This window comes from Labrys sp. LIt4, assembly GCF_017813775.1.
Lineage (GTDB): Bacteria > Pseudomonadota > Alphaproteobacteria > Rhizobiales > Labraceae > Labrys > Labrys okinawensis_A.
Genome location: NZ_JAGIPY010000003.1, coordinates 341097 through 396977 on the forward strand (window position 1 = coordinate 341097; position 55881 = coordinate 396977).

General features: G+C 64.0%; 58 protein-coding genes, 1 tRNA gene and 1 pseudogene (2 of these 60 running past the window's edge). 33 read left to right on the forward strand and 27 right to left on the reverse strand.

From position 1 onward, the window contains the following. The 5 genes and pseudogenes from J8I29_RS07440 to dctP all read right to left on the reverse strand — a co-directional run. On the reverse strand, window positions 1–401 hold the beginning of the coding sequence (locus J8I29_RS07440; protein WP_209431156.1) for a malonyl-CoA synthase. The gene continues 1117 nt to the left of window position 1, outside the view; only the first 401 of its 1518 coding nucleotides appear in the window; the start codon lies at window positions 399–401; the stop codon falls past the left edge of the window. 10 nt (window positions 402–411) lie between these two features. After that, window positions 412–1836, reverse strand: a complete 1425-nt coding sequence (locus tag J8I29_RS07445; protein ID WP_209431157.1) for a malonyl-CoA decarboxylase — start codon at window positions 1834–1836, stop codon at window positions 412–414. A 38-nt stretch (window positions 1837–1874) separates the two neighbouring features. Beyond that, window positions 1875–3218, reverse strand: a complete 1344-nt coding sequence (locus J8I29_RS07450; RefSeq protein WP_245196802.1) for a TRAP transporter large permease — start codon at window positions 3216–3218, stop codon at window positions 1875–1877. Between the two features lie 96 nt (window positions 3219–3314). Then, window positions 3315–3830, reverse strand: a pseudogene (locus J8I29_RS29975) (TRAP transporter small permease); the annotation flags it as partial. Window position 3831: 1 nt separating this feature from the next. Beyond that, complete coding sequence (dctP, locus tag J8I29_RS07455; RefSeq protein ID WP_209431159.1) at window positions 3832–4851, reverse strand: TRAP transporter substrate-binding protein DctP; 1020 nt, start codon at window positions 4849–4851, stop codon at window positions 3832–3834. A gap of 161 nt (window positions 4852–5012) precedes the next feature. Between dctP and J8I29_RS07460 the strand changes: the two genes are divergently transcribed. The 8 genes from J8I29_RS07460 to J8I29_RS07495 all read left to right on the forward strand — a co-directional run bounded on the left by J8I29_RS07460 (window position 5013) and on the right by J8I29_RS07495 (window position 12621). Next, window positions 5013–5672 carry a GntR family transcriptional regulator gene (locus J8I29_RS07460; RefSeq protein ID WP_105865166.1) on the forward strand — a complete coding sequence of 220 codons (660 nt, stop codon included), beginning with the start codon at window positions 5013–5015 and terminating at the stop codon, window positions 5670–5672. 685 nt (window positions 5673–6357) lie between these two features. Next, window positions 6358–8106: an autotransporter domain-containing protein gene (locus J8I29_RS07465; RefSeq protein ID WP_209431160.1), complete on the forward strand. Its 1749-nt coding sequence runs from the start codon at window positions 6358–6360 to the stop codon at window positions 8104–8106. A gap of 209 nt (window positions 8107–8315) precedes the next feature. Continuing rightward, window positions 8316–9050, forward strand: a complete 735-nt coding sequence (locus J8I29_RS07470; protein ID WP_105865169.1) for a FadR/GntR family transcriptional regulator — start codon at window positions 8316–8318, stop codon at window positions 9048–9050. Beyond that, window positions 9047–9865, forward strand: a complete 819-nt coding sequence (locus J8I29_RS07475; protein WP_209431161.1) for an inositol monophosphatase family protein — start codon at window positions 9047–9049, stop codon at window positions 9863–9865. The genes J8I29_RS07470 and J8I29_RS07475 overlap by 4 nt, the downstream gene beginning before the upstream one ends. 135 nt (window positions 9866–10000) lie before the next feature. Beyond that, window positions 10001–10975 carry an MBL fold metallo-hydrolase gene (locus J8I29_RS07480; RefSeq protein WP_209431162.1) on the forward strand — a complete coding sequence of 325 codons (975 nt, stop codon included), beginning with the start codon at window positions 10001–10003 and terminating at the stop codon, window positions 10973–10975. Between the two features lie 32 nt (window positions 10976–11007). Then, window positions 11008–11472 carry a tetratricopeptide repeat protein gene (locus J8I29_RS07485; protein WP_105865172.1) on the forward strand — a complete coding sequence of 155 codons (465 nt, stop codon included), beginning with the start codon at window positions 11008–11010 and terminating at the stop codon, window positions 11470–11472. A 58-nt stretch (window positions 11473–11530) separates the two neighbouring features. Further along, a complete protein-coding gene (locus tag J8I29_RS07490) occupies window positions 11531–11977 on the forward strand; it encodes a DoxX family protein (protein WP_209431163.1) in 447 nt (148 codons plus the stop codon). 233 nt (window positions 11978–12210) lie between these two features. After that, complete coding sequence (locus J8I29_RS07495; protein WP_209431164.1) at window positions 12211–12621, forward strand: DUF3592 domain-containing protein; 411 nt, start codon at window positions 12211–12213, stop codon at window positions 12619–12621. A gap of 1 nt (window position 12622) precedes the next feature. Here J8I29_RS07495 and J8I29_RS07500 read toward each other — a convergent pair whose 3' ends face one another. The 4 genes from J8I29_RS07500 to speB all read right to left on the reverse strand — a co-directional run bounded on the left by J8I29_RS07500 (window position 12623) and on the right by speB (window position 16883). Further along, entirely contained in the window at window positions 12623–14122 is a 1500-nt protein-coding gene (locus J8I29_RS07500) for a hypothetical protein (protein ID WP_209431165.1), read from the reverse strand. 75 nt (window positions 14123–14197) lie between these two features. Continuing rightward, window positions 14198–14833, reverse strand: a complete 636-nt coding sequence (gene purN / locus J8I29_RS07505) for a phosphoribosylglycinamide formyltransferase (RefSeq protein ID WP_105865176.1) — start codon at window positions 14831–14833, stop codon at window positions 14198–14200. Then, window positions 14830–15903 (reverse strand): phosphoribosylformylglycinamidine cyclo-ligase, encoded by a 1074-nt coding sequence (purM, locus tag J8I29_RS07510; protein WP_209431166.1) that lies wholly within the window; start codon window positions 15901–15903, stop codon window positions 14830–14832. Before purM ends, purN begins: the two co-directional genes overlap by 4 nt. Further along, entirely contained in the window at window positions 15900–16883 is a 984-nt protein-coding gene (gene speB / locus J8I29_RS07515; RefSeq protein ID WP_105865215.1) for an agmatinase, read from the reverse strand. The genes purM and speB overlap by 4 nt, the downstream gene beginning before the upstream one ends. A 263-nt stretch (window positions 16884–17146) precedes the next feature. On the opposite strand from speB, the gene J8I29_RS07520 reads away from it, so the two are divergent. Both J8I29_RS07520 and J8I29_RS07525 read left to right on the forward strand, forming a co-directional pair. Beyond that, entirely contained in the window at window positions 17147–17665 is a 519-nt protein-coding gene (locus J8I29_RS07520) for a PRC-barrel domain-containing protein (RefSeq protein ID WP_209431167.1), read from the forward strand. A 172-nt stretch (window positions 17666–17837) separates the two neighbouring features. Beyond that, window positions 17838–18236: a cupin domain-containing protein gene (locus J8I29_RS07525; protein ID WP_209431168.1), complete on the forward strand. Its 399-nt coding sequence runs from the start codon at window positions 17838–17840 to the stop codon at window positions 18234–18236. Between the two features lie 103 nt (window positions 18237–18339). On the opposite strand, the gene J8I29_RS07530 is transcribed toward J8I29_RS07525, so the two are convergent. Together J8I29_RS07530 and J8I29_RS07535 are read right to left on the reverse strand one after the other, a co-directional pair. After that, window positions 18340–19485: an AAA family ATPase gene (locus J8I29_RS07530; protein ID WP_209431169.1), complete on the reverse strand. Its 1146-nt coding sequence runs from the start codon at window positions 19483–19485 to the stop codon at window positions 18340–18342. Window positions 19486–19684: 199 nt separating this feature from the next. Then, window positions 19685–19867: a hypothetical protein gene (locus J8I29_RS07535; RefSeq protein WP_209431170.1), complete on the reverse strand. Its 183-nt coding sequence runs from the start codon at window positions 19865–19867 to the stop codon at window positions 19685–19687. A 272-nt stretch (window positions 19868–20139) separates the two neighbouring features. On the opposite strand from J8I29_RS07535, the gene J8I29_RS07540 reads away from it, so the two are divergent. Then, a complete protein-coding gene (locus J8I29_RS07540; protein ID WP_209431171.1) occupies window positions 20140–21195 on the forward strand; it encodes a LacI family DNA-binding transcriptional regulator in 1056 nt (351 codons plus the stop codon). A gap of 55 nt (window positions 21196–21250) precedes the next feature. Here J8I29_RS07540 and rpsI read toward each other — a convergent pair whose 3' ends face one another. The 4 genes from rpsI to J8I29_RS07560 form a co-directional block, all read right to left on the reverse strand. Continuing rightward, window positions 21251–21724, reverse strand: a complete 474-nt coding sequence (rpsI, locus tag J8I29_RS07545) for a 30S ribosomal protein S9 (RefSeq protein ID WP_105865183.1) — start codon at window positions 21722–21724, stop codon at window positions 21251–21253. A gap of 4 nt (window positions 21725–21728) precedes the next feature. Continuing rightward, the gene (rplM, locus tag J8I29_RS07550; protein WP_105865184.1) at window positions 21729–22190 is read right to left on the reverse strand and encodes a 50S ribosomal protein L13; all 462 of its coding nucleotides are present in this window, start codon (window positions 22188–22190) and stop codon (window positions 21729–21731) included. Between the two features lie 168 nt (window positions 22191–22358). Beyond that, window positions 22359–22937 (reverse strand): nitroreductase, encoded by a 579-nt coding sequence (locus tag J8I29_RS07555; protein WP_105865185.1) that lies wholly within the window; start codon window positions 22935–22937, stop codon window positions 22359–22361. Between the two features lie 417 nt (window positions 22938–23354). Next, entirely contained in the window at window positions 23355–24569 is a 1215-nt protein-coding gene (locus J8I29_RS07560) for an MFS transporter (protein ID WP_209431172.1), read from the reverse strand. Window positions 24570–24678: 109 nt separating this feature from the next. Here J8I29_RS07560 and J8I29_RS07565 point away from each other — a divergent pair, with 109 nt between their 5' ends. The 4 genes from J8I29_RS07565 (at window position 24679) to J8I29_RS07580 (ending at window position 27551) form a co-directional block, all read left to right on the forward strand. Next, a complete protein-coding gene (locus J8I29_RS07565; protein WP_209431173.1) occupies window positions 24679–25077 on the forward strand; it encodes a helix-turn-helix transcriptional regulator in 399 nt (132 codons plus the stop codon). Window positions 25078–25108: 31 nt separating this feature from the next. After that, window positions 25109–26029 carry a hypothetical protein gene (locus tag J8I29_RS07570; protein WP_209431174.1) on the forward strand — a complete coding sequence of 307 codons (921 nt, stop codon included), beginning with the start codon at window positions 25109–25111 and terminating at the stop codon, window positions 26027–26029. Window positions 26030–26256: 227 nt separating this feature from the next. Beyond that, window positions 26257–26961 (forward strand): L,D-transpeptidase, encoded by a 705-nt coding sequence (locus J8I29_RS07575; protein WP_209431175.1) that lies wholly within the window; start codon window positions 26257–26259, stop codon window positions 26959–26961. 113 nt (window positions 26962–27074) lie between these two features. Continuing rightward, window positions 27075–27551, forward strand: a complete 477-nt coding sequence (locus tag J8I29_RS07580; RefSeq protein ID WP_105865190.1) for a DUF2867 domain-containing protein — start codon at window positions 27075–27077, stop codon at window positions 27549–27551. 103 nt (window positions 27552–27654) lie between these two features. Here J8I29_RS07580 and J8I29_RS07585 read toward each other — a convergent pair whose 3' ends face one another. Beyond that, window positions 27655–28551 carry a cation diffusion facilitator family transporter gene (locus J8I29_RS07585; protein ID WP_209431176.1) on the reverse strand — a complete coding sequence of 299 codons (897 nt, stop codon included), beginning with the start codon at window positions 28549–28551 and terminating at the stop codon, window positions 27655–27657. A 138-nt stretch (window positions 28552–28689) separates the two neighbouring features. Then, window positions 28690–29292 (reverse strand): class I SAM-dependent methyltransferase, encoded by a 603-nt coding sequence (locus J8I29_RS07590; protein ID WP_209431177.1) that lies wholly within the window; start codon window positions 29290–29292, stop codon window positions 28690–28692. 111 nt (window positions 29293–29403) lie between these two features. On the opposite strand from J8I29_RS07590, the gene J8I29_RS07595 reads away from it, so the two are divergent. The 3 genes from J8I29_RS07595 (at window position 29404) to J8I29_RS07605 (ending at window position 31559) form a co-directional block, all read left to right on the forward strand. Beyond that, a complete protein-coding gene (locus J8I29_RS07595; protein ID WP_209431178.1) occupies window positions 29404–30708 on the forward strand; it encodes an MFS transporter in 1305 nt (434 codons plus the stop codon). Window positions 30709–30787: 79 nt separating this feature from the next. Then, window positions 30788–31234 carry an SRPBCC family protein gene (locus J8I29_RS07600; RefSeq protein WP_105865194.1) on the forward strand — a complete coding sequence of 149 codons (447 nt, stop codon included), beginning with the start codon at window positions 30788–30790 and terminating at the stop codon, window positions 31232–31234. Then, the gene (locus J8I29_RS07605; RefSeq protein ID WP_209431179.1) at window positions 31221–31559 is read left to right on the forward strand and encodes a helix-turn-helix domain-containing protein; all 339 of its coding nucleotides are present in this window, start codon (window positions 31221–31223) and stop codon (window positions 31557–31559) included. Before J8I29_RS07600 ends, J8I29_RS07605 begins: the two co-directional genes overlap by 14 nt. 159 nt (window positions 31560–31718) lie before the next feature. Here J8I29_RS07605 and hisI read toward each other — a convergent pair whose 3' ends face one another. The 3 genes from hisI to folE all read right to left on the reverse strand — a co-directional run bounded on the left by hisI (window position 31719) and on the right by folE (window position 34595). Continuing rightward, entirely contained in the window at window positions 31719–32129 is a 411-nt protein-coding gene (hisI, locus tag J8I29_RS07610) for a phosphoribosyl-AMP cyclohydrolase (protein ID WP_209431180.1), read from the reverse strand. Between the two features lie 39 nt (window positions 32130–32168). Beyond that, window positions 32169–33800 carry an NADP-dependent glyceraldehyde-3-phosphate dehydrogenase gene (locus J8I29_RS07615; RefSeq protein WP_245196764.1) on the reverse strand — a complete coding sequence of 544 codons (1632 nt, stop codon included), beginning with the start codon at window positions 33798–33800 and terminating at the stop codon, window positions 32169–32171. Window positions 33801–33947: 147 nt separating this feature from the next. After that, on the reverse strand, window positions 33948–34595 hold the full coding sequence (gene folE / locus J8I29_RS07620; RefSeq protein WP_209431181.1) for a GTP cyclohydrolase I FolE: 648 nt from the start codon (window positions 34593–34595) through the stop codon (window positions 33948–33950). A gap of 145 nt (window positions 34596–34740) precedes the next feature. Between folE and J8I29_RS07625 the strand changes: the two genes are divergently transcribed. The 5 genes from J8I29_RS07625 to J8I29_RS07645 all read left to right on the forward strand — a co-directional run bounded on the left by J8I29_RS07625 (window position 34741) and on the right by J8I29_RS07645 (window position 38871). After that, window positions 34741–35184, forward strand: a complete 444-nt coding sequence (locus tag J8I29_RS07625) for an iron-sulfur cluster assembly scaffold protein (protein ID WP_209431182.1) — start codon at window positions 34741–34743, stop codon at window positions 35182–35184. A 237-nt stretch (window positions 35185–35421) separates the two neighbouring features. After that, a complete protein-coding gene (locus J8I29_RS07630; protein ID WP_209431183.1) occupies window positions 35422–35751 on the forward strand; it encodes a hypothetical protein in 330 nt (109 codons plus the stop codon). A gap of 61 nt (window positions 35752–35812) precedes the next feature. Beyond that, window positions 35813–36112: a membrane protein insertion efficiency factor YidD gene (yidD, locus tag J8I29_RS07635; protein WP_209431184.1), complete on the forward strand. Its 300-nt coding sequence runs from the start codon at window positions 35813–35815 to the stop codon at window positions 36110–36112. 62 nt (window positions 36113–36174) lie between these two features. Continuing rightward, window positions 36175–38127 carry a threonine--tRNA ligase gene (thrS, locus tag J8I29_RS07640; protein WP_209431185.1) on the forward strand — a complete coding sequence of 651 codons (1953 nt, stop codon included), beginning with the start codon at window positions 36175–36177 and terminating at the stop codon, window positions 38125–38127. 213 nt (window positions 38128–38340) lie between these two features. Next, window positions 38341–38871, forward strand: coding sequence for a metallophosphoesterase (locus tag J8I29_RS07645; protein WP_209431186.1), 531 nt, complete (start codon window positions 38341–38343; stop codon window positions 38869–38871). Window positions 38872–38919: 48 nt separating this feature from the next. Here J8I29_RS07645 and J8I29_RS07650 read toward each other — a convergent pair whose 3' ends face one another. From J8I29_RS07650 to J8I29_RS07660, 3 genes are all read right to left on the reverse strand, one after another. After that, on the reverse strand, window positions 38920–39504 hold the full coding sequence (locus J8I29_RS07650; protein ID WP_105865203.1) for a TetR/AcrR family transcriptional regulator: 585 nt from the start codon (window positions 39502–39504) through the stop codon (window positions 38920–38922). Between the two features lie 771 nt (window positions 39505–40275). Further along, a complete protein-coding gene (locus J8I29_RS07655) occupies window positions 40276–41076 on the reverse strand; it encodes a hypothetical protein (RefSeq protein WP_209431187.1) in 801 nt (266 codons plus the stop codon). Window positions 41077–41100: 24 nt separating this feature from the next. After that, on the reverse strand, window positions 41101–41478 hold the full coding sequence (locus tag J8I29_RS07660) for a hypothetical protein (RefSeq protein WP_209431188.1): 378 nt from the start codon (window positions 41476–41478) through the stop codon (window positions 41101–41103). 408 nt (window positions 41479–41886) lie between these two features. On the opposite strand from J8I29_RS07660, the gene J8I29_RS07665 reads away from it, so the two are divergent. Together J8I29_RS07665 and J8I29_RS07670 are read left to right on the forward strand one after the other, a co-directional pair. Continuing rightward, entirely contained in the window at window positions 41887–42768 is an 882-nt protein-coding gene (locus J8I29_RS07665) for a DUF692 domain-containing protein (RefSeq protein ID WP_245196765.1), read from the forward strand. Between the two features lie 5 nt (window positions 42769–42773). Next, window positions 42774–43541 carry a putative DNA-binding domain-containing protein gene (locus J8I29_RS07670; protein WP_209431189.1) on the forward strand — a complete coding sequence of 256 codons (768 nt, stop codon included), beginning with the start codon at window positions 42774–42776 and terminating at the stop codon, window positions 43539–43541. Window positions 43542–43609: 68 nt separating this feature from the next. Here the strand turns inward: J8I29_RS07670 and J8I29_RS07675 are convergent. Then, window positions 43610–43685: transfer RNA gene (locus tag J8I29_RS07675), tRNA-Thr, on the reverse strand. Between the two features lie 147 nt (window positions 43686–43832). Between J8I29_RS07675 and J8I29_RS07680 the strand changes: the two genes are divergently transcribed. From J8I29_RS07680 to J8I29_RS07710, 7 genes are all read left to right on the forward strand, one after another. Continuing rightward, window positions 43833–45197 (forward strand): L-serine ammonia-lyase, encoded by a 1365-nt coding sequence (locus J8I29_RS07680; protein WP_209431190.1) that lies wholly within the window; start codon window positions 43833–43835, stop codon window positions 45195–45197. A gap of 144 nt (window positions 45198–45341) precedes the next feature. Then, window positions 45342–45881, forward strand: coding sequence for an AAA family ATPase (locus tag J8I29_RS07685; protein WP_209431191.1), 540 nt, complete (start codon window positions 45342–45344; stop codon window positions 45879–45881). Between the two features lie 245 nt (window positions 45882–46126). Next, complete coding sequence (gene plsX, locus J8I29_RS07690) at window positions 46127–47200, forward strand: phosphate acyltransferase PlsX (RefSeq protein ID WP_209431192.1); 1074 nt, start codon at window positions 46127–46129, stop codon at window positions 47198–47200. Further along, on the forward strand, window positions 47200–48177 hold the full coding sequence (locus J8I29_RS07695; RefSeq protein ID WP_105862005.1) for a beta-ketoacyl-ACP synthase III: 978 nt from the start codon (window positions 47200–47202) through the stop codon (window positions 48175–48177). Before plsX ends, J8I29_RS07695 begins: the two co-directional genes overlap by 1 nt. A gap of 255 nt (window positions 48178–48432) precedes the next feature. After that, window positions 48433–48750 carry an integration host factor subunit alpha gene (locus J8I29_RS07700; protein WP_105862006.1) on the forward strand — a complete coding sequence of 106 codons (318 nt, stop codon included), beginning with the start codon at window positions 48433–48435 and terminating at the stop codon, window positions 48748–48750. 304 nt (window positions 48751–49054) lie between these two features. Then, window positions 49055–49711, forward strand: a complete 657-nt coding sequence (locus J8I29_RS07705; protein ID WP_209431193.1) for a MerR family transcriptional regulator — start codon at window positions 49055–49057, stop codon at window positions 49709–49711. Between the two features lie 143 nt (window positions 49712–49854). After that, on the forward strand, window positions 49855–51486 hold the full coding sequence (locus tag J8I29_RS07710) for an NAD(P)/FAD-dependent oxidoreductase (RefSeq protein WP_209431194.1): 1632 nt from the start codon (window positions 49855–49857) through the stop codon (window positions 51484–51486). 141 nt (window positions 51487–51627) lie between these two features. On the opposite strand, the gene J8I29_RS07715 is transcribed toward J8I29_RS07710, so the two are convergent. From J8I29_RS07715 to J8I29_RS07725, 3 genes are read right to left on the reverse strand one after another with little or no spacing between them, the layout of a single operon-like run. After that, window positions 51628–53892 carry a xanthine dehydrogenase family protein molybdopterin-binding subunit gene (locus J8I29_RS07715; RefSeq protein WP_209431195.1) on the reverse strand — a complete coding sequence of 755 codons (2265 nt, stop codon included), beginning with the start codon at window positions 53890–53892 and terminating at the stop codon, window positions 51628–51630. Beyond that, a complete protein-coding gene (locus tag J8I29_RS07720; RefSeq protein WP_209431196.1) occupies window positions 53885–54943 on the reverse strand; it encodes a xanthine dehydrogenase family protein subunit M in 1059 nt (352 codons plus the stop codon). Before J8I29_RS07720 ends, J8I29_RS07715 begins: the two co-directional genes overlap by 8 nt. Then, a complete protein-coding gene (locus tag J8I29_RS07725; protein ID WP_105862011.1) occupies window positions 54940–55437 on the reverse strand; it encodes a (2Fe-2S)-binding protein in 498 nt (165 codons plus the stop codon). The genes J8I29_RS07720 and J8I29_RS07725 overlap by 4 nt, the downstream gene beginning before the upstream one ends. Window positions 55438–55744: 307 nt before the next feature. Here J8I29_RS07725 and J8I29_RS07730 point away from each other — a divergent pair, with 307 nt between their 5' ends. Then, window positions 55745–55881, forward strand: partial view of a TetR family transcriptional regulator gene (locus tag J8I29_RS07730; RefSeq protein ID WP_209431197.1) — the beginning only. 457 nt of this gene lie beyond the right edge of the window; 137 of the gene's 594 nt are visible here — the first part of the coding sequence; the start codon lies at window positions 55745–55747; the stop codon falls past the right edge of the window.

Below are 55881 nucleotides of genomic sequence, written 5' to 3' on the forward strand. Positions count from 1 at the left end.
CCGTCGCCAAGGCTTCCGAGGGTCGCGACGGCAGCACCGAGCCGGGTACCGATCTCGCCGAGTTCATCCGCCTTTTCCGGCGCGCAGACCAGGAGGCGCGGCTCGGCATCGCCGACGAAATAATCGAGTTCGGCCTTGGTATAGGCGGTGTTGAGGGGCACGAACACCGCGCCGGCGCGCAGGCAGGCAAGATAGAGAAACACCGCCTGCGGGCTCTTCTCGACCTGGACGACCACACGATCGCCGGTCTCGACCCCATAGCCGCGCAGGGCGTTGGCGTAGCGGCCCGACCAGGCAAGCACGGCGCCATAGTCGAAGCCGCTGCCATCGGCGAGGGTCAGGAAGGGTTTTCCCGCTTCCGGCATGCGGGAACGGATCAGGCTGAAGAGATGGTTCGACACGCAAGTTTCCTCAAGAAGTGGAACGAGGCCGCTGGGCTGCATCGGCGCTGCGGGCGGGCGGCGGCAAAGCCGGCACGGCCGCCTTGCGACGCGCCGGCTGCGTCTCTGCGGTTTTCAGCAGCTTGCGCACAGCCGGGCTGGCGGCGATCACGCCCTGATTGGCGAAGGCCTCATGATTGGCTTCGATGGCGTCCAGATCGTAGAGATAATTGACCATGAGGCCGCCGGCCTGACGCAACCCGTTCGCCGAGACGTCGCCCCGCCAGTTGATGCGCTCGAGGCGGGCGCCATTGCCGAGATGGAACCGAGCCACCGGGTCGATCGGCGCACCCGACGGGGTCTTGGCCACCAGGAAATAATGGGCGGCGGCGGCCAGCTGCGCCTCGCGCACGGCTTCGGTCGGCCCGGTGCCGCCCTGTTCGGCCGGCTGGAACAGCCCCTCCAGCACCGAGAGGTCGGCAACGCCGGGAATATGCGCATCCTTCTTGGCGAGTTCGCGCTTTAGCCAGCCCATGAAGCCGGGAACCGGCGACAAAGTCACGAAGGTCTTCAGCTTCGGCAGGTCGCGCCGGAGTTCCTCGACCACCTGCTTGATCAGGAGATTGCCGAAGGAGACGCGGCGCAGGCCGGTCTGGCAATTGGAGATCGAATAGAACACCGCGGTGGTCGCATCCTCGGCCCGGATCGGCTTGCGTTCGAGAGCGAGCAGCGGCGCGATCGTCGCCGGTATGTCCTGCGTCAGGGCCACCTCGACGAACACCAGCGGCTCGTCGGCCATCTGGGGATGGAAGAAGGCAAAACAGCGCCGATCCGAAGGCTCCAGCCGGCTGCGCAGATCCTCCCAGCTATGGATGGTGTGAACGGCCTCATATTGGATGATCTTGGCCAGGATGTTCGCAGGTGTCGTCCAGTCGATCCGCTTCAGCATCAGGAAGCCCCGGTTGAACCAGGACGAGAAGAGATGGGCGAGATCCGCATCAAGGGCCTCCAGCTTCGCATTGCCCGGCAGGTCGGCGAGCACGTCCTCGCGCAGCCGCACCAGGGCGGCCGTGCCGCCGGCGGGGCGGTTGAGCCTGCGGAAGAGCTCCTGGCGCCTCGGTTCGGCGGCGGCGTTGAGCTCGGCCATGGTCCGTGGGGACTTGTCCTGGAGATAGGCCTCGATTGCCGCATCCAGGCGAGACTGGTCGGGGCCGAAGCCATCGGCCAGCGCCGCCAGATGGCGGCGCCGGTGTTCGTCATCGGCTGCGGCATAGGCATCGAGCCATTGTTGCGCCAAAGCGACGCCGGAAACCTCGCCCCGGCCGGTCAGCAGCGCATTGCTGAGGGCCAGCAGATCCGCCGGCCGCTCCTGGGACGAGGGCCGTTCGAGGCCGATGAGGCCCCTCCCCCGTTCGGCGACCGCTTCCAGGAATTCCTGCAGGAAGTTTCTGCTCATCGCTGTTCACCATACCCTGTCAAGCCGAGTCATTGGGATCACCCCATGATCAGATCGGGCAGCCAGGTGGCGAGGCCGGGTATCAGGCAGGCCAGCACCACCGCCAACGCCATCAATCCGACGAAGGGCAGCGTTCCGCGCATGATATCCCCCAGCGGGATGTCCGGCGCGATATTCTTGATCACGAAGATGTTGAGCCCGACCGGCGGATGGATCAGCCCCATCTCCATGACGATGGTCATCACCACACCGAACCAGATCAGGTCGAAGCCGGCCGCTTTCAAGGGCGGTAGGATGATCGGCGCTGTCATCAGGATGATCGAGACCGGCGGGAGGAAGAAGCCGAGGACGACCACGAAGAGCAGGATGGCGGTGAGCAGCAGCCATTTCGACAGGTTCAGGCTGATGATCCAGGCCGCCGCCGACTGGCTGATCTGGAGATAGCTCATCACATAGGAATAGAGCAGCGACATGCCGATGATCATCAACAGCATGGTCGATTCCCTGAGCGTGCCAGAGAGGATCGGCATCACCTTGGAGGGGCGCCAGATGCCGTACATGGCCGAGATCACCACCAGAGCGAGAACGGCGCCGACGCCGGCTGTCTCGGAAGGCGTCGCCCAGCCAGCATAGAGCACCACCATCACGCCGGCGAGGATCGAGACGAAGGGTACCACCCAGCCGATCATGCGCAGCTTCTGGGCGAGGCTGTAGCTCTCCTCATGCAGGATGGCGGAGCGAATGCCGGTGCGCTCGGCCTGCACCAGGGCCTGCCGCTTCTCCTTGCGGTAATGCAGCATGGCGTAGACGGCGAACATCGTCATCAAGAGGAGGCCCGGGCCGATTCCGGCCAGGAACAGCTTGCCGAGCGAGACCTCCGCCGCCACCGCATAGAGCAGCATGGTCACCGAGGGCGGCAAGAGGATGCCGAGCGTGCCTCCGGCCGCGATGATGCCGGCGGCAAAGCCGCCCGAATAACCGCGAGCGCGCATCTCCGGAATGCCGGCGGCACCGATAGCCGAGCAGGTGGCGGGCGAGGAGCCCGCCATCGCGGCGAACAGGCCGCAGGCCACCGTGTTGGCGACACCGAGGCCGCCCGGAATGCGATAGAGCCAGGCATGCAAGGCCGAATAGAGGTCCTTGCCGGCGTTGGACCGGCCTATCGCCGCGCCCTTCAGAATGAAGAGCGGGATGGCAAGGATGATGACATTGGCCAGCTCCTCGTAGAAGTTCTGCGCCAGCGTATCGATCGAGGCGGCCGGCATGAACAGGATCATGAAGGTCAGCGCCACCACACCGAGCGCGAAGGCGATCGGCATGCCCGAAAACAGCACGATCAGCGTGGCGGTGCAGTAGGCGACGCCGATGCCCCATTGCGGCAGGCCGGTCAGCAGCGGCAAGGGCGGCCGCGACCACACGGCGAAGGCGGCGACGGCGAGCAGCACGATGACGAAGACCGGCAGCGAGCGTTCCGCCACCTGCAGGGCGACTTGCGCCGCCAGCAGCACCATGCCCGCCGTCAACAGGGAATAGGGAATCCACAGAGGCGGCCCCCAGGCCGAATGCGAGGTCTGCTCGTCCACCCAGGCTTCATGCAGGAGCGAGCCCGATTTCCAGGCGAACAGGATGCAGAAGAACAGCACCAGCGCATCGACCGCGAGCCGCCTGGTGCCGGCGGCAGCCGGCAGCCAATGGTCGAGGATATCGATGCCGACATGGCCGCGCGCGGCCTGCACCGAGGCTGCCGACAGGAAGATGGCGCCGGCGATCAGGTAGATGGTGACCTCGTCCTGCCAGAGCACCGACTGGCGGGTGATATGGCCGGTGATCACGCCGAAGGTGAGGACAACAGCCGCCGCCAGCAGAGCCACGGCCGAAAGCCGGAAGGCGACGGCGTTGACCGCCGCGAAGGCACGCTGCACGGCCCCTGCCCGCTGGGCCGGGCCGGCTTCGTCGGCAGCGAGAATGGCGTCGTGCTGGATCGAGCCGCCCATCTCACGCCACCTTCTGCGCGAGCTTCAGCAATTCCGCGGCCTCGCTCGAGCGGGCCGCATAATCCTTCCAGGAACTGGCCTCGGCGATCTTGCGCCATTCGGCGAGATCGGCGGCGCTGAAATCGGCGACTTCGACACCCTTGGCGGCATAGACCTTGGCGACCTCCTCGTCGTCATGCCGCGCCTGCTTGGTGGCCCAGCCTTCCATCTCGGCGCCGACATCGAGGAGCGTCTTCTGCTGATCGGCAGGCAGGGCATCGAAGATGGTCTTGGACATCAAAAGCGGTTCGAGCATGAACCAGAAGGAGCCCCTTCGCGCCGAGGTCAGCGATTTGGCGAGTTCCTCCAGCCGGAAGGAGATCAGGCTGGTCGAGGAGGTCACGGCCGCATCCAGCGCGCTGGTCTGCATGCCGATATAGATTTCGTTCGAGGGCATGGTGGAGACCTGCGCCCCCGCGGCGGTGAACATCAGGTCCATCTCGCGGCTGCCGCCGCGGATCTTCAGCCCCTTGGAGCTGTCGGGCGTCAATACCGGCTTGCCGCGCGAGGCCACGCCGCCGCCCTGCCAGACCCAGGCAATGATCTTGATGCCCTTGGCCTCCAGGATGCCGGTGAGCGCCTTGCCGATCTCGGCATTCTTCCAGGCGGCGCCCTGCTCATAGCTCGTCACCAGGCAGGGCATCAGGCCCAGATTGGTGGCGTGCAGCTCGCCGCCGGCATAGGCGACCGGGAACAGCGACATGTCCAAGGCGCCACGGCGCATGGCCGAGAACTGCGCATTGGTCTTCATCAGCGAGGCATTGGCATAGACGTCGAATTTCAGGGCGCCGCCGGTGCGCTTCTCCACCTCGGCGGCGAAGATACGGCAGAGGCGGTCGCGGAAATCGCCCTGTTCCGCCGTGCCGCCGGGAAATTGATGGGACATCTTCAGCGTAGTGGCGGCGCGGGCAGCCCCGGCGGACCGGATGACCAATGGCGTTGCGAGTGCGGCAGTCAGGACCTGCCTCCGGGTGAGCGACATGGCGTTTTCCTCTTCAATCCATCCGAGGCTGGCTGGTTCCGCCTGCGGTTGCATTCATCATTATTGCAGTTTTAAAACACTTACAATAAAATTGTATACAATTTTAGCGAGATTGACTCCGTCGCCTGCGGAGTCGTACGAGATTGCGGAGGATATCGGCCATGAGCGAAAAACCCGCGACCCGCCTGCGCAACCAGATCGAGGAGGAAATCGCCACCGGCGTGTTCAAACCCGGCGACAGGCTCGACGAGGTCTCGCTGGCGGCCCGGTTCGGGGTATCGCGCACACCGATCCGCGAGGCTCTCCAGCAATTGGCGGCCGCAGGCCTCGTCGAGATTCGTCCGCATCGCGGCGCGATCGTCAGCGCGCCCGATCCCAAGCGCCTGATCGACATGTTCAGCCTGATGGCCGAGTTCGAGGCGATCTGCGGACGCCTCGCCGCCCGCCGCCTGCTGCCGAGCGACGAGGCCGCCCTGAAGAGTACGCTCGAAGCCTGCCGCAAGGCCGCCGACAGCGGGGACATAGACGTCTATTATTACGAGAACGAGCGCTTCCATCGCGCCATCTATGTGGCCAGCGGCAACGACTTCATCGCCGAACAGGCCACCGCCCTGCACAAGCGCCTCGCCCCCTTCCGCCGGCTGCAGCTGCGCGTGCGCAACCGCATGCGCACCTCGCTGGCCGAGCACGAAGCCATCGTCGATGCCCTGCTGGCCGGCGACAGCGCCCTTGCCTCCACGCGCCTGTATGATCACGTCGCCGTTCAGGGCGAACGCTTCACCGACCTGATCGCCTCGCTCAATCGGGCAGCGGCGGAATAATTTCGCTCTCTTTCCCAGACCACTTGGCGGAATTCCGGCGCCGCCCGGCCGGCCATGCCGCCTTGGGCGGCCCCACGACGGTCATCTCTATTCTTCATATTATTCATACTAATGTCACGGGCGGCCTCTATGAAGCGCCTTGTCGAGCAGGCACCGGGCCGACCCCATCCCCGGACCGTACCTGCCCGCGACGCGCATAATGACCAGCAATAGGAATTCCCGCTCAGCTCGCCATTTCGCCGAGACCCCATTCTCCGCCCTGCGGATGACGGTACGCTTCATCAAGCCGATGCTCTGATTGTACCTACCGCGCGCTGATAAGGCTTCGCCCGTACCGGCGCGCCTCTTCCAAGTCCTCGCCAATGTCCAGGGCCGGGCGGTTACCGCCATCGGCCGGGTCACGTCGCCTCAACCGCACTGCCGAACGTCATCGCCGGCCCGCGCGTCGGCGGACGCTGCCGCGCGCCTGTCGCGCCACCACGAAAACCCTACCCGAGAGATCGAGACCATGTCCGCCACAACGCCTGCTAGGCCGAGCAAACCGCCTGAAAACGCCGCTGCGTCCCTTTCCCCTGCCTGGGCCCGATCCACATATCAGCTCCGCGGGGCAACATGGCCTTGCCTTGCGGGCCTGTCGCTGCTTGCAATCAGCAGCCTGCCGGCCCTTGCGGTCGAGCCCTGGATCATGGTGGAAAAGACGATGTTCTCGGGCGTGGACGCCTCCCGCGGGCAAGGCGTCACCACCGACGGCACCAATTGGTATTTCTCCGGCACCAATGCGCTGGAAATGACCAATGGCGCCTTCGACCCGCAATTGCTGGTCACACCAGCCATTCCGGATGCCCTGAAGAATCCCTCCCAATATTCCGATATCGGGCTCAACCATATCGGCGACATCGATTATGCGGACGGCAAGCTCTACATCTCGCTGGATACGAGCAACCGCTCCCCCACCACCAACCAGAAATATGAAAGGCCGGTCTTCGCCATCTACGATGCGAAAACAATGACCTATCTGGGCCAAGCCTTCTCCCTCAATCCACCGCACGGCACGCATGACATCGCCAGCTGGGTGGCCGTCGACGCCAAGAACGGCGTCGGCTACGGCATGGCCTATGAAAATGCGACAGAGATTGCCGTCTATAACCTTTCGGACTGGTCGTTCCAGAAATACATTCCCCTGTCGCAGACCATCGATCAGGCGCAGGGCGGCAAGATCTTCAATGGCTGGATGTATTTTTCGACGGACAATGACGAGAAGCTGATCTACCGTGCCAATCTGCTGACGGGCAAGGTCGAGCTCATCGGCAATCTCAAGATCGACGGCGAGCAGGAGGTCGAGGGCCTGGTCTTCAAGAACACGCCCGACGGCTGGTCGATGCACATCCTGAACCGGGAGGAAGACCCGAACCATCCGGGCGAGACCGGGATCGGCTTCTACCGCTATGTGCGCCCCTATGGGAATGCGCTTTCGGGCGAGATCCATGCCGACATCAAGGGAGCCTTGCTGGAGGACAGCCGCTTCCCGCGCGAGGCTGCCAACCGGCGCCTGCGCTCCGCCTTCGGCAGTATTGCCGGGGTAACGAGCGGGGCCGCCACCGGCAGCGCGGATGGCATCGTCGTCTGGGGAAGTCCCTTCGCAGCCACCGGCAGGGCCGAGGGTTCGGGCGATGCCGCCTCCTTCGATCGTACCAGCGGCGGCTTCATCGGCGGTATCGATGCGCCGGTCGGAACCTGGCGCGTCGGTGTTCTCGCCGGCTACAGCCATACCAGCTTCGACGTAGCCGCCCGGAGTTCCGACGGGTCCGGCAACAATTATCAGCTCGGACTCTATGGCGGCACGCAATGGGGGCAGCTCGGCTTTCGCACCGGCGCCATCTATGGCTGGCACAATGTCGATACCAAGCGCAATGTCGTGTTCCCCGCTTTCCGTGAGACGCTTTTGGGGCACTACGACGCCGCGACGGCACAGGCCTTCGGGGAGCTCAGCTATCGCTTCGATGTCGGCCGGAGCGCTTTGGAGCCCTTCGCCAATCTTGCTTATGTCCATCTGGACTTGGATGGCTTTGCCGAGAAGGGCGGCACCACGGCCGCGCTGACCAGCCCCGAGAGCTCGGCGGACACGGTTTACACCACATTGGGGCTCCATGCCTCCACCGGCTTCGACCTTGCCGGGACCAGGCTGAACCTTCGCGGCACGCTCGGCTGGCAGCACGCCTTTGACGACGTGACCCAGAATGCAAATCTGGCCTTCAACAACGGCTCGTCCTTCACGATATCGGGCGCGCCGCTTGCCAAGGATGCGCTGGCGGTGGAGGCCGGCGTCGATATCGCCCTCACGGCGAACGCGACCCTGGGAGCCACCTATTCCGGCCAGCTTGCCAGTCACACCCAGGGCCATGCCTTCAAGGTCAATTTCGACATGAAGCTGTGATCTCAGGGATCGCCGGGGGCGTCCGAGGTTGGACGAAGCGTCCGAACCAGGGCATGCTATCGATACGCCCGCCTCCGGCCTCAGGCTCCCTATACCAGCCGCCGTGAAAAAGAGCCGTGACTACGAACCTGACGCTGCTCGGCATCAGGCGCGCGATGTGAATACGGGACACGATGAAGAATAAAGCTCTTCCCTCCAAGGTTTCACTCATGAACGCGTCAGGAGGGAACGCCACCGGCACAAGCCTCTATTCGCGTCTCCTCAACGACATCGGCCAGAGCATCGTGCGGGGCGAACTCGCCCCGGGCGACCAATTGCCGAATGCCGATGCCTGGAGCGCCGCCCATGGCGTGAGCCGCACGGTGCTGCGGGAAGTCGTCAAGGTACTCGCCAACAAAGGCATGGTGGAAATGCGGCCCAAGGTGGGCACGCGCGTGCGCCCCCGCCAGGACTGGAACTTCCTCGATCCCGACGTGCTGGTCTGGCGCTACGGATCGAGAACCACGGCTGAAGAGGCGCGTTCCCTGTTCGAACTGCGCCGCGCCATCGAGCCGATGGCGGCCGCCCTCGCCGCCGAGCGGGCCAGCGGCGAGCAGATTTCGCAGCTGCAGCGGCTGATCTCGCAGATGGAGCAGGCCGGCGATGACAGCGAACGTTTCGCCGTGCCGGATCTGGCATTTCACCAGGCCATCCTGCGCATATCGGGCAACGAGCTGATCGGCTCGCTCGCGGCACTGATCGAGACGGCCCTGATGATCAGCTTCCGTCTGACGGACGACAATCCCGAAGGCCAGAGCCACTCCCTGGCCCTGCATCAGGCGGTCGTCGACAACATTGCCAGGCGAGATCCGGCTGCCACGGCCAAGGCCATCACCTCCCTGCTCGATGAGGCGGAGGAAGACGTCAGGCGCTCCCTCCTGGCAAGGCGCGAGCGCAAGTCGTGACCGGTGACGACATCGACCGCCGGCACCGCTTCGCCCAGGACTGCGCCCGCGAGGCCGGCGCGATCGCCCGTCGCTACTTCCGCTCCCGCGAAGCCCCGTCCACGATCGAAAAAGGCCGGCACGATCCGGTGACGCAGGCTGATTTGGAAATCGATCGCTTCCTAATCGATCGACTTGCCGGAGCTTTTCCGGCCGACGGCATCCTGACCGAGGAGACCGGGGGGTCGCCCGCCCGGCATCTCTGGGTCATCGATCCGATCGACGGCACCCTGAACTTCGCCCGCGGCATAGCCCACTTCGCCGTGTCGATCGCCTTTTGCGTCGGCGGCCGGACGGAGAGCGGCATCGTCTACGATCCCGTCAGCGACGAGATCTTCACCGCCCGGCGCGGACAGGGGGCTTTCTGCAACGGCCAGCCCATCCGCGTGCGGCTGACCGACGGCCCTGCGGACGCGGTTATCGATGCGGGATATTCGCTCTGGCATCCTGCGGCAGATTATCTCGCACTGATCGGCGACCTGCTTGGCCAGGGTTACGCCTTCGTCCAGAACGGCTCCGCGGCCATGGGCCTGGCGGCGGTCGCCTGCGGCCGTATCGACGGCTTCTGCGAGCTCTCCCTCAAGAGCTGGGACGTCCTCGCCGGCCTGCTCCTGGTCGAGGAGGCCGGCGGCTGGACCAGCGGCTTTCCGCACGGTCCCGGCCTGCTGGAGGACCACCGGGTCCTCGCCTGCGCCCCGACCATCCGCCAATCCCTGCAGGATCTCATGCCGGAGGCATCGACCCTCAGCGGGAAGGGGCCACTCCTCTCCATCTAGAACGGGCCCGGGCTCTCGAAAAAACTTCGCGCCGCACGGGAATAATTCCGCACGCCTGCGGGTCTGGTCACTCAGCGGAGGCACTGACTGCCTGTGCAGCCATCCGGCATGAGCCGTTGAACAGGAGTGACCAGAATGCTGAAGATGACGCGCCGTACGGTGCTGGGTTCTGCGGCGGCAGCCGCGGCGTTCGGCCTGGCGGGAAGACTTGAATTCATCGCCCCCGCCTTCGCCGAGACGCCGGTCGAGCCCAGCGTGGGCTTCTACAAATACAAGGTCGGATCCATCGAGGTGACTGCCATCTACGATGGCATCTGGCGCAAGCCCCACGACCCGACCTTCATCAAGAATGCCTCGGTGGAGGATACCAAGGCAGCCTTGTCAAAGGCCGGCCTGACCACGGAGTTCATGCCGATCCCCCTCACGGTCGTCGTGCTGAAGATCGACGGCAAGTTGATCATGATGGATGCCGGCTCCGGCGTCGGGCAATGGCAGGCCAATGCCACGCATCTGCCGGCCAACATGGCGGCAGCCGGCATCGACTACAAGGCCATCGACACCATCATGATCTCGCATTTCCATCCCGATCATGTCTGGGGCCTGATGGAAAAGGGCACCAACGCACCGGTCTTCCCCAATGCGGAACTGGTCGTCAGCGCCGCGGAATATAAGTGGTGGACGGATCCCTCGCGGGTCGAGAAGCTCGCCGAAGGGCGGCGGCCCGCCGGCAAGCGCATCGTCGAGAATTTTCCGAAATGGAAGAACTGGAAGCTGGTGGAGGACGGGGCGGAGGTTGGGCCGGGCATCCGGATCCTGTCGGCGCCCGGCCACACCCCGGGCCACTCGGTCTATCTCCTCGGCTCCGGCAACGAGCAGTTCATGGTCTCGGCCGACATCATGTACGTGCCCGCTTTGCTCGCCCCGCATCCCGATTGGCAAGGCGCCTATGACCAGGATGGCCCCATGGCCATCGCCACCCGGCGCAAGCTCATCGACCGGGTGATCGCCGACAATATCAGGATCTGCGGTTCGCATTTCCCGTTCCCCGGCAGCGGAACCTTCGTGAAGGACGGCAATGCCTATGGCTTCACGCCGGCCGTCCAGATCTGAACCCCGCCAACATCGCCATCAGGAGAGAAACCATGCTGAAATACGCAGTCGCAACCGCGCTGGCCACGCTGGCCTTGGCCGCGGTCACCACCACGCTGCTCTCGATACCGGCCTATGCCGTCGACAATATCGAGTCCACCGATGCCCCCGACCTGACCTCCGTCAAGGCCAAGATCGAGGCCAAGAACTATACTGGCGCCCTGGAAGAGTTGCGGGGGTTGGCCGAAGATACCCAGCAGGCCGATGTCTATAACCTTCTCGGCTTCACGCTGCGCAAGACCGGCGACTACCAGACGGCGCTGACCTACTACACCAAGGCGCTGGAACTGCAGCCCGGGCACAAGGCGGCCCGGGAATATCTCGGCGAACTCTATGTCGAGACCGGCGACGTCGACAAGGCCAAGGTTCAGTTGTCGGAACTCGGCAAGCTCTGTCCCCAGGGCTGCGAGGAGCTCGAAGACCTGCAGAAAGCCATCGATACCAAGGTGACGAAGTGACGTGTGAGCCGGCAGGCGCCAAGGCACTTGCCGGCCCTCTCTCCCGGAGGTGGCTGCAATGACGCCAATCAGCAAGATCAAGGCCGGGCTCGCCGATGCCATGCTGCTCGCCGGCAGGCTGCTGCTCGCCCTGATCTTCCTTCACGAAGGCACGACCCTGGCGCTGCATTTCACGCGCACCGTGGAGTCCATGGCGGTGATCGGCATCGGCGCGCCTCTGGTCGTCGGCGTCATCGCGCTGCAACTGGGAGCAGGCCTGGCCCTCGCCCTCGGCCTTCTCGCCCGCATCGGCGCCCTCCTGCTCGGCCTGTTCTGCCTGGCGACGGCGACGCTTTTCCACATGGACTTCGCTAGCCAGAACGAATTGCTGCATTTCGAGAAGGATCTCGCCATCGCCGGGGGCATGTTCGTTCTGTCGATTGCGGGATCCGGCGGCTTGTCGCTGGACAGGTTGCTGCGACATATGTCCTCCTTACCCGGCCCTCTGAGGCGGATCCTGTTCTAGGAGGAAAGCCGTTTTGATAGCCGAGCTGGATTTTCGTCATTGCGAGCGCAACGAAGCAATCCAGTCCTCCGTGTGAGCCAAGTCTGGATTGCTTTGCTGCGCTCGCAATGACGGCTGCTTCATTCCTGCCGGACCCAGCCCGCCGATCTCGCGACCTAGCTGTTCCCTTGGGGCGGCAAGTGCCGTAAACCCCGGGGCATCGGAATGGCGAGTGGTATGAAGCGATGGTGAGCGTGAAACGTGAAGGCCCAGCAGCCCTGCGCATTGTGGGGCGCAGCTTCCTCATCCTGGGCTTTGTCGGACTGCTGGCCGCCCCGGTGCTCGGCATGAACGAATGGCGCAGCCCGCGCACGGCGTCCGCCGCCGGCACCATCGTCTCGGTCAATCCCTATCCGGTCGTCAGCTTCTCGACACCGCAGGGCAGCGTGATCCGCTTCACCAACCTCGTGCGCAGTTCCCTGCTGCACGAAGGCGACAGTGTGACCGTCGCCTATAATCCGGCCATCCCGACCGACGCCACGCTGGACGGTCTGCTCGGGCGCTGGTTCTTTGCAGGCCTCGCCGCCTTGCTCGGTACCGCCTTCCTGCTGGTCGGCGGGCTCACGACCGTGATCGGCCGCAGGCGCACCGCGGGCACGTCTTGACTCAATCGGGCTGCGGCAGGCGGAAGACCTGGTCGTTGACCTTCACGCTGTGGGTGACGATGTCGTAGGAGACGTTCCAGACCAGTTGCCCGTTCCCCTCTTCCTTGGCGAGCCCCTTCACGAAGGAGAGGAAGAACACCGCCTTGCGCGCGTCCTCGACATTGGCCTTGCTGAGGCCTTCCACCACCGCGTCGAAACCTGTAGCGGCCACCGCAAGGCTGGCCGTCGGCTCCGGATTGACGGCCGCGCTGCCGTTGCCCTTCAGGGTGTAGGCGGGAGCGGCGACGTTGAAATCGATCTTGTAGTTGAGATCGCCGTCGAGCAGCCGGGTCATCAGCGCCACGGCCATCGTCTTGCTGAAAGGCGGGTCCTGCGTGGCATCGACGCCCCGGATCAGCACGTCCGCCATGCCGTCGAGACCGTTCAGCGACAGCTTGGTGGCATAGTTCGCCTCGGCCGGAACCAGCGAACGGGCCCATTCGGGCACCACGACCTCCGGGATCACCAGGCCGGAATAGTTCAGCGCATCGGAATAGTAGCCCTGCTTCACCAGGCCGGTAAGGCCATAGGCCTGCCTGGCTTTGCCCAGCTTGACCTGGCCGAAAGGCAGGGTGACCACGAGGTCTTCGATCTGCGATGTGCTCGAAACCTCCTGCCAAAGCGGCAAAGCGGCGCGCAGCTTGGTCTTGAGGTCGTCCTGCGCCAGCACGATCTGGCCCTTGGACGGATGCTCGCGCAAGAAGGCGACGAGGTCATAGATCGCGGCAAAGCGCATGCCCGTGGCCGAGAAGGTCTGCTGGCCGCCGGCCAGATCGAACGACACAGGGAATTGCGTGTCCTTCTTGTCCTGGACCTTGCCCTTCAGCCCCTGCAGCTGACTCTCGAACTTGACGTCGACACCATCATTCGCATCGGGCTCGCTGCTGGTCATGAAGCCGAACTTGCCCGTCGACAGATCGATGTCGGCATCATGATTGCGAACCGTCGCCGCACCGCCGTCGCAGCCGACCGTCAGCGTGGCAAAGCTCATCAGCTTGGGCACGAACATGCCCTGACTGGCACAGGCGGCGAAATTGAAGCTGCCCGTCTCCGGGCTTTCCTTCCAGACGCGACTCCAGGCCATGGCGATGGGTGCCGGACCGCTCTTCACCGCCCAATTGCCGTCGCTTTGCGGCGTCAGGCGCACCACGTAAGGGTTCATGCGCAACACTTCCGCGACGCCCTTGCCCTTGGCCTCGTCGAGCTTGCTGCCATCGAAGGACAGGGTCACGTCATAGCCATCGTCCTTGGGCGCGATGGTGATGAAACCCTTCTCGAACGGCACGGGGCCGATATAGGACTGGAACGTCTCGGTCAGCTTGCGGGCACCTTCGGCAGTCGCGGGTTCGGCCAGGGCCGGCGCAGCGCCCGCAAGAGCCAGCACAACGGCGCAGCACGCAGCGGCTGATGACAAAGCCGTTCCCTTCTTCATGCGAAGCGCGACACCGTTCATGATCGACATTTGATTCCTCGAAAATTCCATCTGAAAAGCTGAGTGCTAGCGAGCTTTCATAGGGCGACGACGTGGCCGCCGATGTCACTCGCAGAACAGGAGATCGCCGGGAGCGATCTCGACGCGCTCGCCCATGACCGGCGCCTCCCCGCGCGCCACCCGGGCAAGGGCGATCGGGTAGAGTTTGTGCTCGGCATGCAGCACGCGGGCCGCGAGATCCAAAGCCGTATCGCCCGGCAGCACGGGCACCGCCGCCTGCGCGATGATCGGCCCCTCATCCATGCCCGGCGTGACATAGTGAACGGTGCAGCCATGCAGGCGCACCCCGGCCTCCAGCGCGCGCTCGTGGGTGGCAAGCCCCGGAAAGGCCGGCAGCAGAGCCGGATGGATGTTGATCATCCGCCCGGCCCAGCTCTGGACGAAAGGCGCCGTCATCAACCGCATGAAGCCTGCCAGCACTACGAGATCGACGACATGGGCTTCCAGCCGCGCTTCCAGCGCCGCCTCGAAATCGGAGCGGCTCGCGAAAGCCTTGTGGTCGATCGCCTCGGCTGCGATGCCGGCCTCACGCGCCCGGGCCAAGCCGGGCGCACCTGGCCGATTGGAGATAACCGCAACGATCTCAACCGGATATGCCGGATTCCTCGCAGCTTCGATAAGCGCGGCCATGTTGGAACCACGCCCCGAGATCAGGATGGCGGCGCGCTTGCGTCCCTTCATAGCGTCAGCGTGCCGCTATAGACGACCCGCTCGTCGCCCTCCTGCCTTATCACCGTGCCCAGGCGCACCGGTGGCAGGCCGGCTTCGGCGAGAGCCGCCTCCACCGCGGCCGCATCGGCGGCAGCCGTGACCACGATCATGCCGATGCCGCAGTTGAAGGTGCGCAGCATCTCACGGGCTTCGACACCGCCGATGCGCGACAGCCAGCCGAAGACCGGCGGCGGCGTGAAGGAAGAGAGGTCGATGGAGGCGGCGATACCGTCAGGCAGCACGCGCGGAATATTGTCCGGGAAGCCTCCGCCGGTAATGTGGGCGAGCGCCTTGACGGCAGAGCCCGTCGCCTTCAGTGCCGCCAGCAGCGGCCTGACATAGATCCGCGTTGGCGTCAGCAGCGCTTCGCCCAGGGTCTTGCCCTCGGCGAAGGGGGCCGGCGCGTCCCAGCCGAGCCCCGAGAACTCGACGATCTTGCGGATGAGCGAATAGCCATTGGAATGCGGCCCCGACGAGGCCAGGCCGAGGATGACGTCCCCTTCGGCCACCCCGCCACGCGGCAGGATGGCATCGCGCTCCACGGCACCCACCGCGAATCCGGCGAGATCATAGTCGCCATCGGCATACATGCCGGGCATCTCGGCGGTCTCGCCGCCGATCAGCGCGCAGCCGGCATCCTTGCAGCCTTCGGCGATGCCTTTGACGATGGCGACGCCCTGCCCCGGCGCAAGCTTGCCGGTGGCGAAATAGTCGAGGAAGAACAGCGGCTCGGCGCCCTGCACCACCAGGTCGTTCACCGACATCGCCACCAGATCGATTCCGACCGTGTCGTGGATGCCGGTCTCGATCGCCACTTTCAGCTTGGTGCCGACACCGTCATTGGCCGCGACCAGGACGGGATCCTTGAAGCCGCAGGCCTTCAGATCGAACAGGCCGCCGAAACCACCGATCTCGGCATCGGCGCCGACGCGGCGGGTGGCGCGGACCAGGGGCTTGATGGCATCGACCATGGCATTGCCGGCATCGATATCGACACCGGCATCGGCGTAGGTCAGGGAGTTCTTGCGTTCGTTGCTCATCTCCCGGCTTTGCCCTGCTTCCGCTCGGCAATCAAGCCCAGATAATGCTGAACCACGGTTGCACCCGCAATCGAAGTGATATCGGCATGGTCATAAGCGGGCGCAACCTCCACCAGATCGCAGCCGACGATGTCGAGGAAGCCGAGCCGGCGCAGGATCATCAGGGCCTGGCGCGAGGAGGGACCGCCGGCGACCGGGGTGCCGGTGCCGGGCGCATAGGCCGGATCAAGGCAGTCGATATCGAAGGTGATATAGGCCTTGGCGTCGCCGACCCGTTGACGGATGCGCTCGACCACCTGGGCGACGCTGAGCGTCTCCAAGTCTTCCCCATAGAGGATCTCGATGCCGCAATCATCCGGTGCATGGGTGCGGATGCCGATCTGGATGGAACGGTCGGGCCGGATGATGCCCTCGCGTACGGCTCGCGCCACGAAGGAGCCATGGTCGATGCGGCCCTCGTCATCGTACCAGGTGTCTTGATGGGCATCGAAATGCACCAGCGCCATCGGACCATGCTTGGCGGCATGCGCCTTGAGCAGCGGCCAGGTGACGTAGTGGTCGCCGCCGATCGAGCACAGCATGGTGCCAGTCTCGATGATATCCAGCGCCTGCGCCTCGATGCAGGCCGGGATCTCGCCATGGCGCGCATAATCGAAGGAACAATCGCCATAGTCGACCACGGCAAGGTTCTCGAACGGATCGGCCTGGAAAGGATATTGCGGGTCACCGTCGAAGATCGCCGAGGCGCGCCTGACTCCCTGAGGTCCGAAACGGGCGCCAGGCCGGTTGGAGACGGCGGCATCGAAAGGAATGCCCCAGACGGCGACATCGATGCCGGCTAGGTCGCGCTGGAACCGCCGGCGCATGAAGGACAGGATGCCGCCATAGGTCGGCTCGGTGGCGCCCCCGAGCACCTCCTTGCGGAAGACGGCATTGTCGGTCGGGCGCGGACGCTTGGGATCGTCGGTGGGGCCAGCCATGGGAATCTCCTCCAAAGCGTTTTCCAGAAAGTTGATCGACTTTCGATTAGGAAAACGCGTCGAGACAAAGAGGTAGAGAGAAGTGCGATTCGAAGACATCGCACTTTGCTCTCGCGTCGCTCTGATTAACGAATATCGCCCCTGGCTTTAAGGGCAATGGGTGACAAAGGGAATATGCCCCGCGGCATGGTTGCGGCCCCATCGGAACATCGCGCCGCCAATTTGGTTTGATGAAGTGGAACGGCTCGTCAAAGGAGGTTTCCATGATCCTGAGAAAAGCCACTTACACCATCGCTCTCGTCACCCTGCTGGGGTTACCCACCGCGACTTTGGCGCAGCAGACCACCCCCGCGCCGACGGGCGCCGTTTCCTTCCTCACCAAGGCCGAGCCCGGCCAATACAGGGGCAGCCAGCTCGTCGGCGTGAAGATATACAATGCCAAGGATGAGAATATCGGCAATGTCAACGACGTGCTGGTCGACAAGAAAGGCATGGTCATCGGCGTGGTCATCGGCGTCGGCGGCTTCCTGGGCATAGGGGAGAAGAATGTAGCCCTGCCCTACAGCGCCATAACCTGGAGCGACACCGCACCGGCGGCGCCTCAGCCCAGCGCGGGCGCTCCCGCGCCTGCCGGAACCCCATCGGCAGCCCCCGGGACTCCCGAGACCCAGCCCGTCAACCAGGTGCGGGATTATCCTGCCCGCGGCATGCTGGCGATGACCAAGGAACAGCTGGAGGCGGCACCCGCCTTCAAATACGCCTCGGAAGCGGTCACCCAATAGATTGCTTGCGCGGCATCGGCCGGGATCGATGTGCTCGCTGGCTGATCGCGCCACCCTTCCCGGCTCGGCCCGCTTCTCGCCTTCCATGGCGGAAAGCGGGCCTGAACGGGCTATCGTCATGCGGTCTTCACCGCTAAGATCCGGCCTTCTCCCATCGAGCGCGAGGATCGTCATGGAAATCAAACGGGGTGGCTCGCAGCCTTCCGCACGCGGACCCGCGGACTGGTTCACGGGCGCCGTCCGCATCGACCCGCTGTTCAGCGCACCCCAGCCGGCCCGCGCCGTGGGGGCCAGCGTCACCTTCGAACCTGGCGCCCGCACCGCCTGGCATACCCATCCGCTCGGTCAGACCCTGATCGTGACCGCCGGCTGCGGCCTGGCCCAGCGCGAGGGCGGCCCGATCGAGGAAATCCGGCCGGGCGACGTGGTCTGGTTTGCGCCCGGCGAGAAGCATTGGCACGGCGCCACCCCCACCACGGCCATGACCCATATCGCCATCCAGGAACAGCTGGACGGCAAGGCGGTCGATTGGCTCGAACAGGTCAGCGACGAGCAATATACGGCCCGTTAAGCAGGTTCGATCTCCAGATCGACCTCTTGGAAACGCCGGACGCACGGAAGAGGTCGATCTGGAGATCGACCCTCCAGCCGGCTGTCATAATTGCAGATGTGCTCTAGTCATCCCCGGCGAAATCGCCCGACAGCCGCAGCCCTTCGAGCCAGGTTTCGCCGTCGCGTTTGATCACGCGGTGCGGCGCTACGCCGGAAAGGTCTTGGATGGCGTCCGCCAGGACCTGCGAATGGGTCACCAGCCAGATCTGGGTCCGCCGCGAGGCACGCACGATCATGCCCGCCAGCGGAACCAGGAGATCGGGATGGAGACTGGCTTCCGGTTCGTTCAGGGCAATGAAGGGCGGCAGCCGGGCCGACAGCAGTGCCCCGGCCAGCGCGAGATAGCGCAAGGTGCCGTCGGAAAGCTCGCTCGCCTCGTAGACGCGCTTGGGATTGTCGGGAAAGGTCATGCCGAAGGAGGCCATGCGATCGGGCATCGGAACCACCAGCCGGGCACCGGGAAAGGCTTCATCGACAGATTCGAACAGCGTTTCACTGTCGGCACGGATATGGACGAGCGTGGCGAACACGGCCGCCAGATCGTGGCCGTCTGAGGCCAGGGTCGGCGTGGCCAGGGCATAGCAGGGTCGGCGCAGCGCTGAGTCGCGATCCGTGCGCAGGCCATGATAGAAACGCCACTCCAGGAGGGCACGGCGCACGGCGGCGAGGTCGGCCAGGCGATCGGCGTCATGCAGCGTCGCCAGCGCCGTTTCCGACGCCAGCAACGGCACTCCGAACGGACGCCGCTTGCCATCCGGGGCGGCGATGCTGACGGCCGGGCCCTTGCGCTCCAGCGCCGTCCGTTCGCGCCCGCCATGGGTGAATTTGAGGGTCTCGACCTTGACCTGGGGCTCACCGAGAAAACCGTTGCCCAGAATGGCCCCGCCGGATTGCTGCACCAGCCCGGCCTCGATGCGGTAGCGATACCGGGCACTGTCGCTGATCAGGCCGACATCGAGGTGAATGCGCGCTGGCTCGTTCTTTGGGCGCAAGCCGGCCCACAAAGCTGCCGCCAATCCGCCTTCGCGAGCCAATTCATAGGCGAAACTGCCTTGTGCCGCCGCCTGTATCAACTGGAGGCCGCGATAGAGATTGGTCTTGCCCGTGCCGTTGGCGCCGACGAACACGCTGAGGTCACCGACCTCGAAATGGATCGAGCGCAGTGAGCGATAGCCCTTGAACCAGATATCGCGGACGCTGAAGGACATGGCTCGGTTCCGAATCGAGAAGGACCGAGCTTGCCACAGAAGCTGTTTCAGGCCTCGTCTTGGATTGCCATTCCATCATGACGGAATGATCTCCGCGCGCGATCCGGCTTCACGGCCCCAGCTGGGAGATTTCGATTTCGAGGGGCGACGCGGTGTCCGCCGCTCTGCCGGTATTATTCGGGCGTGGCGCCTGGCGCCCTCACCGCACCCGGCGTCCACCCCGACCGGACGGTTTGGGTGCGCGCCAATGGCTGATCGCGGTCGCCAAGGTGCTGTACCAGGCCCGGCTAGGCTCGACCGGCGGCATGGTTTCCGGCGAAGCCGGCTGCTCCCAGCGGCGCCGATAGGCTGTCTTGAAGAAATAGCTCGAGGGAATCATCACGGGTGCTCCGCACTTGTTTTATTGAATCGATTCAATACTTTGTGCAAAAACAACCCGCAACTTGCGGGCAGACGGGACTTTTGCGAATGATTGAATCGATTCAATCTTTACCGAAAAATCCATCGAAGGTCAAGCAAAATTGAATCGATCCAACGACATGCTACAGTCGGATCCATCACTTCGCCCTCCTTACGGAGGGAGAAACGAGACAGCACGGTGGTCGGCCGCCACTCCGGTCCGCGGAACATCGCGCAACGCAATGGGAGAAACCCTTGGACAAGGTCATAAGGCTGGCGGATGTGGCCAAGGCTGCGGGCGTGTCGCAAGGCACCGCCTCCAACGTCTTCAACCGCCCACGCCTGGTGCGGCCGGAAGTCCGCGAGCGCGTCGAGGCGATCGCAGCCTCGCTCGGCTATCGCGGGCCTGACCCCAAGGGACGCCTGCTGCGCGCCGGCAAGGTCAATGCGCTCGGCATCGTCACGGCCGAACCCCTGTCCTATTTCTTCGAGGATCCCTTCGCCCGCCTGATGATGGCGGCGATCTCCAAGGCCTGCGACGAACGCGGCGCCGGCATCGCGCTCGTCTCGGCCATGAACGAGCAGAAGCTGGCCTGGAACGTGCAGAGCGCCCTGGTGGACGGCTTCATCCTGTTCTGCATCGACGAAGGGCCGCGGCTGGTCGAGCTGACGCGCGAGCGCCAGCTGCCTTTCGTCGCGCTGCATCTGGGCACGCGCGATGAGGGCATCGCGGCCATTGGCGTCGACAATTTCGCCGGCGCCAAGGCCGCGGCCGACCATTTGGCGAGTCTCGGCCACCGGCGCTTCGCCATTCTCTCCATGCCCTTCGCCGACGACCGCACCGGCCCTGCCACTATGCGGGAAGTCGATGCCGCGATCTATTCGAGTTCGCGTGACCGCGTACTCGGCTATTTCGCCGCCCTTGCCGAGCATGGCATCGATACCGCCGCCGTGCCGATCTTCGAAACGCAGAACGAGGAGGCGGATGTCGAGAAGGCGATGGCATGGCTGTTCGCGGCCCCGTCCCCGCCGACCGCTCTCTTGGCCATGTCGGACCGCATCGCCTTCGCCGCCCTCGAATGGCTGCAGCAGCGAGGCCTGTCGGTGCCGGAAGACGTTTCGGTCATCGGTTTCGACGGCGTGCCGGAAAGCGCCTTCTCCGAACCGCCGCTCACCACCATCGCCCAGCCGATCGCAGCGATGGGCCAGCTCGCCGTCGAGATGATTCTCGACACGCCCGAGGAAACGGGCCGGCGGCAATTTTCGACCGAACTGATGGTGCGGGGATCGACGGCTCCGCCCAAGCCTTGAACGGGCAACAAAAAACCCCGCCGGAGCGGGGTTTTCGTAAGTATCGTCCGGAGGCTTAACGCTTCGAGAACTGGAAGGAGCGGCGAGCCTTGGCGCGGCCGTACTTCTTGCGCTCGACCACGCGGCTGTCGCGGGTGAGGAAGCCTTCCTTCTTCAGAGCCGAACGCAGTTCGGGCTCGTAATAGGTCAGGGCCTTGGAGACGCCGTGGCGCACGGCGCCGGCCTGGCCGGACAGACCACCACCGGCGACAGTGATGTTGATGTCGTACTGGCCGGTGCGGTTGGCGACGGTCAGCGGCTGCTGGATCAGCAGGCGCAGCACCGGGCGGGCGAAGTAGACGTCCAGCTCACGGCCGTTGACCGTGACCTTGCCGGCGCCGGGCTTGATCCAGACGCGGGCAATGGCGTTCTTGCGCTTGCCGGTGGCATAGGCGCGGCCATGGGCGTCCAGCTTCTGGACATGCTTGGGCGCTTCGGCAGCGGCAGCAGCCTCACCGAGAGCCTGCAGCGAATTGAGCGTATCGGCCATCGGATCAGCCCCTCACATTCTTGGCGTTCATGGCGCCGACGTCGAGCACTTCGGGCTGCTGAGCCTCGTGCGGATGCTCGGTACCCTTGTAGACGCGCAGGTTGAGCATCTGCTTGCGGCCGAGCGGACCACGCGGGATCATACGCTCGACGGCCTTTTCGACGATACGCTCGGGGAACTTGCCTTCCAGGATGAACCTGGCGCTGCGCTCCTTGATACCGCCGGGATGCCCGGTGTGGTGGTAATAGACCTTCTGATTGTACTTGCGGCCGGTGAACACCACCTGGTCCGCATTGATGACAATCACGTTGTCGCCGCAATCGAGATGGGGCGTGTAGGTCGGCTTGTGCTTGCCGCGCAGGCGCGTTGCAATCACCGAAGCCAGACGACCGACGACCAGGCCCTTGGCGTCGATGATGACCCACTTCTTCTCGATATCGGCGGTCTTGAGCGTAAAGGTGGACATGGTCTCGCCTGTGGTTGCGCTGTCGATCCGACGGTTGAAAACGACAAGGCGGCCGAGCGGCCGCCGAGTTGGGGTGCTTCTACACGAGAGCCGAACGAGCGTCAACGCGATATTTTAAACACGCGTCAATTTTTTCCATTTAAAAACAATCACTTACATATATGGTAATTAATTACCTGCGTTCTGACCATAGAAAGTGACGAGATCTTCGAGCTTGGGGCGGGGCCGGTCCGGTACGGCTTCGCGGGGCGTGCCGATATGCACGAAGCCGGCAAGCTTTTCATGCGAGCCGATGCCCAGCTTGGCGAGCACCCTTTCGTCATAGGCCATCCAGCCCGTGAGCCAGCTCGCGCCAAAGCCCAGCGCATGGGCGGCGATCACGAGATTCTCGCAGACCGCTCCCGCCGATAATTCCTGCTCCCACAGCGGGATCTTCACATGGTTGGCGGCGGTCGAGACCACGCCGATCACCAGCGGCGCCAGGGTGAAGCGGGTCGATTCCTTCTTGCGGGCCGCCTCGTCCGCGTCGGGACAGGCGGTCATGAAGGCATCATAGACCACCTGCCCTGCCTTCTCGCGCGCAGCGCCCTGATAGATCACGAAACGCCAGGGATGAAGCTTGCCATGATCCGGCACGCGCGTGGCGATGGCAAGCAGGGTCTCGAGCTGTACGGCGTCCGGTCCCGGTTCGGACAACAGCGCCGGGGGCACCGACCGGCGGGTCTTCAGAAGCTCGATTGCATCCATGGCGTACATTCCCATTGCATTGCGATCCGGCACCTGCGCCGAACCCGCAAAGCCGCGTCAAAGCGCGGCGTTGGAGCGAGGCGGCATCTTGATCAAACGCGCCTTGCCCGAGGAGACGAACGCTCACATAAGCCCTGAGGCTGGCCTTGGGTAGGACTTCCGGTGCGATAAGCCCGAGTCCTCCCCATCTTTGCGATCGGGCGATTGCGGGATGCGGTTACGCAATCGCGGCCATCTCGCTGATAAAAAAGAGGTTTTCGCTCATTCCCTTGCGGCGGGTAATGGCTCACGCGGCCGCACCGCAGCACGCGGGGGGCGGCGCAGAGCCGGGATCTGCAGTGCAGACCCGGGATCGTAAGCCATTGAGCTCATTCCCAGCGCAGTCCCGTATCTAGGGGGCACTGGAATGCGGCAGGATCATTCCGCCGCATCCGCGCGGGCGACAGTGCTGACCTCCCCGCCCGCCGGCGCCTCCCGCGCCGGGCGATAGGGTGTCGCCAGCAGGAAGACGAGCGCCAGCACCTCGGTGGCCGCTCCCACCCAGCCGACGGCCTGGACCGAATAGCGTTCGACCACCACGGCGCCGATAGCCGCCCCGGCCGCGGTGCCGAGATAGATGGCCGAGGCATTCAGCGCCAGCAGAACCGAGGCCAGGCGCGGGTCGATGGCAAGCAGGCGCACCTGCTGCACCGCCGGAAAAGCCCAGCCAAAAAGGCCCCACAGCACCAGTACCAGCCCGGCTCCGAGCCAGCCGCCAAGCCCCGGCAGGAACGCCGGGATCAGCGGCAGCACGCCGAAACTCGCGACCAGGACGGTGAGGACGATGGCCAGGAAGCGCCGGTGGTTCCAGCGGTCGGCCGCATGGCCGCCCAATGTATTGCCGGCGGCTCCCGCCAGGCCAGCCAGGATGAGGAAGCCGGCAACTGCTTCGGGCGAAGCGCCCAGCACGGTCTCCAGATAGGCTCCGATGAAGGTGTAGACCCCGAAGGCACCGGCCAGGACCACGACCGTCAGGCCAATGACTTCCAGCACATCGGAACGACGGGCCACGGCGAGGCGATCGGCGAGCCCCGGCGCCGGCGGTCCCGATACGGCCGGCAGTTTCAGCACGATGCCGGCCAGCACCAGCAGGCTCATGGCGGCGACCATGCCGAATGTCGCCCGCCAGCCCAGATGCGCGGCGATGGCGGTCCCCAAGGGCACGCCGATCACCAGCGCCACGGTCATGCCGGTATAGATGAAGGACAGGGCCCGCCCGCGCTTGGCCGGCTCGACCGACATCGCCCCATAGGCAAAGGCAGCCGGCATGAAGGTCCCAGCCGATAGCGCCAGCACGATGCGGCTTGCCGCCAAAGTGAGAAAGCCGGTGGCGAACGCCGCAGCGAGATTGGCGAGGCTGAACACGGCCATGGCCGTGATCAGGAGGGTGCGGCGTTCCCAGCGCGCCGTCGCCACCGCGATGAGGGGCGAGCCCACCGCGTAGGCCAGCGCAAAAATGGTGACGAGGTGACCGGCATGGGCGACCGGAATGCCGAGATCCTCGGCGATACGCGGCAGGATGCCGGCAATCATCAGGCCTTCGCTGCCGATGGCGAAGGCGCCCAGTGCCAGCCAGGCCAGGGTGCGATACATAGCGAGTCCATAAGTTCAATGATTATTGAACTTATGGACTCGCTCCCCATTCCTGTCAACGAGTTCAATGAGTCTTGAACCAACGGAATTCAGTCGATATGTCACTGTCATGGCCAAGACGATCTTTCACCCGGAGACCGATCAGGTCGAGTTGACGACGGTCCTCGAAGCGCTCAGCGATCCCATTCGCCGTGATATCATCCTCGGCCTCTCCGAGGATGGCGAGCAGAATTGCTCCGCCTTCAACGGCCTGAGTTCTAAGACCAATTTGACCTATCACTATGTCCGTCTGCGCGAGGCCGGCCTGACGCGCACGCGTGCGATGGGCACGCATCGCCTGATCACACTGCGTGCCGACGACATCGAAACGCGCTTTCCCGGACTGCTCGCCGCGATCCTGGCCGCCGCCCGGGCGGAGCGCGCTCAGCGCCAGATCCAGGATCTGTCCGAAACCTTATCCTCGGCCAAGCAGGGCGATGACGAACCACACCGTGAAGATGGGGCTTGAAATCGCCGCCTTTCCGTGAATCGTGGCGGCCATGATTGCCAAGACTTCGACCTTCAAGACCTCGATCTTCAAGACCCCGGCCCTTCTGCTGGCGGGCGCCCTGACGGTCCTGCCTGCGGCCGCGCAGACGCCGCCGAGTCCCGCTGCCACCCCCGCGGCGGCACCGCAGGCACCTGCCCAGGCTGCGCCCGGGGAGCCGGCCGTCACACGCAAGGTCGAACTCTCCGCCAGTTTCGCCGAAAAAGGCGCGCCGATCCCATCGGGCCTGAAATGGCGGGTGTTCCGCCTCGGCAAAGGCGAGGCGGATGCGGTGAAAATGGCCGAGTCCGAGGAGCCGGCCCCGGAATTCTCGCTGGCACCCGGGCGCTATGTCGTTCACGTCGCCTATGGCCTCGCTGCCGCGACCAAAGAAATCGAGGTGGACAAGGCGCCCGTGCGGCAAGGACTGGTGATCAAGGCGGGCGGCTTGCAGATCGAAGCCTCGGTGCTCGACAAGCCGATCCCGCCCGAGCAATTGACCGCACGCGTCATGGTGATCCAGCCCACCGGCGAACGCCGGCTCATCGCCGAAGGAGTTCCGGCCACCAGCATCCTGCGCCTGCCCGAGGGACGCTATTTCGTCGAATGCACCTATGGCGACTCCAATGCCACCGTCTCCGCCGAAATCTCGATCGGCACCGGCAAATTGACGGAGGCCACCTTCCACCAGATGGCGGCAACGCTGACGCTCAAGCTGGTCAGCCAGGCCGGCGGCGAAGCGATCGCCAACACGGCCTGGTCGGTGCTGACGCCGGGCGGCGACGTCATCCGCGAATCCATCGGCGCCTTTCCCTCCCTGATCCTGGCCGAGGGCAACTATACCGTGGTGGCCCGCCACGAAGGCCGGGTCTATACGCGCGAGTTCGACGTCAAGGCCGGCCATGACGGCGACGTCGAGGTGGTCGCACGCTGAGTGACGCCCGGCCCAGAGCACGGGAAGAATCGACGCCTCCGCCCGCAATTCTGTTGCCATTCGATCACAGTTGCGTGCGCTTTTACCGTCCCTGGCCTTCACCCCCGGATTCGGTGCGCAATCCTGCCGCAATGCGCCTCTATCGCCCAATTCATCGGAGCAACCGCTCCTCGGATTTGCTGGCTCATAGCTGCCATTGGAACACGGTACGGATATTCGGGGTCGAAATGATACTGACGCGACGCATACTTCTTCTGGGCGCACCGCTTTTTCTTGCCAGTTGCGCAACGGGAGGCAGCCAGAGACATGCCAATTTACAGCAAGCTGCCTTTACGCCTGATCCCTACTATGTCTCCCTCTACGGAGGCATCGAGAATGATCGCTTTCCCGTCCAGGCCGTGAACCTCGCCAAAGTGCCGCCGAAATATTGGCGCCGCGAGGTTCCCTACGAGACCGCAGAGCAGCCCGGCACCATCGTCGTCGACCCGAACCAGCGTTTCCTCTATCTTGTTCAGGAGAACGGCCGGGCGATCCGCTACGGCGTCGGCGTCGGCAAGACCGAGGCGTTCAACTTCCAGGGCGAGGCCACCATCGCCCGCAAGGCCGAATGGCCGCGCTGGACCCCGACGCCCGACATGATCCGCCGCGATCCGGAACTGAACGAGCCCTACCGCAACGGCATGCCGGGCGGCGTCGACAACCCGCTCGGCGCCCGCGCGCTCTATCTCTACCGCGACGGCCGCGACACGCTCTATCGCCTGCACGGCACCACCAATCCGGCGACCATCGGCACCAAGGTATCCTCGGGTTGCGTCCGCCTGATGAACCAGGACATCATCGACCTCTATAACCGCGTTCCCGTTGGCACCAAGGTCATCGTGCTGCCGTCGGCGCCGGCCCCTGAGGAAGCCCCGCTGCCCGACATGGTCTGAGCTCCACGGGCGCGTGCGACATCGCGGCACGCGCCCCTCGTCCTCGGCGGCTCTATATTCGGCGTCATCGCTCCATTCCGCCCAGACCTTGGAGCGCGTGGAGCATCGTTTCCATGAACACCATCGCCGTCGCCCCCGACGCCGCTCTTGCCGGCCTTCTTCCCGGCGCGCAATTCGCCGACGCCTATGCATTGGATATCGCCCTGCCGAAACTCGAGGCGAGAGGCGCCGCCGAGCGTATCATGGCCCGCTCGCCGCGCTGGGTCGCCATGCTTCTTGCTCTCAGGAACCTCGTCGTCGCGCCCCTCGGCCTGCATACCCGCCCGCCGTCCTCTCCGGCCGGACTTGGAGCCCTCGGCATCTTTCCGGTGCTCAGCCAGACGCCGGACCGGCTGGTCGCCGGTTTCGACGACAGCCATCTCGATTTTCGGGTTGTGATCGACGTGACGCGGCGGCCCGAGCGCCAGCGCATCACGCTGACCACGCTCGTCCTCACCCACAATCGTCTCGGCCGCGCCTATCTCGCCGCGGTGCTGCCCTTCCACCGGATGATCGTGCGCGCCATGCTGCGGCAGGCGCGCCAGGCCTGATCGCGGACCCCCGGTTTATTGGCACTCACTTTGCAGTCGTGGCGCAGCATTGGAAGTCCGGCGTGTTTCCACCGGCAAAAGCGGCGCCGATAGGCTCGCAGCCTCAGGAGGCCAGCAGGACGGGCACGCCCTTGTGCTTGGCCTTTTCCTCCGGCTCGACATGGATGGTCACCCGCGCGCCTTCGATCGCCTGTCGCAGCGCCAGCTCGATGCGGTCGCAGATGGCGTGCGACTCGGTCACCGACATCGTGCCCTGCACCACAAGGTGGAAATCGATGAAGATGACGCTGCCGACCTGGCGGGTCCGGACATCGTGCGCCTCCTGCGCGCCCTCGCTGTGGGTGGCGATGATCTTGGCGATCTGGTCGAGAATTTCCGGTGGCGCCGAGGCATCCATCAGGCTGGACACGGAATCGCGGATCATTACCCAGCCCGACCACAGAATGTTGACGGCGACGATCGCCGCCAGGATCGGGTCGAGGATGAGCCAGCCCGTCACGGCCACGAGGGCAACGCCGATCAGGACGCCGCCGGACGACCAAACATCGGTCATCACATGCCGGCCGTCGGCCGCGAGGGCTGGCGAGCGCCAGGCCCGTCCCCAGCGCAGCAGTGTCAAGGCCCAGCCGAGATTGATCGCGGTCGCCACGGCGTTCACCACCAGGCCCAGCAGCGGCATTTCGAGGGCCTTGGGCGCGAGAATGCCGTCATAGGCCTTCACCAGGATGAGGATCGCCGCCAGCACGATCATCACCCCCTCGATCACGGCGGAGAAATATTCGGCCTTGTGGTGACCATAGGGGTGGCCGCCATCGGCGGGCTTGGAGGCCACCCGCAGGGCGATGAAGGCGGCGCCCGCCGCAACCACGTTGATGATGCTCTCCAGGGCATCCGAATAGAGCGCGAGCGAGCCCGTCACCCAATAGGCGCCGAATTTGAGCGCGAGGACGACGAGGCCGATGCCGGCACTGCCTAGAGCGGCTTTCTGGGCGCGATTCATGATGGTTCCTGGTTCATGCGCAGCCCTTCCGCAAAGGTCTGTGCCGATGCGAGGTCCCTACTCCCGGAGGCTGCCGTAAGGCCAGAGCAAATAGTATAGCTTCGGCTATCGGGTTCCGCGCCCAGCGCGCCGGCTGTGTCAGCGTCCGGCCTTGCGGGCCAGAACAAAAAGCCAGTCGGTCGGCTTGTTGTCATAGCCGCCGCCCTTGGCCGCCTCGATGCCGACGCTCTCCCAGGGGCCGGGCCGGTAGGCCTGCTCGAGCCACGTCGCCGAAGGATAATTGTAATAGCGGCCGAACTGATCCCTGCCCTCCGCCTCGCCGGCTTTGAAGCTGGCGTGGAAAACGCCGCCGGGTTTCAAGGCCCGGTGGACCCTGCCGATGATTGCCGGCAGTTCGGTGCGCGGCACATGGAGCAGGCAGGCATTGGCCCAGACGCCGTCATAGACGTCACGCGCCTCGATGTTCTCGAACAGCAGCACCTCGACCGGCCGGCCCAGTCGTTTGGCGGCGGCATACGCAATTTCCGGAGTGCCGTCAGTCGGCGTGACGTCGAAGCCGCCTGCCAGCATGTATTCGCTGTCCTGTCCCGCGCCACAGCCAAGTTCCAGTATGGCTCCGCCCGGACCGATATGCGAGAGAAACTGATCGAGCCGCCGTTTCTGCGCCACTTGTCCGCGCGTGGTGTAGGCGCTCGCCTGTTCAGCATAGAAAGCGATCGTCACATCATCTTTGGCAGACATTTGCGTTTCCTGTTTCACTTCCCGGCGGAGGGCGCGATAACCCGAATGCTTCGGCCCTTTCGCCGAATCACGTCTCTCGCGATATTTCACAATTAATAGACGGAAAATAAGATGGCAGGAAACGCTGAAGCCAACTCTGCTGCGGGCGCCGGTGGAGCCCAGGCAGTGCCGGGCGGAATCGGCCGCATTGTGCTGGCGAGCCTGGTGGGCACCACGATCGAGTTCTACGATTTCTACATCTACGGGACGGCCGCGGCCCTGGTGATCGGGCAGACCTTTTTCCCGTCGACGGCGCCCGGATCGCAGGCCCTCAACGCCTTCCTCACTTTCGGCATCGCCTTTCTTGCCCGCCCGATCGGCTCCATCCTGTTCGGCCATTTCGGCGATCGCATCGGCCGCAAATCCACCCTGGTCGCCTCCATGCTGGTCATGGGCCTGTCGACCACGCTGATCGGCGCGTTGCCGACCTACGAGCAGGCCGGCTTCCTGGCCCCCCTGCTGTTGTGCATCCTGCGCTTCGGCCAGGGCATCGGCCTTGGCGGTGAATGGGGCGGCGCGGCCCTGCTCGCCACCGAGAACGCCCCGCAGGGACGGCGCTCCTGGTTCGGCATGTTCCCCCAGCTCGGGCCGCCGATCGGCTTCTTCATGGCCAACGGCCTGTTCCTCGTCCTCCTGATGTTCCTCAGCGAGGCGAGCTTCCTCTCCTGGGGCTGGCGTATCCCCTTCCTGATCAGCGCCGCACTGGTGGCCATCGGCCTCTATCTGCGCGTCTCCATCAGCGAAACGCCGGAGTTCCGCGCGGCCATGGCCCGTAACGAGCGCGTCGAGGTGCCCTTGCTCGAGGTGCTCAGGGACCATTGGGTCCCCCTGATCCAGGGCTCCCTCGCCATCGTGGTGTGCTACGCCCTGTTCTACATCTCCACCGTCTTCGCCCTGGGCTATGGCGTCAACACGCTGCATATTTCACGCAGCGACTTCCTCGGCCTGCTCTGCATTGCCGTCATCTTCATGGCGATCGCCACGCCGATCTCGGCCGCCCTGTCCGACCGCTTCGGCGCCCGCCCAGTCCTGCTGATCTCCAGCGCGCTGGCGGCGGCCTCGGGTTTCTGTCTGCCCGTCCTGCTCGGCAGCGGCAACAGCTTCGAGGTCCTCGCCTATTTGTCGCTGTCGCTGGCGCTGATGGGGCTGACCTTCGCGCCGCTCGGAGCCCTCCTTCCCGACCTGTTCCCCACCAAGGTGCGCTACACCGGCGCCTCCAGCGCCTATAATCTCGGCGGCATCCTGGGCGCCTCGCTCGCGCCCTATCTGGCACAGATTCTGCTGCAGAAGGGCGGCCTGCCCTGGGTAGGTTATTATGTCAGCGCGGCTGCGATCATCAGCTTCCTGGCCGTCCTCAGCATGAAACGCACCAGCTGAGAAATGGCAAGTTAAGCAACCAAATGGTTGCGCAATGCGCTGCGATCTGACATACATAGGCAACCAGGAGGTTGCAATTATGTCAGATCGTATCGAAAAGACCATCGAGCTGAACGCGCCCGTCGAGCGTGTGTGGCGTGCCCTGACCGATCACGAGGAATTCGGCACGTGGTTCCGAGTCAAGCTGGACGGGCCTTTCGTGCCCGGCCAGATCTCGCGCGGCCACATCACCTATCCCGGTTATGAGCATGTCGCCTGGGAAGCCAAGATCGTCAGCATGGACAAGCCCCGCCTGTTCTCCTTCACCTGGCATCCCTATGCCGTCGATCCGGATGTCGACTATTCGAAGGAAAAGCCGACTCTGGTCGAATTTCATCTGCGGCCGGAAGGGACAGGGACGCATCTCAGCGTAATCGAGTCGGGTTTCGATGCCATTCCTGCCCACCGCCGGGCCGAAGCCTTCCGCATGAACGACGGCGGCTGGGCGGAACAGGTGAAAAACATCAAAGCCCATGTCGAGAATTGATATCGCACCGCCGGCCCAGAATCACGCGGCCACCTTCGCCGCGCTGGGAGATCCGACCCGGCTCTCCCTGCTTGGCCGGCTCAGCGGCGGACAGGCGCAATCGATCGCCAAGCTGTCGACCGACACGCGCCTGACGCGCCAGGCCATCACCAAGCATCTCCACGTCCTGGAAGGGGCGGGACTGGTCTCCAGCCTTCGTGTCGGCCGCGAGACCCAGTTTGCCTATCGCCCGGAACCGATCGAGGCCGCACGCTCCTATCTCGACGAAGTCTCCGCGCAGTGGGATGCCGCCTTCGCCCGGCTCAAGGCTTTCGTGGAGAAGTGAACGGAGGGTGTATACCCTGTTGGGAAGACACTTCCTGGGACCGCCAGCATCCTGCTAGCTCTTGGAAACGCAGCGCTTGTTGGAGGGGAAGAGCCAGCAGGATGCTGGCGATCCCAGGGCCGCCCATCTTCGATTGGTCAGTCTTTTTGCAGGCTGGCACTATTCCGCCAACACCAGCCGTGCCGGCCCGCCATCCTCGCTCTGCACCACGCGGTAGAAGCAGGAATGGCGGCCGGTGTGGCAACAGCCGCCATCGCCACCGACTTCGACGCGCATGACCAGGGCGTCCTGGTCGCAATCGGTGCGCAATTCCACCACACGCTGCAATTGCCCCGACGTTTCGCCCTTGCGCCAGAGCGCCTGGCGCGAGCGCGACCAGTACCAGGCCTCGCCGGTCTCCAGCGTGCGGGCCAGGGATTGCGCGTTCATATGCGCGACCATCAGCACCTCGCCATGCTCGGCACCGAGCGTCACCACGGTGATCAGGCCGTCACGGTCGAATTTCGGCGTGAAGACAAGGCCTTCCTCAAGGGAGGTCTTGTCGCCGGGCGCGGGGAACGAGGTCGTCATGCGGATACTCGCGGAACGGGTGGCAAGATTTGCACGGGCTCAGAAGATGAAATCCGTATGGATGAACTTCGACTTGTGGCTGCGCGTGATCTCGTCGAGCAGTTTCTTGCTGGGCTCGGTCTGCTTGGCCGCGATCATCGACCGGATCGAGAAGGAGCGCAGCGCATCGGTGACCGAGAGCGTACCCTCGGCCGAATCCTTGCGGCCAGTGAAGGGGAAGACGTCCGGCCCGCGCTGGCACTGGCAGTTGATGTTGACCCGGCAGACCTGGTTCACCAGCGGATCCACCAGGGTGCCGATATCGTCGGCGCTGGAGGAAAAGATACTGACCTGCTGGCCATGCTCGGAGGTGATGACATAGTCGAGCGCCGTCTCGATGTCGTCGAACGGCATCACCGGCACGATCGGCCCGAACTGCTCCTCGCGATAGAGCTTCATGCCTTCGGCGACTGGATAGACCACCGCCGGCCGGAACAGCGTCTCGACCTCGTCCCCGCCGCCCGCATTGATCACTTTGGCACCCTTGGCCACGGCATCGTCGACACAGGCCTTCATATAGTCCGCCTTGGCCCTGTCGGGCAGCGGCGTGATGCTGACACCCTTGTCCCAGGGCATGCCGATCTTGAGCTTGGCGAGTTCCTCGGTGAAACGCTCCAGGAAGCGGTCGACGATGGAGCGGTGCACGATCAGCATCTTCAGCGCCGTGCAGCGCTGGCCATTGAAGGACAATGCGCCTGCCAGGCATTCCTTCACCGCCAGTTCCAGATCGGCATCGGCCAGCACGATGGCGGCATTCTTGGCGTCGAGGCCGAGAATGGCACGCAGCCGGTTGGTCTTTGGGTGCAGCTTCTTGAGATGGTCGGCGACCTTGCTGGAACCGATCAGGGTGAGCGCGTTCACCTTCCCCGACTCCAGCAGATGCGGCACGATTTCTGCGCCCTTGCCGTAAACGAAATTGACCACGCCCGGCGGGAAAGCGCTGCGGAACGCCTCCATCAGCGGCTCGAACAGCAGGACACCGAAACGCGGCGGCTTGAACACCAGAGTGTTGCCCATGATCAGGGCCGGGATCAGCGTGGCGAAGGTCTCGTTCAGCGGATAATTGTAGGGACCCATGCACAGCACGACACCCAGAGGCGTGCGGCGTATCTGGCCGATGGTGCCCTCGACGATCTGGAAGCGTGAATTCTCATTGTCGAGATTGCGCACGGCATCGACGGTGGCGCGCATATAGTCGACGGTGCGATCGAACTCCTTCTCCGCATCCGGAAGCGACTTGGCGATCTCCCACATGATCAGCCGCACGATCTCGCCGCGGCGCGCCACCATCTGGCGGATGAAATCCAGCATGCAGGCGATCCGGTCGGCGACCCGCATCGTCGGCCAGGCGCCACGGCCATTATCGTAGGCGCCGACGGCGGCCGCCAATGCAGCGTCGGCCTCGGCGATGCCGCCGACGGGAATCGAGCCGAGCTTGACGGGCTGCAATCGCCCCTCCCCGTCGCGCAGATGAATGGGCGAGATCACGCTCTGCCTCTCGCCGGTCCAAGCCAGCAACTGCCCATTCACCAGCACGCTGTCCTGGTGGATCTCGCCCGGAAGGCGGAATTCGGCAGGGATATCCCCGGCTTGCGGGAAAAGCGCCTTGAGGTCGGTCGATTGCAGCATCATCGCTACTCCTTCGAGATGTGGCTGCCCCAGCCCGTGCACGATCCATGCCACATGCTGTCCAGCGTGCGGCACACCCATGAAGGGAATAAGACGTCCGGACGCCGAACGGCGCCGTTCGTGAGAAGCAGCCCTGCCGCCGGGTATCGCTCAGCGCGCCTTATAGGCGCGCTGTACCAGGCTCAGGAAGTGCATCTGCTGTTGCGGATCCGACTTGAAGATACCGGTGAATCCGGTCGTCACCGTGGAGATCCCCTGTTTCTGGATGCCGCGCATGGCCATGCACATATGCTCGGCTTCCAGCATCACGGCCAAGCCACGCGGCTTGAGGCGCTCCTCGATGGCCTGGGTGACGTTGGCGGTGAGATGTTCCTGCGTCTGCAGGCGGCGTGCATAGATTTCCACCACCCGCGCCAGTTTGGACAGGCCGACGACGCCGCCGCTCGGATAATAGGCAATATGGGCGTGGCCCAGGATCGGCACGATGTGGTGTTCGCAATGCGAATAAAACGGAATGTCGCGCACCAGCACCATATCGTCATAGCCGCCGACTTCCTCGAAGATCGTGTCGAGTTCTTCGCCGGCATCGTGCTCGTAGCCCTTGAACATCTCGCGCCAGGCCTTGACCACCCGCTTGGGCGTATCGACCAGCCCTTCGCGATCCGGATCGTCGCCGGCCCACTGGATCAGCGTCCGCACGGCGGCTTCGGCTTCCTTGCGCGTCGGGCGAGGCAGCGGGGCGCGGATCGCGTCATCACGTTCCAACTTGGCCGCGGGCTTGTCCACCAATGCATCCATCAAAAGCTACTCCCACCGCCAAGACAGATCGTCAAAATCCACCCTGCGGGTTTAGATCATACCGGCCTGGAGAACACCCCTCCCCAACCGACCCATTCATGCCTATATAGTTGAGAACGAAGCGCATACAATCAAGCGTCCACCCATGCTCGACGACGTCTATAATAAACGTATCCTCGAATTGGCAGCCAATATTCCGCGCATCGGCCATCTGCCGCGCGCAGATGCCGCAGCCACGGCCCATTCCAAACTGTGCGGTTCCACCGTCTCGGTGGAGCTGGCGGTCGAAGACGGCAAGGTCTCCGATTTCGCCCATATCGTGAAGGCCTGCGCCCTCGGGCAGGCCTCCTCCTCCATCATGGCCCGCAACATCATCGGCGCGAGCGCAGACGAATTGCGCGCGGCGCGCGATACCATGCGCCGCATGCTCAAGGAGAACGGCCCGCCCCCCAAGGGGCGTTTCGCCGAAGCCGCGGTGCTGGAACCGGTGCGCGACTTCAAGGCGCGGCACGCCTCCACCCTGCTCACTTTCGACGCTGTCGTCTCGGCCTTCGACAGTATCGAAGCCAAGGGCAAGGCGGCGGAGTAAGCCTTGCAAAGGCGTGTCGGTCTCCAGATCGACACTCTTGGAAACGGCGACTTTGAATGATGTCGACCTGGAGGTCGACACTCCGATTTCGGCGTTTCCTAGAGCAGGCTGGAAGCCTGCGATTCCACGATTTCCCCCCTGCCCCTTGCGAATTGTGACGGAAAAGCCCCATTCTGCTCTTGAACTTGCCGGTTTTTCCGGAAATGAGCAGCGCGTTTAGGTAAGGACGGGGGCGCCATGTTGAAACTGATCCTGCGGCGAAACGTCAAGTCGGGGCTGATCGGCGGCAAGAAATTCGAAGTTCATAGTCGTATCGAAACGGACAAGGATCTCGTCGCCCTGTTCAAGGGTTATCCCGATGAACTGGTGCTCGCCTATAAATCCATCTGGGCGGACCGCAGCCTGTCCCTCAAGCGCAGCGAATTCCTGCGCGGAGCCAAGTTCACCGTCACCTCTCTCAACGAACTCATCGAGTTGGAGGAAAGGCTGCAATCGGCCTTCGACCAGGTTCGGCGCATGATCGAGATCGTCGAGACATTCCAGACCGATATCGCCCTCGAACTCTGATCCAGACCGAGCCCGGAAGGGCTTCGACCCTGTCACCTCTCGTCATGGGCCGTCCCTTGTCATGACTTGGCCTCGCACTGCCGCGCATCTTGTCATCCGGACCTATCAGGTCACGCTGTCGGCTCTGATCGGGCGGCAATGCCGTTATTTTCCGAGCTGCTCGGAATATGCGGACGAGGCGATCGAGCGCCATGGCCTATGGGCCGGCGGCTGGATGGGCCTCGCCCGGATCTGCCGCTGCCATCCCTGGGGCGGATCAGGCCTCGATCCCGTGCCGGAACGATTGCCCGTCGACACGAGCTGGTATAGACCGTGGCGCTATGGCCGCCGGCGGCCCTTTACCTGCGATGAGGGCCAGTAAGCCCTCCAATCACCTGAAATCGCTTACCTGCTTGGTTGGCAGGAGTGAGCCTGGAGAAACCTATGCCTGTTTTGACTTTCCCTGATGGCAATCAGCGTTCCTACGATGCCGGCGTGACCGGCAAAGCGGTTGCCGAGGGCATCTCCAAGTCCCTCGCCAAGAAATCCATCGCCATGAAGCTCGACGGGGTACTGACCGACCTCGCCGAGGAGATCGGTCGCGACGCCCGCATCGAAATCGTCACCCGTGAGAGCCCGGAAGCGCTGGAGCTGATCCGGCACGATGCCGCCCATGTCATGGCCGAGGCCGTGCAGTCGCTCTGGCCCGACACCCAGGTCACCATCGGCCCGGTGATCGAGAACGGCTTCTATTACGATTTCTATCGCGACGAGCCCTTCTCTTCGGAAGATTTCCCGAAGATCGAGGCGAAGATGCGCGAGATCATCGCCCGCAATGCCCCCTTCACCCGCGAGATCTGGAGCCGTGACAAGGCCAAGCAGGTGTTCGCCGACAAGGGCGAGAAGTTCAAGGTCGAGCTGGTCGAGGCGATCCCTGCCGACCAGGATCTGAAGATCTATTATCAGGACAACTGGTTCGATCTTTGCCGCGGGCCACATATGGTCTCGACCGGCCAGATCGGCACCGCCTTCAAGCTGATGAAGGTGGCTGGCGCCTATTGGCGCGGCGACTCGAACAATCCGATGCTGACCCGCATCTATGCCACCGCCTGGCGCAACCAGGAGGAGCTGGACGCCTATCTCAAGCAGATCGAGGAAGCCGAAAAGCGCGACCATCGCCGCCTGGGACGGGAGATGGATCTGTTCCATTTCCAGGAGGAAGGGCCTGGCGTGGTGTTCTGGCACGGCAAGGGCTGGACCGTCTTCCAGGAGCTGATCGCTTATATGCGCCGGCGCCTGAAGGCCGATTACAAGGAGGTCAATGCCCCGCAGCTGCTCGACAAGCATCTGTGGGAGATCTCCGGCCATTGGGGCTGGTACCGCGAGAACATGTTCATGGCGAAATCCGCCGGCGAGGACACGGACGACGACCGCGTCTTCGCCATCAAGCCGATGAACTGCCCGGGCCACCTGCAGATCTTCAAGCACGGCCTGAAGTCCTACCGCGACCTGCCGATGCGCCTTGCCGAATTCGGCGCCGTGCATCGCTACGAGCCCTCGGGCGCCCTGCACGGCCTGATGCGCGTGCGCGGCTTCACCCAGGACGATGCCCACATCTTCTGCACCGACGAGCAGATGGCGGCCGAATGCCTGAAGATCAACGATCTCATCCTGTCGACCTATGCCGATTTCGGCTTCGACGAGATCGTGGTCAAGCTCTCGACCCGGCCGGAAAAGCGCGTCGGTTCCGACGAATTGTGGGATCGCGCCGAAGAAGTGATGATGCGGGTGCTTGGTGAGATCGAGGAGCAGTCCGGCGGGCGCATCAAGACCGGCATCAATCCGGGCGAAGGCGCCTTCTACGGGCCGAAATTCGAATACACCCTGAAGGATGCCATCGGCCGCGACTGGCAGTGCGGCACCACGCAGGTCGACTTCAACCTGCCGGAGCGCTTCGGCGCCTTCTTCGTGGATTCGGACGGCGAGAAGAAGACGCCGGTGATGATCCATCGCGCCATCTGCGGCTCGATGGAGCGCTTCCTCGGCATCCTGATCGAGAATCATGCAGGCCATTTCCCGCTCTGGCTGGCGCCCGAGCAGGTGATGGTGTGCACCATCACCTCGGATGCCGACGATTATGCCCAAGAGGTCGTCGCCGCCCTCAGGGCCGCGGGGCTGCGCGCGGAAATCGACCTGCGCAACGAGAAGATCAACTACAAGGTGCGCGAGCATTCCCTCACCAAGACCCCCGTGATCTTCGCCCTCGGCAAGAAGGAAGGAGCCGAGCGCACCGTCTCGATCCGCCGTCTCGGCTCGCAGGCGCAATCGGTGCTGCCGCTGGATGAAGCGATCGCCGAGTTGGTCAAGGAAGCGACCCCGCCGGATCTGCGGCGCTAGTTCGGCAAGCGCCTTCCTGCGCCGTGACGGCTCGACCCTTATTATTGCCGGGCTTGACCCGGCAATCCAGTCTGCCCCTCACCGGTCCGATTGCCAAGGCTCTGGATGCCCGGGTCAAACCCGGGCATGACAAGGGGCGGCGCCGCCATCCGATGGTTTGGGGTGGCCGACCGTTCTAAGCAAGACGGCCACTGCCGCTCGATGGACGCACCAATGAGCAAGCTCTTCTTCACCGCCGATACGCATTTCGGCCATGAATCCATCATCCGCCTGTGCAAGCGCCCCTTCGACAGTGTCGAGGCGATGGACGAAGGCTTGATCGCGCGCTGGAACGGCAAGGTCGCGCCCAACGACGTGGTCTACCACATCGGCGATTTCAGCTTTCGCGCGGGCAAGCCCGCCGAAGCCTATTTGGAACGCCTCAATGGCCAGATCCACCTTGTCCTCGGCAATCATGACGACCAAGCCAAGCTGGAATCAACCGGGCGCTTGCGGTCGATCGCCGAGATCAGGGAGCTACGCTGGAAGGGCCAAACTATCGTGATGTGCCATTACCCGATGCGGGAATGGCCGGGAGCCTGGCGCGGCGCCTGGCATCTGTTCGGGCATGTGCATGGCCGCCTCGACGGCGAACCCTTCGGCTACAGCCTCGATGTCGGCGTGGACAGCCACGGCTATGCCCCTCTGGCCGCGGAGGAGGTGGCCGCGCTGATGGCCGGGCGTCAGCAGATTTTCGGCACCTGACATTCAAAAAGAATGGCTGTGGAGGCAGCCAGCTGTCGTTCTGTCATCTTATTCCGCAGCAACGCGAGCCGCAGGCTCGTTCCGCACGGCCAGCCCCGCCAGCACCATGTCGAAGATCTTGTCGACATAGGCCGCATCGGGCGGCGTCACTGTGGTATGGAAACGCTGGAAGATCGGCGACATGATCAGGTCGAGCACGGTATCCGGATCGACGTCGTCGCGGATCTGTTTCTTGTGCATTGCCGAGATCACGAAAGCCCGGGCGATCTCCTGGCGGCGCTTCATGACGATCTCGCTGAAGCGCTCTCGGAACGGACGCTCGAACTGCGCCTCCGCAAGCAGGGCCCTGGAGGCGCCTTCCATCATCGGATCGTTGAGATATTCAGCCAAGCGACGCACATAATTGCGGAAATTCATCATGGGCTCGCCACCGGCGACCATCGGCGGCAGCACCTCGGTGCAACGGGCGAGATAGGCGTCGAGCAGAAGATCGGCCTTGCTGTCATACCAGCGATAGATGGTCTGCTTGCCCACCCCGGCGAGAGCCGCGATGCGTTCGACCGAAATATCGCGATAGGGAGCGCGTTCAAGCAATTCGGCCGCTGCATGCAAAATCGCCTTATGCGTTTCCATGCAGCGCGGTCTTCCGACGGGTCGTGCCGCCTGCTGCGCAATGGCCACTGACAACTCCTATAAATGTCAAGAATATATTCTAGACGTAATGTCTCATATATAAACGCATTTCTGCTTGTTTTCAATCAACCTGACCTTGCATGGCAGTGTCGCTTCGCGTGCCGCCAGCGAAAAATTACCGAACGGCCTGCCTCCAACGCTCTCGACCCGGAATGCCCCCCACCTCATCACGGGCTGCACAGTTTTCTCACCTCACGAAAATTTCAAGACGCCCCGTTTCATAACTCTTGCATTTGGAGACGAAGCGTCTTATAAAGATGGACATGGATGGAGCGGCAATCATTGTTTGGATTGCAGCCAGTCCAAGTGTTCAAGCGTATCGACAGTTCGGTAACGATTGTCAGCACCAAAGAGTAGATGAAGGCGCGTTTGCGCCTTTGGATATTGCATAGTTTGATTTCTATTCGGGCGCCGCACCTCCCCAACAGGTGCGGCGCTTTATTTTTGCGTCCTATACGCACGAGAATGACCGCGGACGATACTCTCCTCCTGCTGGGCGGCAGCGACATATTTATGACTTCTTGATCGTTGTCGGCCCGGTTCAGCACGTGCCAACACACCCTGTTTAATCAGTCGGAGGCCTGTCGCCACTTGTCTCGATCGAGAACGGGCCGGGCTGTATTTGGCCGCCTAACCTCTTCAGTCGCGCAGAACCGAACGAGAGCGGCTGGGATGAGCCAGACAAAATTGCCTGCGGCACCCTGGACGGTGTCATGGTCTTCCGACATGGGCGATCTTCGGATCGTCGAGATTGGGCGAATTTGCCCGGGCCAGCATCACATTAGTGCCTTTGCCATCCGCCGAGTTGTCGGCAAAGAGGATCAACCGCGATTTGCCCTGGACAGAGGGCTTGTACTGCGTGTCGTCGATGACGGACGTCTCCTGATTGAACGCCGCGACTTCGGTCTTCAAGAATTTCGCGAGACCGTCGATGAATCCCGTCGCTGCGCCAACCGTGCAGGAGGTGAATGTCAGTCGTCGTATCTTCGTCGCGGCGATCGCGACCCGAATTTGATCGAGAGCAAGAAACGCTTCGAGCCGCTTTTGCTTGTGCAGGGTGTCCTGCTTTCCCGGCGAGGTATCATCGGCGATGTTCTTCTCGTCGACCTCCTTCTGTGAGGGCCCGGACGAGCTGGTGTTGTATCCGATATGATCGCCGTCCCAGAACATGCCATTGCCGAAATTGCCCGATGTCCAGGTGAGGCCGACAGTCGCCGCGTTGGGATCCCAGATGATGATGCCTCGGTCGACATTGCCGGGAACGGCGCCGCCGTGGCCGCTGACGACGACGACGGTTCCCCCGGTTCCGGCGTCCTTGATTGCTGCCGAGACCGCGGCCACGGTGTCCGTCCAGGTCACGTTGGCGATGGAGTGCACCGTGGTGCTCCTCTCCACCCACTGAACCACCGTGGCGAATTGCTTCTTCACCTCAGCGTCGAGCCCAGCAAACTGTTTTGCCCAGTCCAACTCGACCTGGGCGGCGCCCGCGTGGACGACGGCAACCTTCTTCATGACGGAATTTCCGGAATTGCCACGCTACACCACCACGCCCGGCGGCTTCGACCTGCCCGAGCAGGCGTTGGGTATGTTTGCCAGCATCTCGTACTGGAGCATCTCCCTGTCGAGGGTGGCAATCGTCATCTTGCCGACGATATTGTCGGCCTGGGTCTGATAGCTGAAATTGATGATCTTCCGGGCCCGCTTATAGGCAAGGACAGCCGCGGCCGTGGAATGTCCGTAGGTTCGCGTCCTCAACTCATCCTTGTTGATCTGGGCGTTGTCGACGATAATCAGGGCGGTCTGAATCTTGCCGACATGCTCACCCGAGGCCCCCTCGGTCACATGGCTCGCGTCATTGACGAGGCATGACTCGAGCTTGGCGTCGCGCCGCAACAGTGCAGAGAACAGAGGCACTATGCTCCCCCTCATCGCGCCGACGAACGGCAATCCAATGGACCGGCCACACCTGCAACAAACATGCACTGAGACGATCAAAAAATAGCATACGCTCGTGTGGCGAGCAACTTGCCGGCCATACAACCAGACCGGTCATGCAACCGTTCGTCCGACGATATAGTGGGCCTGATAACGGCTCGCCAAGGCAACGATAATCCTGCGATCGCAGCTGGACTCAATCGGCTGGACACCCCTTGAATTTTCCGGGATCATCCGACTTCGCGATGTTTTGGAACATTGATGCGTGCCGAGTTCCGTCCGCCAGTGCAACACCATTGATCGCCACGCGATCGCACCTGTGAAAGGCTGTCCGTGTTGTTGGCGAGACGCTATGCGTGACGCATCGCTGTAGTTTCCGGGTGCCCCATGAGCGACACCTCGCAGACGGCGGAGCCCCTCAAACACCTGATGGCTTCGAGACCGGAATTTCTCGGTTTTGGCGCCGGGCTGCGCGAGCATCACGCCGCGCAAATCCTGGCTGACCACCCGCCTCTCGATTGGCTCGAAATCATCAGCGAGAACTACATGATGACGGGCGGGGCCCGTTTGCGGCTGCTCGAACGCTTGCGTGAGCACTATCCGATCGTGATGCACGGCGTTTCACTGTCCATTGCCTCGATTGGTGAATTGGACGAAAGCTACCTGCTCGCGCTCAAGGCTCTGGCGGACCGCCTGCAGCCACGCTGGGTTTCCGATCATCTATGCTGGACGGGTGTGCATGGCAGGAACCTCCATGATCTGCTCCCCGTTCCCTATACGCAGGAGGCACTCGACCATATCGCCGGGCGCGTCGACCGTGCGCAGGATATCCTCGGCCGCCCATTGGTCCTGGAGAACGTCTCGGCCTATGTCCGCTTCCGTCGATCGGAAATGACCGAGTGGGAGTTCATCGGGGAGCTCGCGCGCCGGACCGGGTGCTGGCTGCTGCTCGACATCAGCAACCTTCACATCAACGCCTTCAACCATGGCTTCGATCCGCACATCTTTCTCGACGGGCTGCCGGCTGACCGCGTCGCGCAGTTTCATCTCGCGGGTTACCGCGATTGCGGCACCTATCTGGTCGACACGCATGACCAACCCGTAAGCACGGAAGTTTGGGCCCTGTACGCCGCGGCGCTGCGGCGTTTCGGCCCGGTCTCGACCATGGTCGAACAGGATGACGACAGCGCCTCGCTCGGTGAGCTCGTTGCCGAGGTGGAACGCAGCCGAATTATCGCAGATGGTGTCTTGGGCAAGGCATTTCGCTGATGACCATGAGGGATCTGGCGGCCATCCAGGCCGCGTTTCAGAACGCCATTGCTGCCGGCGACGACGGCATTCTCGCCGAGATCCTCGACGGCGCGCACGAAACGCGCAGTGCTCTCGTCGACATCTATCGCGAGGCCTATCTGTTGCGGCTCTACGAGGCGGTCCGCCGCCGGAACGGCATCCTTGCGGCCTATCTCGGCGACAATGCCTTCGAAACGCTGGCACATGCCTATATCGACGCTGTGCCCTCGCGGCATACGAGTTTATGTCAGTTCTGCCGCGATTTGCCCGCATTTCTCGAGCGCAACGCGCCGTATGCCGATCGGCCCGTGATTGCCGATCTGGCCCGGATCGCGGAGGCGCTGGCCGACGCTTTCGACGCACCCGATCACACCGCCCTGGCGGTATCGGCTCCCGCCATCGCAATGGCCGATGCACAGGCGGATTTCGTAGTCATACCGCATCCAAGCGTCCGCCGGCTCAGCCTGCTTTCGAATGCGGCAACGATCTGGTCGGAATTGGAAGGCGCACGACCTGCGCCTGCGGAAATGCGATATTCCGAACCGCAAGGGGTGATCGTCTGGCGCCGACATGCGACAGTACATTTTCGTTCATTGGCCCCCGCCGAGGCAACGTTATGGGACGCAGCCTGCGCGGGAAAGCTTAGCGCTACGCCAAGCCCGAAGTCGGGCACACCCGGCAGTGGTCCCGTCGCCACCTATCTCGGCGCATGGGCCGCAGAGGGCCTGCTGAGCGACCTCGTCGCGAGATGACACGAGCCCGCGACAGCCAAGGCCGCATCTGCGGCGCTATGGTCCTCGGATCATGATAGGCTGGGAAATGGTGCCGGTTGCGGGACTTGAACTCGCGACCTACCGCTTACAAGGCGGTTGCTCTACCAGCTGAGCTAAACCGGCGTCGGTTTTGGGGTAGCAATTCGGGCCCCATCGCGCAAGTTTCCTGTGCAATGAAAGTTGGTGTAACATCCGTTACGCTCCACTGAGCGGTGGCGTGTTTCGATTGTGAGGGTCCAGCTGCGACACTTTGATGGGAACTCAGAGCCGATGATCAGTGTCTTCGACATCTTCAAAATCGGCATCGGCCCCTCGTCTTCGCACACTGTCGGCCCCATGCGTGCCGCCAATCGTTTCGTGCAGTCGCTCCGCAAGCAAGGCCGTTTCATCCACACCCACCGGGTCGAAACCGTGTTTTACGGCTCGCTGGCCTGGACCGGCCACGGGCATGCCAGCGATATCGCCGTGATCCTGGGTCTCGCGGGCGAGGAACCCGAGACCGTCGATCCCGAAACCGTCGCCGCAATCGTGGAAGACGCCACCAGCAAGGGCATGCTCGCGCTGGGCGGACGCCGCGCCATGAGCTTCGAGCGCAACCGCGACATCGTCTTCGATCGCAAGACGCAGCCCAAAGGCCATCCCAACACCCTCTCCTTCACGGCCTGGCACGAGGATGGCGCCGCCCTCGCCACGGAATTCTACTATTCCGTCGGCGGCGGCTTCGTGCTGGCGGAGGGGGAAAACGCCGCGGCGCGAGCGACGGCGGACGTCCCCTACCCGTTCCGCAGCAGCGCCGACCTGCTGCGCCTGGGGAGCGAGCACAGTCTGAGCATCGGCGGCATCGTGCTCGCCAATGAGACCGCGAGCCAGCCCGAAGCCGCCGTCCGCGAGCGGCTCGCCGGCATCCGCTCGGTGATGAATGCCGCCATCGACCGCGGCATCAGCCAGGAGGGCGAATTGCCGGGCGGTCTGCGGGTGAAGCGCCGGGCCAAGGCCCTGCATGACCGCCTGCTCAGCGATATCGGCCGCAATGTCCGCGCCCCGCATGAGGTGATGGACTGGGTCTCCCTCTTCGCCATCGCCGTGAACGAGGAGAACGCCGCCGGCGGCCGCGTGGTGACGGCTCCCACGAATGGTGCGGCGGGCATCGTGCCGGCGGTACTTCGATACTACCATGATTTTTGCGACTATTCGGAAGCCGGCGCCGACGAGTTCCTGCTCACGGCTGCGGCAATCGGCATGCTGTTCAAGATGAACGCCTCGATCTCGGGCGCGGAGGTCGGCTGCCAGGGCGAGGTCGGCGTTGCCGCCTCGATGGCGGCGGGCGGGCTTGCCGCGGCGCTCGGCGGCAGCATCGGGCAGGTCGAGAACGCGGCCGAGATCGGCATGGAGCATCACCTCGGCATGACCTGTGACCCGATCGGCGGCCTGGTGCAGATCCCCTGCATCGAGCGCAACGCCTTCGGCGCCAACAAGGCGATCGCCGCCGCCTCTCTCGCTCTGCGGGGGGACGGCACCCACAAGGTCAGCCTCGACCAGGTGATCACCACGATGCGCGTCACCGGCGCGGACATGCAATCCAAATACAAGGAAACCTCGCAAGGCGGCCTCGCCGTGAATGCGGTGGAATGCTGACGCCTTACAATCGCGATTCCCGGATCGGCCTGCGGCCATGCGCGATCGGCAGGCCAGCAGCCGCCGCGCCAAAGACTTGCGCTCCTGCGGCACAAGCCCAATAAGGCGGGGATATTCCTTCTCCGCCGATTGTTGCTAGAGCCCATGCCCGACCTTGCAGGCCATATCCTCATTCTCACCGGCCCTCCGGGTTCGGGAAAGACGACGACGGCACAAGCCCTCGCCTCCGAGCCCGGTGCGCCGGCCGTGCATCTGCACGCCGACGATTTCTGGCATTTCATCAAGAATGGCGCGATCGCGCCCTATCTGCCTGAAGCCCATCATCAGAATGCGGTCGTGATCGATGTCCTCGTCGGTGCCGCTCGGGCCTATGCCCGTGGCGGCTATTTCGTGATCCTGGACGGCATTGTCGGTCCCTGGTTCCTCTCGCCTTTCAAGACGCTCGCCATGCCCGTCCATTATGTGGTGCTGCGCCCTCCTCTGGCGGCGGCGATCGAACGCTGCCGCCTGCGCAGCGGCGACACTCTCAGCGATCCCGGGCCGATCACGGCGCTGCACCAGCAATTCTCCGATTTGGGGCCACTCGAACATCATGCCATCGCAACGGAAGGGCAGGCTCCTGCGGCCACGCTGGCGGCCGTCCGAAAGGCCGCCGCCCGCGGAAGCTTTCGGCTGAAGCCCTGATGTGCCCGAGAAAGCATCCGCCAAGGGGTCGCGAGGCAGCTATGCATTTTCTTGCAATCGCGGCTTTCCTCACCATGATTTTGACGTGAGAATCGGCCAATCGACGGCTTCTACATCCTGGCCGTGCCTAAATTCCGGCCATCAACCTTCGCTACACTCTTGTGGTGCATGGTCTTTTGCTGCAAAACGCAGCGCCTCCCCCGCCGTACGCAGCGGCCAGACGCAACAGGGCAACCGAACACTTCATGGCTTCCGACAATCGGGCTTCGAAAATTCGTATCGCTCTCGACGCGATGGGGGGCGACCACGGCCCCACGGTTGTGATTCCGGCCGCCGAGCTGGCCCTCACCCGCCATCCCGATCTGAGCTTTTTCTTCTATGGCGATGAGGCGGTCATCGCCCCGCTGCTCGTCACCCGCCCGCGCCTTCAGGCCGTTTCCAGCGTCCATCACACCGATGTCGCCATCCGCATGGACGACAAGCCGAGCCATGCCCTGCGCTATGGTCGCAAGAAATCCTCGATGTGGCTGGCCATCGACGCCATCAACAAGGGCGAGGCGGATGCCACGGTTTCGGCCGGCAACACAGGCGCGCTGATGGCGATGGCGCGCTTTTGCCTGCGCACGCTCGCCGAGATCGACCGCCCTGCCATCGCCGCCCTGTGGCCGACCCTGCGAGGCGAATCGATCGTGCTCGATGTCGGTGCCTCCATCGGTGCCGATTCCAATGCCCTGATCGACATGGCGGTCATGGGCGCGGCCATGGCCCGCATCGTGCTGGGGGTGGAAAGGCCGACCGTCGGCCTGCTCAATGTCGGCGTCGAGGAGGTCAAGGGTCTCGAAATGGTGCGCGAGGCCGGCCGTATCCTGCGCGAGACCAGCCTGCCCGACCTGACCTACCATGGATTCGTCGAGGGCGACGATCTCGGCAAGGGCACCGTCGACGTGGTGGTGACGGAGGGTTTTGCCGGCAATATCGCGCTCAAGACCGCCGAAGGCACGGCCAAGCAGATTGCTTCCTATTTGCGTTCGGCCATGTCGCGCACTCTGATGGCGCGCATCGGTTACCTCTTCGCCCGCGGCGCCTTCCAGGCTTTGCGCGAAAAGCTCGATCCCAACCGGGTCAATGGCGGCGTCTTCCTCGGCCTCAACGGCATCGTGATCAAGAGCCATGGGGGCGCCAATGCCGAAGGCTACGCTGCCGCCATCGATTTGGCCTATGATATGGTTAAACAAGAACTCATGACGAAAATCACCGAAAGCCTGAGCTTCGACCACCGCGCCGTGATGGCCGCCGCCAGCAATCCGGACGCTGCATAATGGCGACAATTCGTTCTGTCATCAGGGGCATCGGCTCCTATCTGCCGGAAAAGCGCGTCACCAATGACGATCTGTCCAAGCTCGTCGACACCTCTGACGAGTGGATCGTGCAGCGTACCGGCATCCGTGCCCGCCACCAGGCGGCGGAGGGCGAATTCACCTCGGATCTCGCCACCAAGGCGGCCGAACGCGCTTTGGCGGATGCCGGCCTGAAAGGTTCCGACATCGACCTGATTGTGCTGGCGACCTCGACGCCCGACAACACCTTCCCAGCCACGGCCACCACCGTGCAGGCCAATATCGGCATGACCGGCGGCGCCGCCTTTGACGTCCAGGCCGTGTGTACCGGTTTCGTCTATGGCCTTTCCATTGCCGATAATTTCCTGCGCTCGGGCTCGGCCAAGCATGCGCTCGTCATCGGTGCCGAGACCTATTCGCGCATTCTGGACTGGTCGGATCGTACCACCTGCGTGCTGTTCGGCGACGGTGCCGGCGCGGTGGTGGTCGAAGCCACGATGAACGACGGTTCCATCCACGATCAGGGCGTCCTGGCCACCAAACTGCGCTCGGACGGGCGTCATAAGTCGAAGCTGTATGTGGATGGCGGTGCCTCCACCACGGGCACTGTCGGCAAGCTGCGCATGGACGGCAAGGAAGTCTTCAAGCTGGCGGTCGGCATGGTGCCGCAGATCATCATCGACACCATGGATGATCTCGGTTTGCCCTATGACGCAGTGGATTGGTTCGTGCCGCACCAGGCTAATGCCCGCATCATCCACGCCACCGCTGAAAAGCTCGGCCTGCCGCCGGAGAAGGTGGTGCTCACGGTTTCCGAGCATGCCAACACCTCCTCGGCTTCGATTCCCCTGGCGCTCGACACCGCCGTCAAGGACGGACGCATCAAGCGGGGAGACCTCGTCCTCCTGGAGGCCATGGGCGGTGGCTTCACCTGGGGCGCGTCCCTGATCCGCTGGTAGTCTGACGAATTTGACGGTTGCCTGACCGAGGCGGAAGCGAACACCGGTTTCGATTGGTGGTTGACCTTGACCGATTTCGTCAATAGCTTCGCGTTTTCAGTGACATAGAGTCGGGACTTCAGTGCCGGCCCTGCTGGGATGATTTGCGGGGCGGATTCGTGGCGGGACAGGCTTCCCGCGGTTCCGGGCTGCATCGAACGGATAACAGACAGGTGGCCTCTTCATGGAGCCTGTCCAACGTGGGGCATGAAAGCGATGGCGGGAAATACCGTCACAAGAGCAGATCTTTGCGAAGCGGTTTACCAAAAAGTGGGCCTGTCGCGGACCGAGTCCTCGGAACTGGTCGAGATGGTCCTGCATGAAATCTCCAGTTGCCTCGAGCGGGGCGAGACGGTGAAGCTGTCGTCCTTCGGCTCCTTCGTGGTGCGCTCCAAGGGCGAGCGTATCGGCCGCAATCCCAAGACCGGCAAGGAAGTGCCCATCTCCCCTCGCCGCGTCATGGTCTTCAAGCCTTCCAACATTCTCAAGGCCCAGATCAACGGCGAGAATGTCGACGGCGTGACCGACGACTAGTCGGACTTCGGCCTTGCTGGCAAATTCATAATTGATTGATCAGTCCAAGTTTGCGAGAGAGAGGGCAATTCCGGTGCATCCGCGCCATCCGTGCGCATGACGAGCATCTCCCAAACCATCCGTCGTTGCGGCCGCCCCCACCCGCCGGGAATGGCCATTTCCTTTCCCTCCAACGGTTTCAAGCTACCATCCGATGATGTTTTGGGTTGGAAACAAGTGATAAACGCTTGTCTTTCATTACAGAATCGGACGAGTGATAGGGGAAAGGCACGATTCGCCGCTTTCCGCTCGGGAGTCCGGCAGCATGGAAAAAGCACCTGACGCGTTTCGCACGATCAGCGAGGTCGCCGAGGATCTCGACCTGCCCCAGCATGTCCTGCGCTTCTGGGAAACACGCTTCAGCCAAATCAAGCCGCTGAAGCGCGGTGGCGGGCGTCGCTATTATCGCCCTGACGACATCGACCTGCTCAAGGGCATTCGCTACTATCTCTATGGCGAGGGCTACACCATCAAGGGTGTGCAGCGCATCCTCAAGGAGCGTGGCAATCGGCATGTCATCGAGATCGGCCGGGCTCAGAACGAGGACTATGTGCCGCCCGTCGCGGTGATCCCACGGGCCGACGAGGAAGAGCGCCGCCGTGAGCGGGCTGAATGGCCCGAGGCAGAGGCCCCTGCGCCGGGTGGTCGCGCGAGCGACTACGACGAGGGCGATGATCGGATCGAGCCGGTCTTCGACGAAGAGCCCGAAGCCTATGAGCCGCCGCCGGCGCAGGCTTCGCTGCCGCTGTCATCCCTGGCAGGCCCGCCCATGCGCAGCGAGCCGCGCCCGGCGCCGCATCCGGTCGCGCAGACCGAAAGCGGCAGCGGCTTGTCGCTGAGCGAGGAGCGGCGCAGGCGGCTGCAGACGGTTCTACTGGAACTCGGCGAGTGCAAGCACATCCTGGAAGCTGCCCGCGGCTGATGGATCGTTCGACGGGAAACTGCCGCGGCTGGGACCGCGGACGTCCCGTCCGCTCTGCCTAGACAGCCGGCGGAGCGTTCCGGGAAGCGGACCAGACGTTCGTGGTTCCAGGCGCACCGCCATAACGAAAAGGCTTCGGCGAATTGGCCAGCGCATCTTCACCGGCGGTTCATACCGCGACTACTCCCTATGACGCTGTCATCATCGGCGGTGGCCATAACGGCCTGACCTGCGCCTATTATCTCGCCCGGGCCGGCCGGCGGGTGAAGGTGCTCGAGCGCCGCTCCGTCGTCGGCGGCGCCGCGGTGACCGAAGAGTTCCATCCTGGCTTCCGCAATTCCGTAGCCTCCTACACGGTGAGCCTGCTCAATCCCAAGGTCATCAGGGATATGGAGCTGGAGCGTCACGGCCTCAGGGTGGTCGAGCGCCAGGCCTCCAATTTCTTCCCCTTCCCCGACGGGCGCTACATCCTTTGCGGCGAGGGCCGCACACAGGACGAGATCGCCAAGTTCAGCCAGAAGGATGCTGCTCGCTTCCCGGCCTATTGCGACGAGATCGACACCATCGCCGACGTGCTGCGCGATCTCATCCTGGAGACCCCGCCCAACGTCTCCGACGAAGGCTGGTTCGGCTCGCTGCCGGAATTGCTGCGCGCTGGCAAGCTCGGGCATCGGCTATCCAAGCTCGACATGCATCATCGCCGCGTGCTGCTCGACCTCTTCACCAAATCGGCGAGCGACTATCTCGACGGTTGGTTCGAAAGTCCGGAGGCGAAGGTCCTGTTCGGCTTCGACTCCATCGTCGGCTCCTATGCCGCCCCCTCGACGCCGGGTTCGGCCTATGTGCTGCTGCACCACGTCTTCGGCGAGGTAAACGGCAAGAAGGGCGCCTGGGGCCATGCCATCGGCGGCATGGGTGCGATCACGCAGGCCATGGCCAACGCCGCCCGCGAGGCCGGCGCCGAGATCGAGACGCAGGCCCCCGTCCGTCGCCTCATCGTGGAGAAGGGCGTCACGGCCGGCGTGGAACTGGAGGATGGCCGCGTCATCCGCGCCAAGGCCGTCGCCGCCAATATCGGCCCGCGCCTGCTCTTCGACAGGATCGTGCCGGAAGATGCCGTGCCGGCCGATTTCCTGCAGCGCATCCGCCGTTTCAAATGCGGCTCGGGCGTGCTGCGCATGAATGTGGCACTCTCCGAATTGCCCAGCTTTACCGCCCTGCCCGGCAAAGAACAGGGCATCCACCACACCGCCGGCATCATCATCGGGCCGAGCCTTGACTATATGGAAGAGGCCTTCCTGGAGGCCCGTCGTAACGGCTGGAGCCGGCAGCCGATCGTGGAGATGCTGATCCCCTCCACGCTCGACGACACGCTCGCACCCAAGGGCCAACACGTCGCCAGCCTGTTCTGCCAATATGTGGCGCCGCAACTGCCGAATGGCGCGAGTTGGGACGCCCATCGCGAGGAAGTCGCCGACCTGATGATCGACACGGTCGAGCGCTACGCCCCCGGCTTCAGGCAGAGCGTGCTCGGACGCCAGGTGCTGACGCCCCTCGATCTCGAACGGGTGTTCGGCCTGGTCGGCGGCGACATCTTCCACGGCGCGCTGTCGCTCGACCAGCTCTTCTCGGCCCGGCCCATGCTCGGCTATGGCGATTACCGCACACCGGTAAAGGGGCTCTATATCTGCGGCTCAGGCACGCATCCCGGCGGCGGCGTCACCGGGGCGCCCGGCCATAACGCCGCACGGGAGATGCTCTGCGACCGGGTCTAGGCCGTCATCCCGCGCGCGGTGCAGCACGAAGTAGCGCGCCGCAGACGCGGGACCGCGATGAAAATGAGATCCATCCCGTGGGCGATCCCGGATCTGCGCCGCACCACTTCGTGCTGCTGCGCGTCCGGGATGACCGCTATCTCACAGCAATTCCTCGATGGCAATCGGGAAATGCCTCACGCGCTTGCCGGTCGCGTGCCAGACGGCGTTGGCCACGGCACCGGCCGTGCCGGTGATGCCGATCTCGCCGACGCCCTTGATGCCGAGCGCGTTCACATGCGGATCGTGCTCCTCGACCAGGATGGCCTCCAGTGACGGTACGTCGGCATTGACGGGCACATGGTATTCGGCGAGATCCGCATTCATGATCCGGCCGGAACGGTGATCGATCACCGCATGCTCGTGCAGCGCGAAGGAGACCCCCCAGATCATGCCTCCGAGATACTGGCTGCGAACCAGATGGGGGTTGATGATCCGGCCGGCCGCAAAGGCGCCGACGAGCCGGCTGACACGCACCTGCCCGAGATCGGGATCGACCTTGACCTCGGCGAACACCGCGCCATGGGCATGCATGGCATAGCTCGCCTGCGACGCGGGGTCGGCGCTGCCGCGCCCCCGGGCCTCGATTTCCGCCAGGCCTGCGCGGCCGAGAATATCGGCATAGCTCTCGCTGCGGCTTTCATCGTCGCGTCGATGGAGACGGCCGTCGCGGGCGATCACCCCGGCATTGCCGGCGCCGAACAGCGGCGAGCGCTCGTCGCCTACAGCCAGATCCGCCAGCTTGGCGATCACCGCCGCACCGGCTTCATGGATCGCCGCACCGGCCGTTGCCGTATGCGCCGAACCACCGGCGATGCCGGCATCCGGCAGGTCGGAGGTACCTGCCCGGAATTCCACGCGGTCGATGTCGAGCCCCAGGCCGTCGGCAGCGATCTGGGCCAAGGCTGTCCAGGCTCCCTGTCCCATGTCATGGGCGCCGGTCTCCATCAGGCCGGAACCGTCGCGCCGGATCACGGCCCGCGCCTCGGCCTGGAACATCAGGGCCGGAAAGATGGCCGTGCCCATGCCCCAGCCGACGAGAAAGCCGGCTTCGTCGCGCATCGCGCGGGGGGCGAGCGGCCGGCCGGCCCAGCCGAAACGCTTGGCGCCTTCCGCATAGCATTCGCGCAGGGCTTTCGAAGAGAAGGGCTTGCCGGTGGTTGGTTCGATTTCGGCATAGTTCCTGAGCCGGAACTCGAGCGGATCGATGCCACTTGCCCAGGCCGCTTCGTCCATCGCGCTTTCCAGCGCGATGGAACCGGAGGCCTCGCCGGGCGCCCGCATGAACAGCGGGGTTCCCGTATCGGTGCGCACGGCGTCATAGGTGGTGGCGATGGCAGGGCTGGCATAGAGCGCATGCGAAGCGCTGGCGGCAGGCTCGAAGAAGTCGTCGAAGGTCGAGGAAGCAGTCCTGGCGTGATGGACGAGCGCCCTCAGCGCCCCGTCTGCGGCAACGCCGAGCTGCAAAGTTTGCCGGGTAGGCGCGCGATGGCCCACCGGCCCGTACATCTGATCGCGCCGAAGCACGAGCTTCACCGGCCGGCCGACGAGGCGGGCCGCCATGATGCCCAGGATCTGGGGCCCCGAAACCAGCCCCTTGCAGCCGAAGCCGCCGCCGAGAAACGGGCTGCGGATATGGATCTTGTCCGGTGCGATGCCGAAGAGGCCGGCAATGCGGCCCTGCGCCATCGCCATGCCCTGGCTAGGCGTATCGATCGAAAGGCTGTCGCCCTGCCAGCTTGCGACGATGGCATGCGGCTCGATCGGGTTGTGATATTGGGTGGGCGTCTCGTAGACGGCCTCGATCCGCTTGTCCGCCTCGGCGAAACCGGCCTCGATGTCGCCATGCACGGTTTGCGAGGGGTTGCCGACGCCCACGGCCGCCGGCACGAAGCTGTCGCCATCGAGGCCGACCCTGGTTGTTTCCATCTCGTAGCGTGGGGCCAGCAGGGCGGCGCCCTCCGTCGCGGCTTCCAGTGACTGCGCGATCACCACGGCGATGGGCTGCCCCGCATAGCGCACGCGGTCGTTCTGCAGGACATCGAGCCGGAACATGAAGGGATGGTCCTTGGCATCCGGATCCTGCGCCAGCGCCGGCTTGTGATCCGGTGTCATCACCTCCACCACGCCCGGATGGGCCTTGGCCGCCTCGACGTCGAGAGCGGCAACCCGGCCACGGGCAATCTGCGCCGCGGCGATCACGGCGTAGAGCATGCCAGCAGGATGATTGTCGGCCGCGTAGCGTGCGGCGCCGGTAACCTTGAGCACGCCGTCGCGGCGCGTCAAAGGCTGGCCGATATTGGAGCCGTGCCGGACATGAGCGGGAGACCGGTTCGGCTTGAGGTCGGGCGTGACGAGTTCAGGCATCTCGGCGTGCTCCGGGCAGGGTTGAGAAAGGAGAACCCGGCAAAGCGGGGATACGATCCGGCGTGCCGGCGGCCGCTTCGGCCAGGGCGCGCGCAAGCGTGCGGCGCGCGAGTTCAATCTTGAATTCATTGTCGCCCGAAGGCTTCGCCCCGGCGAGGGCGGCCTGCGCCGCGCGCCGGAAGACGCCTTCGTCCGGCACGGCGCCGGTCAGGGTCGCTTCCGCTTCGAGCGGCCGCCAGGGCTTGGCCGCAACGCCGCCAAGCGCCAGCCGCGCCTCCTCGATCACCCCATCCCTGAGGCGCAGGGCAGCGGTCGCCGAGACCACGGCAAAGGCATAGGATGTCCGCTCGCGAACCTTGAGATACCGGGCATTCGCCGCAAAGCCGGCGGCATCGCCGGGCAATCTCACCGCCACGATCAGTTCGCCCGGCTCCAGAGCCGTATCGTGCTCCGGCGCATCGCCCGGAAGACGATGCAGATCGCCGAACGGGATTTCACGACGCCCTGCCCTGCCCTCGATTTCCACCATGGCGCCGAAAGCCGCCAGCGGCACGCAGAAATCCGAGGGATGGGTTGCGATGCAGGCCTCGCTCCAGCCCAATATGGCATGCAGGCGGTTCTCGCCGCCCCGGGCATCGCAGCCCGACCCCGGGGCGCGCTTGTTGCAGGCGCCGGTGACGTCGAAGAAATAGGCACAGCGTGTACGCTGCATCAGATTGCCACCGACGGTCGCCGCATTGCGCAGCTGGCCGGACGCACCCGACAGCAGCGCCTCGGCAATCGCGGGATAGGTTTTCGAGAAAACCGGATCATGGGCGAGATCCGCATTGCGCACCAGCGCACCGATCCTGACGCTGCCATCGGGCTGCCATTCGACCGCACCGAGATCCGGCAGACGGGTGACATCCACGAGCCGGTCGGGACGGCTCACGCCGGTCTTCATCAGATCGAGGAGGTTGGTGCCGGCCGCGAGAAAGGCAGAGCCGGGCTGGGACGCCGCCGCGACGGCTTCGGCGATGGTGGCGGGCCTCACATAATCGAAGCTCTTCATGCCGATTTCCTCCGGTCGCCCTCGGCGAGGACATGATGAGCCTCCAGCACGGCCTCGGTGATGCCGGCATAGGCGGAGCAGCGGCACAGATTGCCGCTCATCCCCTCGCGAATACGCTCGGGATCGTCGCCCGCCTGGCCTTCACGGAGAAGGCCGATGGCGCTCATGATCTGGCCGGGCGTACAGAAGCCGCACTGGAAACCGTCATGGGCGATGAAGGCCGCCTGCATGGGGTGGAGATTCTCGCCCTGGGCGATGCCCTCGATGGTTTCGATCGACGCGCCATCATGGCTGACGGCAAGCGCCAGGCAGGAATTGATGCGGCGGCCGTCGACCAGAATGGTGCAGGCGCCGCATTGACCGCGGTCGCATCCCTTCTTGGTGCCGGTGAGGTCGAGGCGCTCCCGCAGGAGATCGAGAAGCGTCACCCTGGGATCGTCGAGTTCAACATGGCGTTGCTCGCCGTTGACGGTGAGGCTGATGGAGAAAGTCATGCACTGCTCCAATCGACTGATTTTTTGAACTGTCGAGGCTGCGGAGAGCGAAGCGCTTTTGGGGTGTGGCCGATTCTCTCGGAACGAAAAGCGCCCGTGTCTTCAGAGTCTCCTGGGAGCACGACCCGGAGGGACCGAGCTCCCGGCTTCGGGTCGCCGGACATAATCTCGGCGCCCCGCTGCAAACGCATCGCCCGGCAAGGCCGGGCTTCGATTTGATTGAAAAGCATCTGTCTGTTTTGATGCTCATGCAGTATTTATACGGAGGGTCCCTCCGTTTTGCAAGGGGCAGGCTGACTGAATTCAGATGGTGGAGCGAAACGGGAAAACAAGCCGCAAGCCGCGCGCCGATGCGATCCGCAATCGGGAACGGCTGCTGGCGGCCGCCAAGACCGTCTTCAGCAGGGGTGGCTCCGAGGCGAGCCTGGAGGCCGTCGCAAGGCA

Coding starts and splice junctions, on each gene's coding strand:
- J8I29_RS07445 (WP_209431157.1), bottom strand. CDS start 1,836: ATGAGCAGAAACTTCCTGCAGGAATTCCTGGAAGCGGTCGCCGAACGG.
- dctP (WP_209431159.1), bottom strand. CDS start 4,851: ATGTCGCTCACCCGGAGGCAGGTCCTGACTGCCGCACTCGCAACGCCA.
- J8I29_RS07460 (WP_105865166.1), top strand. CDS start 5,013: ATGAGCGAAAAACCCGCGACCCGCCTGCGCAACCAGATCGAGGAGGAA.
- J8I29_RS07465 (WP_209431160.1), top strand. CDS start 6,358: ATGGTGGAAAAGACGATGTTCTCGGGCGTGGACGCCTCCCGCGGGCAA.
- J8I29_RS07470 (WP_105865169.1), top strand. CDS start 8,316: ATGAACGCGTCAGGAGGGAACGCCACCGGCACAAGCCTCTATTCGCGT.
- J8I29_RS07480 (WP_209431162.1), top strand. CDS start 10,001: ATGCTGAAGATGACGCGCCGTACGGTGCTGGGTTCTGCGGCGGCAGCC.
- J8I29_RS07485 (WP_105865172.1), top strand. CDS start 11,008: ATGCTGAAATACGCAGTCGCAACCGCGCTGGCCACGCTGGCCTTGGCC.
- J8I29_RS07490 (WP_209431163.1), top strand. CDS start 11,531: ATGACGCCAATCAGCAAGATCAAGGCCGGGCTCGCCGATGCCATGCTG.
- J8I29_RS07500 (WP_209431165.1), bottom strand. CDS start 14,122: ATGTCGATCATGAACGGTGTCGCGCTTCGCATGAAGAAGGGAACGGCT.
- purN (WP_105865176.1), bottom strand. CDS start 14,833: ATGAAGGGACGCAAGCGCGCCGCCATCCTGATCTCGGGGCGTGGTTCC.
- purM (WP_209431166.1), bottom strand. CDS start 15,903: ATGAGCAACGAACGCAAGAACTCCCTGACCTACGCCGATGCCGGTGTC.
- speB (WP_105865215.1), bottom strand. CDS start 16,883: ATGGCTGGCCCCACCGACGATCCCAAGCGTCCGCGCCCGACCGACAAT.
- J8I29_RS07520 (WP_209431167.1), top strand. CDS start 17,147: ATGATCCTGAGAAAAGCCACTTACACCATCGCTCTCGTCACCCTGCTG.
- J8I29_RS07525 (WP_209431168.1), top strand. CDS start 17,838: ATGGAAATCAAACGGGGTGGCTCGCAGCCTTCCGCACGCGGACCCGCG.
- J8I29_RS07530 (WP_209431169.1), bottom strand. CDS start 19,485: ATGTCCTTCAGCGTCCGCGATATCTGGTTCAAGGGCTATCGCTCACTG.
- rpsI (WP_105865183.1), bottom strand. CDS start 21,724: ATGGCCGATACGCTCAATTCGCTGCAGGCTCTCGGTGAGGCTGCTGCC.
- rplM (WP_105865184.1), bottom strand. CDS start 22,190: ATGTCCACCTTTACGCTCAAGACCGCCGATATCGAGAAGAAGTGGGTC.
- J8I29_RS07555 (WP_105865185.1), bottom strand. CDS start 22,937: ATGGATGCAATCGAGCTTCTGAAGACCCGCCGGTCGGTGCCCCCGGCG.
- J8I29_RS07560 (WP_209431172.1), bottom strand. CDS start 24,569: ATGTATCGCACCCTGGCCTGGCTGGCACTGGGCGCCTTCGCCATCGGC.
- J8I29_RS07565 (WP_209431173.1), top strand. CDS start 24,679: ATGGCCAAGACGATCTTTCACCCGGAGACCGATCAGGTCGAGTTGACG.
- J8I29_RS07570 (WP_209431174.1), top strand. CDS start 25,109: ATGATTGCCAAGACTTCGACCTTCAAGACCTCGATCTTCAAGACCCCG.
- J8I29_RS07575 (WP_209431175.1), top strand. CDS start 26,257: ATGATACTGACGCGACGCATACTTCTTCTGGGCGCACCGCTTTTTCTT.
- J8I29_RS07580 (WP_105865190.1), top strand. CDS start 27,075: ATGAACACCATCGCCGTCGCCCCCGACGCCGCTCTTGCCGGCCTTCTT.
- J8I29_RS07585 (WP_209431176.1), bottom strand. CDS start 28,551: ATGAATCGCGCCCAGAAAGCCGCTCTAGGCAGTGCCGGCATCGGCCTC.
- J8I29_RS07590 (WP_209431177.1), bottom strand. CDS start 29,292: ATGTCTGCCAAAGATGATGTGACGATCGCTTTCTATGCTGAACAGGCG.
- J8I29_RS07595 (WP_209431178.1), top strand. CDS start 29,404: ATGGCAGGAAACGCTGAAGCCAACTCTGCTGCGGGCGCCGGTGGAGCC.
- J8I29_RS07600 (WP_105865194.1), top strand. CDS start 30,788: ATGTCAGATCGTATCGAAAAGACCATCGAGCTGAACGCGCCCGTCGAG.
- J8I29_RS07605 (WP_209431179.1), top strand. CDS start 31,221: ATGTCGAGAATTGATATCGCACCGCCGGCCCAGAATCACGCGGCCACC.
- hisI (WP_209431180.1), bottom strand. CDS start 32,129: ATGACGACCTCGTTCCCCGCGCCCGGCGACAAGACCTCCCTTGAGGAA.
- J8I29_RS07615 (WP_245196764.1), bottom strand. CDS start 33,800: ATGATGCTGCAATCGACCGACCTCAAGGCGCTTTTCCCGCAAGCCGGG.
- folE (WP_209431181.1), bottom strand. CDS start 34,595: ATGGATGCATTGGTGGACAAGCCCGCGGCCAAGTTGGAACGTGATGAC.
- J8I29_RS07625 (WP_209431182.1), top strand. CDS start 34,741: ATGCTCGACGACGTCTATAATAAACGTATCCTCGAATTGGCAGCCAAT.
- J8I29_RS07630 (WP_209431183.1), top strand. CDS start 35,422: ATGTTGAAACTGATCCTGCGGCGAAACGTCAAGTCGGGGCTGATCGGC.
- yidD (WP_209431184.1), top strand. CDS start 35,813: ATGACTTGGCCTCGCACTGCCGCGCATCTTGTCATCCGGACCTATCAG.
- thrS (WP_209431185.1), top strand. CDS start 36,175: ATGCCTGTTTTGACTTTCCCTGATGGCAATCAGCGTTCCTACGATGCC.
- J8I29_RS07645 (WP_209431186.1), top strand. CDS start 38,341: ATGAGCAAGCTCTTCTTCACCGCCGATACGCATTTCGGCCATGAATCC.
- J8I29_RS07650 (WP_105865203.1), bottom strand. CDS start 39,504: ATGGAAACGCATAAGGCGATTTTGCATGCAGCGGCCGAATTGCTTGAA.
- J8I29_RS07655 (WP_209431187.1), bottom strand. CDS start 41,076: ATGAAGAAGGTTGCCGTCGTCCACGCGGGCGCCGCCCAGGTCGAGTTG.
- J8I29_RS07665 (WP_245196765.1), top strand. CDS start 41,887: ATGAGCGACACCTCGCAGACGGCGGAGCCCCTCAAACACCTGATGGCT.
- J8I29_RS07670 (WP_209431189.1), top strand. CDS start 42,774: ATGAGGGATCTGGCGGCCATCCAGGCCGCGTTTCAGAACGCCATTGCT.
- J8I29_RS07680 (WP_209431190.1), top strand. CDS start 43,833: ATGATCAGTGTCTTCGACATCTTCAAAATCGGCATCGGCCCCTCGTCT.
- J8I29_RS07685 (WP_209431191.1), top strand. CDS start 45,342: ATGCCCGACCTTGCAGGCCATATCCTCATTCTCACCGGCCCTCCGGGT.
- plsX (WP_209431192.1), top strand. CDS start 46,127: ATGGCTTCCGACAATCGGGCTTCGAAAATTCGTATCGCTCTCGACGCG.
- J8I29_RS07695 (WP_105862005.1), top strand. CDS start 47,200: ATGGCGACAATTCGTTCTGTCATCAGGGGCATCGGCTCCTATCTGCCG.
- J8I29_RS07700 (WP_105862006.1), top strand. CDS start 48,433: ATGGCGGGAAATACCGTCACAAGAGCAGATCTTTGCGAAGCGGTTTAC.
- J8I29_RS07705 (WP_209431193.1), top strand. CDS start 49,055: ATGGAAAAAGCACCTGACGCGTTTCGCACGATCAGCGAGGTCGCCGAG.
- J8I29_RS07715 (WP_209431195.1), bottom strand. CDS start 53,892: ATGCCTGAACTCGTCACGCCCGACCTCAAGCCGAACCGGTCTCCCGCT.
- J8I29_RS07720 (WP_209431196.1), bottom strand. CDS start 54,943: ATGAAGAGCTTCGATTATGTGAGGCCCGCCACCATCGCCGAAGCCGTC.
- J8I29_RS07725 (WP_105862011.1), bottom strand. CDS start 55,437: ATGACTTTCTCCATCAGCCTCACCGTCAACGGCGAGCAACGCCATGTT.